Annotated in this window: 59 protein-coding genes, 1 other RNA gene and 1 riboswitch (1 of these 61 cut by a window edge); of the genes, 40 read left to right on the forward strand and 20 right to left on the reverse strand. The window is 47.4% G+C overall.

Translation table 11 applies throughout. From position 1 onward, the window contains the following. Positions 1–163 precede the first annotated feature (163 nt). Genes BGM27_RS13450 through BGM27_RS13470 form a run of 5 tightly spaced genes read left to right on the forward strand, consistent with a single transcriptional unit; the run spans position 164 to position 4,453 of the window. A complete protein-coding gene (locus BGM27_RS13450) occupies positions 164–877 on the forward strand; it encodes a lantibiotic protection ABC transporter ATP-binding protein (protein WP_007409980.1) in 714 nt (237 codons plus the stop codon). Further along, positions 874–1,608, forward strand: coding sequence for a lantibiotic immunity ABC transporter MutE/EpiE family permease subunit (locus BGM27_RS13455; RefSeq protein WP_007409981.1), 735 nt, complete (start codon positions 874–876; stop codon positions 1,606–1,608). The genes BGM27_RS13450 and BGM27_RS13455 overlap by 4 nt, the downstream gene beginning before the upstream one ends. Beyond that, the gene (locus tag BGM27_RS13460) at positions 1,605–2,375 is read left to right on the forward strand and encodes a lantibiotic immunity ABC transporter MutG family permease subunit (RefSeq protein ID WP_007409982.1); all 771 of its coding nucleotides are present in this window, start codon (positions 1,605–1,607) and stop codon (positions 2,373–2,375) included. Before BGM27_RS13455 ends, BGM27_RS13460 begins: the two co-directional genes overlap by 4 nt. A gap of 21 nt (positions 2,376–2,396) precedes the next feature. After that, positions 2,397–3,059, forward strand: a complete 663-nt coding sequence (locus BGM27_RS13465) for a response regulator transcription factor (protein ID WP_007409983.1) — start codon at positions 2,397–2,399, stop codon at positions 3,057–3,059. Then, complete coding sequence (locus BGM27_RS13470; protein WP_007409984.1) at positions 3,050–4,453, forward strand: sensor histidine kinase; 1,404 nt, start codon at positions 3,050–3,052, stop codon at positions 4,451–4,453. The genes BGM27_RS13465 and BGM27_RS13470 overlap by 10 nt, the downstream gene beginning before the upstream one ends. An 84-nt stretch (positions 4,454–4,537) precedes the next feature. On the opposite strand, the gene BGM27_RS13475 is transcribed toward BGM27_RS13470, so the two are convergent. The 3 genes from BGM27_RS13475 to rghR form a co-directional block, all read right to left on the reverse strand. Beyond that, positions 4,538–4,855, reverse strand: a complete 318-nt coding sequence (locus tag BGM27_RS13475) for a catDE operon transcriptional regulator CatR (protein WP_003151672.1) — start codon at positions 4,853–4,855, stop codon at positions 4,538–4,540. 81 nt (positions 4,856–4,936) lie between these two features. Further along, positions 4,937–5,368, reverse strand: a complete 432-nt coding sequence (locus BGM27_RS13480; protein ID WP_003151674.1) for a helix-turn-helix domain-containing protein — start codon at positions 5,366–5,368, stop codon at positions 4,937–4,939. A 24-nt stretch (positions 5,369–5,392) separates the two neighbouring features. Beyond that, entirely contained in the window at positions 5,393–5,803 is a 411-nt protein-coding gene (gene rghR, locus BGM27_RS13485; RefSeq protein WP_007409985.1) for a transcriptional repressor RghR, read from the reverse strand. A 195-nt stretch (positions 5,804–5,998) separates the two neighbouring features. Between rghR and BGM27_RS13490 the strand changes: the two genes are divergently transcribed. From BGM27_RS13490 to ssrA, 6 genes are all read left to right on the forward strand, one after another. Further along, the gene (locus tag BGM27_RS13490) at positions 5,999–6,184 is read left to right on the forward strand and encodes a helix-turn-helix domain-containing protein (protein ID WP_087920807.1); all 186 of its coding nucleotides are present in this window, start codon (positions 5,999–6,001) and stop codon (positions 6,182–6,184) included. Positions 6,185–6,307: 123 nt separating this feature from the next. Further along, positions 6,308–6,538 carry a preprotein translocase subunit SecG gene (secG, locus tag BGM27_RS13495; protein WP_003151681.1) on the forward strand — a complete coding sequence of 77 codons (231 nt, stop codon included), beginning with the start codon at positions 6,308–6,310 and terminating at the stop codon, positions 6,536–6,538. Between the two features lie 118 nt (positions 6,539–6,656). Next, positions 6,657–7,397, forward strand: coding sequence for an alpha/beta hydrolase (locus BGM27_RS13500; RefSeq protein ID WP_007409986.1), 741 nt, complete (start codon positions 6,657–6,659; stop codon positions 7,395–7,397). 18 nt (positions 7,398–7,415) lie between these two features. After that, a complete protein-coding gene (rnr, locus tag BGM27_RS13505) occupies positions 7,416–9,749 on the forward strand; it encodes a ribonuclease R (RefSeq protein ID WP_007409987.1) in 2,334 nt (777 codons plus the stop codon). Positions 9,750–9,888: 139 nt separating this feature from the next. Then, a complete protein-coding gene (smpB, locus tag BGM27_RS13510) occupies positions 9,889–10,359 on the forward strand; it encodes an SsrA-binding protein (protein ID WP_003151688.1) in 471 nt (156 codons plus the stop codon). A 167-nt stretch (positions 10,360–10,526) separates the two neighbouring features. After that, positions 10,527–10,889: a transfer-messenger RNA gene (ssrA, locus tag BGM27_RS13515) on the forward strand. 994 nt (positions 10,890–11,883) lie between these two features. On the opposite strand, the gene BGM27_RS13520 is transcribed toward ssrA, so the two are convergent. Then, complete coding sequence (locus BGM27_RS13520; RefSeq protein ID WP_007409991.1) at positions 11,884–12,537, reverse strand: hypothetical protein; 654 nt, start codon at positions 12,535–12,537, stop codon at positions 11,884–11,886. Positions 12,538–12,718: 181 nt separating this feature from the next. Here BGM27_RS13520 and BGM27_RS13525 point away from each other — a divergent pair, with 181 nt between their 5' ends. Together BGM27_RS13525 and BGM27_RS13530 are read left to right on the forward strand one after the other, a co-directional pair. Beyond that, complete coding sequence (locus tag BGM27_RS13525) at positions 12,719–13,024, forward strand: barstar family protein (protein ID WP_007409992.1); 306 nt, start codon at positions 12,719–12,721, stop codon at positions 13,022–13,024. Between the two features lie 114 nt (positions 13,025–13,138). Then, the gene (locus BGM27_RS13530; RefSeq protein WP_020954320.1) at positions 13,139–13,933 is read left to right on the forward strand and encodes an SDR family NAD(P)-dependent oxidoreductase; all 795 of its coding nucleotides are present in this window, start codon (positions 13,139–13,141) and stop codon (positions 13,931–13,933) included. Positions 13,934–13,971: 38 nt separating this feature from the next. Here BGM27_RS13530 and BGM27_RS13535 read toward each other — a convergent pair whose 3' ends face one another. Next, positions 13,972–14,862 carry a LysR family transcriptional regulator gene (locus BGM27_RS13535; RefSeq protein ID WP_007409994.1) on the reverse strand — a complete coding sequence of 297 codons (891 nt, stop codon included), beginning with the start codon at positions 14,860–14,862 and terminating at the stop codon, positions 13,972–13,974. Positions 14,863–15,013: 151 nt separating this feature from the next. On the opposite strand from BGM27_RS13535, the gene BGM27_RS13540 reads away from it, so the two are divergent. Genes BGM27_RS13540 through BGM27_RS13585 form a run of 10 tightly spaced genes read left to right on the forward strand, consistent with a single transcriptional unit; the run spans position 15,014 to position 22,246 of the window. Next, complete coding sequence (locus tag BGM27_RS13540; protein ID WP_003151702.1) at positions 15,014–15,553, forward strand: GNAT family N-acetyltransferase; 540 nt, start codon at positions 15,014–15,016, stop codon at positions 15,551–15,553. Then, positions 15,550–16,362, forward strand: coding sequence for an amino acid ABC transporter substrate-binding protein (locus BGM27_RS13545; RefSeq protein ID WP_007409995.1), 813 nt, complete (start codon positions 15,550–15,552; stop codon positions 16,360–16,362). The genes BGM27_RS13540 and BGM27_RS13545 overlap by 4 nt, the downstream gene beginning before the upstream one ends. Before the next feature lie 25 nt (positions 16,363–16,387). Next, positions 16,388–17,200, forward strand: coding sequence for an amino acid ABC transporter substrate-binding protein (locus tag BGM27_RS13550; RefSeq protein ID WP_007409996.1), 813 nt, complete (start codon positions 16,388–16,390; stop codon positions 17,198–17,200). A 22-nt stretch (positions 17,201–17,222) separates the two neighbouring features. Continuing rightward, positions 17,223–17,945: an amino acid ABC transporter permease gene (locus tag BGM27_RS13555; RefSeq protein WP_007409997.1), complete on the forward strand. Its 723-nt coding sequence runs from the start codon at positions 17,223–17,225 to the stop codon at positions 17,943–17,945. 15 nt (positions 17,946–17,960) lie between these two features. Further along, positions 17,961–18,668, forward strand: a complete 708-nt coding sequence (locus BGM27_RS13560) for an amino acid ABC transporter permease (RefSeq protein WP_007409998.1) — start codon at positions 17,961–17,963, stop codon at positions 18,666–18,668. After that, positions 18,665–19,444: an amino acid ABC transporter ATP-binding protein gene (locus tag BGM27_RS13565; RefSeq protein ID WP_007409999.1), complete on the forward strand. Its 780-nt coding sequence runs from the start codon at positions 18,665–18,667 to the stop codon at positions 19,442–19,444. The genes BGM27_RS13560 and BGM27_RS13565 overlap by 4 nt, the downstream gene beginning before the upstream one ends. Further along, entirely contained in the window at positions 19,441–20,448 is a 1,008-nt protein-coding gene (locus tag BGM27_RS13570) for an LLM class flavin-dependent oxidoreductase (protein WP_020954319.1), read from the forward strand. The genes BGM27_RS13565 and BGM27_RS13570 overlap by 4 nt, the downstream gene beginning before the upstream one ends. An 11-nt stretch (positions 20,449–20,459) precedes the next feature. Next, positions 20,460–20,747 (forward strand): glutaredoxin family protein, encoded by a 288-nt coding sequence (locus tag BGM27_RS13575; RefSeq protein WP_007410001.1) that lies wholly within the window; start codon positions 20,460–20,462, stop codon positions 20,745–20,747. Continuing rightward, a complete protein-coding gene (locus BGM27_RS13580) occupies positions 20,744–22,072 on the forward strand; it encodes an LLM class flavin-dependent oxidoreductase (RefSeq protein WP_007410002.1) in 1,329 nt (442 codons plus the stop codon). Before BGM27_RS13575 ends, BGM27_RS13580 begins: the two co-directional genes overlap by 4 nt. Beyond that, on the forward strand, positions 22,073–22,246 hold the full coding sequence (locus BGM27_RS13585; RefSeq protein WP_007410003.1) for a hypothetical protein: 174 nt from the start codon (positions 22,073–22,075) through the stop codon (positions 22,244–22,246). It abuts the gene before it with no gap. 20 nt (positions 22,247–22,266) lie between these two features. On the opposite strand, the gene BGM27_RS13590 is transcribed toward BGM27_RS13585, so the two are convergent. Genes BGM27_RS13590 through BGM27_RS13600 form a run of 3 tightly spaced genes read right to left on the reverse strand, consistent with a single transcriptional unit; the run spans position 22,267 to position 24,689 of the window. Then, positions 22,267–23,052 carry an amidohydrolase family protein gene (locus BGM27_RS13590; protein ID WP_007410004.1) on the reverse strand — a complete coding sequence of 262 codons (786 nt, stop codon included), beginning with the start codon at positions 23,050–23,052 and terminating at the stop codon, positions 22,267–22,269. A 3-nt stretch (positions 23,053–23,055) separates the two neighbouring features. Further along, positions 23,056–23,472, reverse strand: coding sequence for a carboxymuconolactone decarboxylase family protein (locus BGM27_RS13595; protein ID WP_007410005.1), 417 nt, complete (start codon positions 23,470–23,472; stop codon positions 23,056–23,058). Continuing rightward, complete coding sequence (locus BGM27_RS13600; protein WP_007410006.1) at positions 23,472–24,689, reverse strand: MFS transporter; 1,218 nt, start codon at positions 24,687–24,689, stop codon at positions 23,472–23,474. Before BGM27_RS13600 ends, BGM27_RS13595 begins: the two co-directional genes overlap by 1 nt. Positions 24,690–24,792: 103 nt before the next feature. On the opposite strand from BGM27_RS13600, the gene BGM27_RS13605 reads away from it, so the two are divergent. Continuing rightward, complete coding sequence (locus BGM27_RS13605; RefSeq protein WP_007410007.1) at positions 24,793–25,644, forward strand: helix-turn-helix transcriptional regulator; 852 nt, start codon at positions 24,793–24,795, stop codon at positions 25,642–25,644. Positions 25,645–25,998: 354 nt separating this feature from the next. Next, complete coding sequence (locus tag BGM27_RS13610) at positions 25,999–26,634, forward strand: FMN-dependent NADH-azoreductase (protein ID WP_007410009.1); 636 nt, start codon at positions 25,999–26,001, stop codon at positions 26,632–26,634. A gap of 45 nt (positions 26,635–26,679) precedes the next feature. Here the strand turns inward: BGM27_RS13610 and BGM27_RS13615 are convergent, their stop codons facing one another. Beyond that, positions 26,680–27,720 carry an oxidoreductase gene (locus tag BGM27_RS13615; protein ID WP_007410010.1) on the reverse strand — a complete coding sequence of 347 codons (1,041 nt, stop codon included), beginning with the start codon at positions 27,718–27,720 and terminating at the stop codon, positions 26,680–26,682. Between the two features lie 138 nt (positions 27,721–27,858). Between BGM27_RS13615 and csoR the strand changes: the two genes are divergently transcribed. The 6 genes from csoR (at position 27,859) to BGM27_RS13645 (ending at position 34,418) form a co-directional block, all read left to right on the forward strand. Continuing rightward, positions 27,859–28,164 (forward strand): copper-sensing transcriptional repressor CsoR, encoded by a 306-nt coding sequence (gene csoR / locus BGM27_RS13620; protein ID WP_003151723.1) that lies wholly within the window; start codon positions 27,859–27,861, stop codon positions 28,162–28,164. Positions 28,165–28,239: 75 nt separating this feature from the next. After that, the gene (copZ, locus tag BGM27_RS13625; RefSeq protein ID WP_007410011.1) at positions 28,240–28,446 is read left to right on the forward strand and encodes a copper chaperone CopZ; all 207 of its coding nucleotides are present in this window, start codon (positions 28,240–28,242) and stop codon (positions 28,444–28,446) included. 83 nt (positions 28,447–28,529) lie between these two features. Beyond that, positions 28,530–30,959, forward strand: a complete 2,430-nt coding sequence (locus BGM27_RS13630; RefSeq protein WP_020954316.1) for a heavy metal translocating P-type ATPase — start codon at positions 28,530–28,532, stop codon at positions 30,957–30,959. Positions 30,960–31,108: 149 nt separating this feature from the next. After that, on the forward strand, positions 31,109–33,220 hold the full coding sequence (locus BGM27_RS13635; protein WP_007410013.1) for a heavy metal translocating P-type ATPase: 2,112 nt from the start codon (positions 31,109–31,111) through the stop codon (positions 33,218–33,220). Between the two features lie 117 nt (positions 33,221–33,337). Further along, positions 33,338–34,009 carry a disulfide bond formation protein BdbD gene (locus tag BGM27_RS13640; protein ID WP_007410014.1) on the forward strand — a complete coding sequence of 224 codons (672 nt, stop codon included), beginning with the start codon at positions 33,338–33,340 and terminating at the stop codon, positions 34,007–34,009. Next, positions 33,999–34,418 carry a disulfide oxidoreductase gene (locus BGM27_RS13645; RefSeq protein WP_007410015.1) on the forward strand — a complete coding sequence of 140 codons (420 nt, stop codon included), beginning with the start codon at positions 33,999–34,001 and terminating at the stop codon, positions 34,416–34,418. The genes BGM27_RS13640 and BGM27_RS13645 overlap by 11 nt, the downstream gene beginning before the upstream one ends. A gap of 33 nt (positions 34,419–34,451) precedes the next feature. Here BGM27_RS13645 and BGM27_RS13650 read toward each other — a convergent pair whose 3' ends face one another. Then, positions 34,452–35,252, reverse strand: a complete 801-nt coding sequence (locus BGM27_RS13650) for a zinc-dependent metalloprotease (RefSeq protein WP_007410016.1) — start codon at positions 35,250–35,252, stop codon at positions 34,452–34,454. 222 nt (positions 35,253–35,474) lie between these two features. On the opposite strand from BGM27_RS13650, the gene BGM27_RS13655 reads away from it, so the two are divergent. The 5 genes from BGM27_RS13655 (at position 35,475) to BGM27_RS13675 (ending at position 44,660) form a co-directional block, all read left to right on the forward strand. Beyond that, a complete protein-coding gene (locus tag BGM27_RS13655; protein WP_007410017.1) occupies positions 35,475–36,083 on the forward strand; it encodes a trimeric intracellular cation channel family protein in 609 nt (202 codons plus the stop codon). A 171-nt stretch (positions 36,084–36,254) separates the two neighbouring features. Next, entirely contained in the window at positions 36,255–38,570 is a 2,316-nt protein-coding gene (gene helD / locus BGM27_RS13660; RefSeq protein ID WP_041482321.1) for an RNA polymerase recycling motor HelD, read from the forward strand. 174 nt (positions 38,571–38,744) lie between these two features. Further along, a complete protein-coding gene (locus BGM27_RS13665; protein WP_007410019.1) occupies positions 38,745–40,553 on the forward strand; it encodes an assimilatory sulfite reductase (NADPH) flavoprotein subunit in 1,809 nt (602 codons plus the stop codon). A 27-nt stretch (positions 40,554–40,580) separates the two neighbouring features. Further along, entirely contained in the window at positions 40,581–42,296 is a 1,716-nt protein-coding gene (cysI, locus tag BGM27_RS13670; protein ID WP_003151735.1) for an assimilatory sulfite reductase (NADPH) hemoprotein subunit, read from the forward strand. A 348-nt stretch (positions 42,297–42,644) separates the two neighbouring features. Further along, on the forward strand, positions 42,645–44,660 hold the full coding sequence (locus tag BGM27_RS13675) for a Na+/H+ antiporter (RefSeq protein WP_007410021.1): 2,016 nt from the start codon (positions 42,645–42,647) through the stop codon (positions 44,658–44,660). 39 nt (positions 44,661–44,699) lie between these two features. Here BGM27_RS13675 and BGM27_RS13680 read toward each other — a convergent pair whose 3' ends face one another. Then, entirely contained in the window at positions 44,700–45,185 is a 486-nt protein-coding gene (locus BGM27_RS13680; protein WP_020954314.1) for a hypothetical protein, read from the reverse strand. Positions 45,186–45,406: 221 nt separating this feature from the next. Here BGM27_RS13680 and BGM27_RS13685 point away from each other — a divergent pair, with 221 nt between their 5' ends. Then, the gene (locus BGM27_RS13685) at positions 45,407–46,237 is read left to right on the forward strand and encodes an aldo/keto reductase (RefSeq protein WP_007410023.1); all 831 of its coding nucleotides are present in this window, start codon (positions 45,407–45,409) and stop codon (positions 46,235–46,237) included. 32 nt (positions 46,238–46,269) lie between these two features. Here BGM27_RS13685 and BGM27_RS13690 read toward each other — a convergent pair whose 3' ends face one another. The 7 genes from BGM27_RS13690 to modA form a co-directional block, all read right to left on the reverse strand. Continuing rightward, positions 46,270–47,415 carry an ABC transporter permease gene (locus BGM27_RS13690; protein ID WP_007410024.1) on the reverse strand — a complete coding sequence of 382 codons (1,146 nt, stop codon included), beginning with the start codon at positions 47,413–47,415 and terminating at the stop codon, positions 46,270–46,272. A 1-nt stretch (position 47,416) separates the two neighbouring features. Further along, positions 47,417–48,511 carry an ABC transporter permease gene (locus BGM27_RS13695; RefSeq protein ID WP_007410025.1) on the reverse strand — a complete coding sequence of 365 codons (1,095 nt, stop codon included), beginning with the start codon at positions 48,509–48,511 and terminating at the stop codon, positions 47,417–47,419. A gap of 23 nt (positions 48,512–48,534) precedes the next feature. Further along, complete coding sequence (locus tag BGM27_RS13700) at positions 48,535–49,470, reverse strand: ABC transporter ATP-binding protein (RefSeq protein WP_007410026.1); 936 nt, start codon at positions 49,468–49,470, stop codon at positions 48,535–48,537. A gap of 119 nt (positions 49,471–49,589) precedes the next feature. Continuing rightward, positions 49,590–50,693, reverse strand: coding sequence for a sensor histidine kinase (locus BGM27_RS13705; RefSeq protein WP_032865283.1), 1,104 nt, complete (start codon positions 50,691–50,693; stop codon positions 49,590–49,592). Positions 50,694–50,698: 5 nt separating this feature from the next. Further along, positions 50,699–51,346, reverse strand: coding sequence for a response regulator transcription factor (locus BGM27_RS13710; protein WP_007410028.1), 648 nt, complete (start codon positions 51,344–51,346; stop codon positions 50,699–50,701). A 94-nt stretch (positions 51,347–51,440) separates the two neighbouring features. Next, positions 51,441–52,124, reverse strand: a complete 684-nt coding sequence (modB, locus tag BGM27_RS13715; RefSeq protein ID WP_020954313.1) for a molybdate ABC transporter permease subunit — start codon at positions 52,122–52,124, stop codon at positions 51,441–51,443. Next, entirely contained in the window at positions 52,105–52,902 is a 798-nt protein-coding gene (modA, locus tag BGM27_RS13720) for a molybdate ABC transporter substrate-binding protein (protein WP_007410030.1), read from the reverse strand. The genes modB and modA overlap by 20 nt, the downstream gene beginning before the upstream one ends. A gap of 117 nt (positions 52,903–53,019) precedes the next feature. Here modA and BGM27_RS13725 point away from each other — a divergent pair, with 117 nt between their 5' ends. After that, positions 53,020–53,946 carry a substrate-binding domain-containing protein gene (locus BGM27_RS13725; protein WP_007410031.1) on the forward strand — a complete coding sequence of 309 codons (927 nt, stop codon included), beginning with the start codon at positions 53,020–53,022 and terminating at the stop codon, positions 53,944–53,946. A gap of 30 nt (positions 53,947–53,976) precedes the next feature. Here BGM27_RS13725 and BGM27_RS13730 read toward each other — a convergent pair whose 3' ends face one another. After that, on the reverse strand, positions 53,977–55,833 hold the full coding sequence (locus BGM27_RS13730) for an LTA synthase family protein (RefSeq protein ID WP_007410032.1): 1,857 nt from the start codon (positions 55,831–55,833) through the stop codon (positions 53,977–53,979). Between the two features lie 41 nt (positions 55,834–55,874). Beyond that, positions 55,875–56,357 (reverse strand): metal-dependent hydrolase, encoded by a 483-nt coding sequence (locus BGM27_RS13735; protein ID WP_007410033.1) that lies wholly within the window; start codon positions 56,355–56,357, stop codon positions 55,875–55,877. A gap of 183 nt (positions 56,358–56,540) precedes the next feature. Between BGM27_RS13735 and sspJ the strand changes: the two genes are divergently transcribed. Both sspJ and BGM27_RS13745 read left to right on the forward strand, forming a co-directional pair. Beyond that, the gene (gene sspJ, locus BGM27_RS13740; RefSeq protein ID WP_007410034.1) at positions 56,541–56,681 is read left to right on the forward strand and encodes a small acid-soluble spore protein SspJ; all 141 of its coding nucleotides are present in this window, start codon (positions 56,541–56,543) and stop codon (positions 56,679–56,681) included. Between the two features lie 122 nt (positions 56,682–56,803). Beyond that, positions 56,804–56,985: riboswitch (Lysine riboswitch) on the forward strand. Between the two features lie 108 nt (positions 56,986–57,093). Continuing rightward, positions 57,094–57,147: the 5' portion of an amino acid permease gene (locus BGM27_RS13745; protein WP_007410036.1), read on the forward strand. 1,359 nt of this gene lie beyond the right edge of the window; 54 of the gene's 1,413 nt are visible here — the first part of the coding sequence; its start codon is at positions 57,094–57,096; the stop codon falls past the right edge of the window.

Below are 57,147 nucleotides of genomic sequence, written 5' to 3' on the forward strand. Positions count from 1 at the left end.
CAGCCCGGTGAAAAAACAAAAAAGAAAGCTGATCGTACGCTCAGCCTCATGAAAAAAAGCATTCTTCCGCGTGAAGGATGCTTTTTTTTGATTTCTTGATTAAATTTTGATAACTGCGCTGTAAAGTCTTACTTATCAAATAACAAAGCAGAGGGGTAATCAAATGAGCAACATCATAGAAACGAGACAGCTGCAAAAATCATTCGGCAGACAACAGGCAGTGGCTGATGTGTCTCTATCAGTAAAACGCAACAGTATATACGGCCTGCTCGGTCCGAACGGCGCGGGAAAATCAACGACACTTAAAATATTGACCGGAATCTTGCAGCAAACATCCGGCGAGGTTCTGTTCGACGGACATACATGGAAGCGCGAAGATTTGAAAAGCATCGGTTCCCTGATTGAAGCGCCGCCGCTTTACAGCAACCTGACAGCCGCTGAAAATCTGAAAGTCCGCTGCGTGATGCTCGGACTGCCTGATTCAAGAATTGCGGAAGTGCTGGAAATCACGGGATTAACGGGAACCGGAAAAAAGCGCGCCGGACAATTTTCTATGGGAATGAAGCAGCGTCTCGGCATTGCGTTAGCATTATTAAACCGTCCGTCGCTCTTAATTCTTGATGAGCCGACAAACGGATTGGACCCGATGGGAATTCAGGATTTGCGGGAATTTATCCGCTCTCTGCCCGGACAGGGAATGACGGTTATTTTATCTAGCCACCTGTTATCAGAAGTCGAGCAGATCGCAGACCATATCGGAATCATCAGTGACGGCGTTTTAGGATATCAGGGAGAAATCAGCCGGGAAGACGATCTGGAGCGGCTGTTTCTGGAGGTAGTCAAATCAACACGGGAGAAAGCGGGGACAGGGAAATGATTCAGTACATGCAGGCGGAACATCTTACATCTAAAAGAACATTTATCAGAAAGCTGATCATTCTGATTCCGCTTCTGAACACGGCTTTTTCTTTTCTGCTGAATGCCGCCTATTTTATGACGGGCACGTTCAATTGGTGGGCGGTTATTTTCATGCCGCTCATGATTGCTCTAATGTGCGGTTTATCTGTTAAAAAAGAGAAAAAATCTGCGAATGACCGTGCGGTGTACTCACTGCCGGCTGACTTGAAGAGCATATGGTTCTCAAAAATAAGCTTGATCGCGCTGTATTCACTCCTGTCGCAAATCGTCTTTTTAGTCATCATGTTTTTGCTTGGCCTTATGTTTCCGGCAATTGCTGCGGTTCAGCTGAAAGGTATTGAAGCAAGCTCCCTTTTGTGGCTGTCTACGCTTTGGGAAATTCCGTTCTGTTTATGGATTGCCAGACAGTTCGGGTTTACGGCAGTCATCCTCATGAATATGATCGCCGCCTTTGTTTTAGGCATTGTGCCGGCGTCAGGTTCATTGTGGTGGCTGAGTCCATGGAGCTGGTCAGTCCGGGTGATGTCACCGATTCTCGGGATCCATCCGAACGGAATTCCGCTTCCTGCAAACAGCGGCTTATTAAACGGAAACGTGATCATTCCGGCTATTATTCTTTCTATTCTTTCTTTTATCGCGGTAAGTTTTGTTTCCGCCGTGTCTTTTTCAAAAGGGGGAAACCGGTCATGACCGTGCTTTTACGATATATGTGGGCCGATGTATTAAAAATGAAGCGCACGCCGCTCATATGGATGCATGCTGCGGCGCCGGTTTTATGCGCGGGATTTTTCCTGTTGTATATGTATGGAAGGGTTCAGGAGCCTTATATGCTGTACAGTGTGTTTTTCAGCGCGATTGCCGTTTTATACCCTTTAATCATCAGTATTGTCTGCGGCATGTCTGCCTCGGTTGAGGAACAGGCGGGCCATTTTCAGATGATGCTGGCGGTCCCGCATTCTAAAATCATCAGTTTTGCGGGCAAGCTGCTTTTGCTGCTCCTATTGAATGTGTTATCGGTAGGTCTCGCCATCTGTCTTTATTTGGCGGGGATGAAATTTGTTCTTCACATCAATGATCTCCCGTATCTTCTCTTTTTAAAAGGAGGGGCGTGGCTGATTGCCGGCAGTATTCCGCTTTATATGATGTCTTTTTTTGTCGGCATAAAGTACGGCATGGGACCGTCCGGGCTTTTAGGGGGAGCGGGTTTATTAATGACGGCGCTCATGAATACGGGACTTGGCGATACCATCTGGCGTTTTTTCCCGTGGGCATGGAGCGTACGGCTTTCAGGCCTTGCAGGACTGCTGCATTTTGACAAAGTCAAAAAAGAGTTCCTCCCTTATGTAAGATACGATATGAGATTCGGAGAAATAATGTTATATTTTTCTATAGTGATATTATGTCTGGCCGGCCTCTATTGGTGCAGAAGATGGGAAGGGCGGCGTTCATATGAATAAAGGCAAGGAGCGATTCGGCCGGTGGCAAACATTTTAGCAATTGATGATGAAAAAGATATTCTCGTTCTGATCAGAAACATTTTACAGCGTGATCAGCATACAGTAACGATTCTGGAAAAAGCGGAGGATCAGTCATTGGATTTTTTTCAAGGCTATGATTTGATTCTTCTTGATATCATGATGCCCGGAACGGACGGGATTGAACTCTGCCGGCGGATTCGCCCGCTGGTGGACAGCCCGATCCTGTTTTTAACGGCAAAGTCTGACGAAGAATCCATTGTGAAAGGCCTCATGACAGGCGCTGATGATTACATCACAAAGCCGTTCGGCGTACAGGAATTGATGGCAAGGGTAAACGCGCATGTCAGAAGGGAACGGCGGGAAAAGCATCAGACGAAACGGCTGATATCAGGCTTCATGTTTGATTTTGACAATAAAGAAGTATGGATTGATGACCGGAAACTGCCTCTTACGAAAAACGAATATAAAATCGTTGAATGTCTGGCACAGCATAAAAACAGAACATTCTCACGGGAGCAGATTTACGAGGAAGTGTACGGCTTGGACGGCGATGCGCTCTATTCAACCATTACGGAGTTTATCAGAACCATCCGGAAAAAATGTAAAGAACACGGGGCTGATCCGATCAAAACGGTGTGGGGTGTCGGATACAAATGGGAATAGCAAAAGGAAAATCCAGCATCCGCAAAGAGCTTGTCAAATTTACGATCACACTGTGTCTGAGCACGATGGGGGTGGCGGCATTATGTGTCGCCTTAAATGCCATTGCTATGAATGCCGGAGCGATCCTGCCCGCAAACTACAGCGAGCATGAGGCGGAACAGATCAAACCCCGCCTGAAATCAGCGGAAAAGATAACAGAAGACATGATCCCCGCAGGTATGACATACGCCGTTTTTGATAAAAAAACAAAGCGGATGACAAAAGGAACGATGACGGAACAAGATGCGGCCAACGCGAGAAAAAAGATTCAGCATCAGCCGTATTTTAATTATGCTCAAAAAGGATTCATGGTGATAAATCGGAAAGATGAATACGGCGTTCTCCAATATTCACTCAGGTCGGAATTTCAGTCGCCGCTGTTAAGGCGCTATCTGCCGAATTATGAATGGACGGGTCTTACGATTCTGATCACTTTGCTTCTTTTGACCGTTTTTATCGTGACGACGCGTTTCGCCAATCAGCTGAGACGGCATTTCAGCACACTCAGCTCCATTACGGCAAGCATTCAAAAACAGAATTTAAATATCAATCCAAAAAGGTCGCGTATAAAAGAATTTGACGATGTCATTGACTCTCTGCTGAAAATGAAAGACGCGCTTCAGGCATCTTTGGCAGCGCAGTGGGAGGCGGAGCGGATAAAGAAAGAACAAATCGGCGCGCTTGCGCATGATATTAAAATTCCGGCAACGATTATTAAAGGAAATGCCGAGCTGCTTCAGTTAACAAAGCCTGATGAGGAGCAGGCGGAATATGCGCAGTATATTCTGGATGCCGGAAACAAAATCGAGCATTATGTCGGACAGCTGATTCAGCTTTCTAAAGCGGAGGAGGCAGTTGCCGTTCATGTGGAATATACCGATCTCAAAGAGTGGATTCAAAACATATATCGTGACGCGGCGGCGCTTGCGGGGCCGAAGCAGATTGATCTCGTCCTCAGCGAACGGGGAATTGACAGAAAAGAAGCGCCGATCGATCATGAGCTGCTCCACAGGGCGGTCATGAATATCGCGGCAAATGCCGTCGACTATACGCCGGAAGGAGGGGAAATCCGTGTGGACGTCCTGTGCACCGATTCCGCCCTCCATCTTGCCGTATCCGACAGCGGAAGCGGGTTCTCGCCGGAAGCGCTGAAAAGAGCGACACAGCTTTTTTACACGGAGGATAAAAGCAGACATTCGGCGGGGCATCACGGCATGGGGCTTACATTCGCCCATCATGTCGTACATCTTCACCACGGCGAATTAATACTTGAAAATCAGGAGTCTGGAGGAGCCCGGGCGGAGATTCGAATTCCGCTGGAAGGCGTCAGACAAAAACAAGCCCTGCACGCCTGAGGGCTTGTTTTTCTGTTTAAGAAAAGCAAAAATAAAAACGGCTGTCCGTTTGAGAGATCAGCCGCTTATGCGGAAAAGAGTTTATCAGGAAGGATCAATCCATGTTGAAGACCACTTGGAAATTTCCTCTAAAATAGGGGCTAATGCGCAGCCTTTTTCCGTTAAAGAATACTCAATGCGGACAGGCGTTTCGGGGATAACATCCCGTTTGATGACACCTTCTGTTTCAAGTTCTTTCAGACGTTCTGACAAGACTCTTCCGCTTAAATTCGGAAGCGCCGCTTCAATTTCGCTAAATCGCTGCTGTCCGTTCAATAACTGAAAGACGATTAGAGCCACCCAGCGTTTACTTAGGATGTCGACCGCTTTTTCGAATCTGGGGCACATTTCTGATTGGTTCATGCTTTTTCACCTCGTCTTCTGCTATTATACCGCAAAATCGGAGGGAACGTACGTCTGGCGCTTGTTAAGTTGAGGAGAGGATCAAAAAGAGGATGAGGAATCCGGGGAGCGTTTTTTCGCTTCAGCCGCAATAAAATCAAAGTATTTGCTGACGCTTTCAATATCTTCTTTTGTGAAGTGCTGCCACTTTTTGCTGTCAAACAGCGGCAGATGCTCCGCGCCTCTGTCAACGGCGGTCTGATAGATGGCGCAGATGGATTGATAGCTTTCGGAGGTTTCGCGGATTTCTTCCTGAAATGCCTTGATGTGTCCGGCCCGCGCCATTAACTCCTCGTACGGAATTTTTAATGTGTCCGCCAATTTTCTGATGGTCGCGGGTTTAGGAATGCCGCGGTGCCCGTTTTCAATTCTGGAAATGGTCGCCGAGCTGACGCCGGAATAGACGGCAAGCTGATTGACGGTAAGCTTCCGGGCGCGGCGCAGCTCTCTTAATTGCTTTCCGAATGTGTTCAATAAGATCGCCTCACATGTGCAAAGTCATGAGTCTTCATTTGTTCTTTTTTTGGCTTCAGCCGATAAGAACGCAAAGTATTTATCAAGCAGAACCAAGTCTTCTTTCGACAGGTGCCGCCAGTTCTCCCGCTCCAATAGGGATAAATCATGCAGCTCATACGTTTCGGCTTTTTCCAGCAAGGTGCAGCCCGTGTCGTACGGGGCTCTCGTTTCCTGGACGGTCTCTATGTATCCCGCCGTCTTCATCAGTTCCTCATACGGGATTTTTAACGCATCTGCGAGCTTTTTAATGGTTGCAGGTTTCGGCACCCCGCGTTTGCCGTTTTCAATCCGCGAGATTCCCGCGGCGCTGACGCCTGAATACGTTGCCAGTTGGTTCACTGTCAGATGCCTTTTTTCCCGCAATGTCCGCAATTGTTTCCCGAAGCTTTCCACAGTCTCTCCCCCTCCCGCGGTCTATTTATATTCTAGTATGTTTATTGACTAAAGGGAATAGCTAGGCTGGAAAAGTATTGACAAAAGTTAACAAAAGCCGTATCTTATGTATAAGAAAGAAAGTATTTGACAGAACGGAAGGTGAAGAAAGTGGTCGAAAAGATACAGATCAGAAGAGATTATGTGCTGCAGTATATGGTCAATAATGACTACTCGTTAAACCAGCTCGCCCTGGAGATCGGAATATCTCCCGCCACACTGAGCCGTGTACTGAATGGAGAGCGGAGGCCGGGCCAGCTGGTCATCGGAAAAATGCTCTATTACTTTGACATGAAATTTGAAGATCTTTTTTACTACGACTTTGTTGACAAAAGTCAATGATGGTGGAAGATTCAAACGCATTTCCGTTTTTCTGACATGATGTGCACCGATACGGCGTGACATGCCTTTGTTTTTCATGTAAAATAGAAGCAATGTAGGCCAGTCAGTCTGGAGGTGTATGGGATGCACACATTATTGATTACCTTATTGGTCATCGTCAGTATTGCACTTATTATTGTCGTATTGCTTCAAACCAGCAAAAGCGCCGGTTTATCGGGTGCAATTTCAGGCGGGGCGGAGCAGCTTTTCGGAAAACAGAAAGCAAGGGGCCTTGATCTGATTCTTCACCGCACAACCGTTGTGCTGGCAGTCTTGTTTTTCGTGTTGACGATTTCGCTGGCGTATATCGTATAAGGCAATGTTTGTATAAGGTCTGATTTAATATCAGGCCTTTTTCTTGTTGAGAGACGGCGTTTGTTTCTCGCAAAACTGTGGAAAACTAAATTGAATGTGCAAAAAAGGGGTTATGAGCATGAAAATTGTGACACCAAAACCATTTACATTTAAAGGCGGAGACAAAGCGGTGCTTCTGCTGCACGGATTTACGGGAAATACGGCAGACGTCAGAATGCTCGGCCGCTACTTGAATGAGCGCGGCTACACTTGTCACGCGCCTCAATATAAAGGGCACGGCGTTCCGCCGGAAGAACTGGTACATACGGGGCCTGAAGATTGGTGGAAAGACGTCATGGACGGTTATGAATATTTACGGTCTGAAGGCTATGAAAACATTGCGGCCTGCGGACTGTCGCTTGGCGGGGTTTTTTCATTGAAATTGGGTTACACTGTACCCATAAAGGGAATTGTTCCTATGTGTGCGCCGATGCACATTAAAAGTGAAGAGGTTATGTACGAAGGAGTTCTCTCCTACGCGCGCAATTATAAAAAATTCGAAGGAAAACAGCCGGAGCAGATTGAAAAGGAAATGAAGGAGTTTGAAAAAACACCGATGAATACGCTCAAATCGCTTCAGGAGCTGATTGCCGATGTGCGCAAAAACGTCGACATGATCTATTCCCCGACATTTGTGGTTCAGGCACGGCATGACCATATGATTAATACAGAAAGTGCGAACATCATTTACAACGAGGTGGAAACGGACGACAAACAGCTGAAATGGTATGAAGAATCAGGTCATGTCATTACGCTCGATAAAGAACGGGACCTCGTTCATCAGGATGTGTACGAATTTTTAGAGAAACTCGATTGGTAACAAACAGGAGGTCGAATAATGGAAAAAGAAGCGTTTATGGACCGTCTTCTCGCGTTTATGAAGGAAGAGGCGTACAAGCCCCTTACCGTTCAGGAACTCGAGGAGATGCTGAACATCACGGAAGCAGATGAATTTAAAGAGCTGGTAAAAGCGCTGGTGGCGCTCGAGGAGACGGGACAGATCGTCCGCACCAGAAGCAACCGCTACGGGCTTCCGGAAAAAATGAATTTAGTAAAAGGAAAAATTTCCGCGCATGCGAAAGGATTCGCGTTTCTATTGCCGGAGGATACCTCTTTAAGCGACGTGTTTATTCCGCCGAATGAGCTGAATACGGCCATGAACGGCGATATCGTCATGGTGCGGCTCAATTCCCAGTCAAGCGGATCGAGACAGGAAGGCACGGTCATCCGCATCTTGGAAAGAAGCATCGACCGCGTCGTGGGCACATACACAGAAACGAAAAGCTTCGGTTTTGTCATCCCGGATGATAAGAAAATCACGAGTGATATTTTTATTCCGAAACATGCCAATAACGGCGCTGCGGAAGGCCATAAAGTCGTCGTCAAACTGACAAGCTACCCTGAAGGCAGAATGAACGCCGAAGGAGAAATCGTTGAAATACTCGGCCATAAAAATGATCCGGGCATCGATATTTTATCAATTATCCATAAGCACGGCCTGCCGGGAGATTTTCCGGCTGAAGCGATGGAGCAGGCAACAAGCACGCCCGATACCATCGATGAAAAAGACATCAAAGACCGCCGTGATCTCCGCGATCAGGTCATTGTCACCATTGACGGCGCGGATGCGAAGGATCTGGATGACGCCGTCACCGTGACAAAGCTTGATAACGGCAGCTACAAGCTCGGCGTTCATATTGCCGACGTCAGCCATTACGTCACGGAGAATTCCCCGATTGACAAAGAAGCGCTGGATAGAGGGACAAGCGTGTACTTGGTTGACCGGGTCATTCCGATGATTCCGCACAGACTGTCTAACGGAATCTGTTCTTTAAATCCGAAGGTCGACCGGCTGACGCTTTCCTGCGAAATGACAATCAACCAGCAGGGCCAGGTGACAGAGCACGAGATCTTCCAAAGCGTCATTAAAACGACGGAAAGAATGACCTATTCAGATGTCAACCAGATCCTCACAGAAGACGACGCCGAGCTGAAAGAAAGATATGAGCCGCTCGTCCCGATGTTTAAAGACATGGAACGTCTGGCCGAAATTCTCCGGGCGAAACGGATGGACCGCGGCGCCGTGGATTTTGATTTCAAAGAGGCGAAGGTGCTCGTCGATGAGGAAGGCGCCGTTAAAGACGTCGTCATCAGAGAGCGCTCAGTAGCGGAAAAGCTGATTGAAGAATTCATGCTTGTGGCAAACGAAACGGTGGCCGAGCACTTCCATTGGATGAACGTGCCGTTTATTTACCGGATTCACGAAGAGCCGAACGCCGAAAAACTGCAAAAGTTTCTGGAGTTCGTCACGACATTCGGTTATATCGTCAAAGGAAAAGCCGGAGACATTCATCCGCGCGCGCTGCAAAGCATTCTTGACGAAGTGCGGGACCGTCCGGAAGAAACGGTGATTTCAACCGTCATGCTCCGTTCCATGAAGCAGGCGAAATACGACCCGCAAAGCCTGGGCCATTTCGGGCTGGCGACTGAATTTTATACGCACTTCACATCGCCGATCCGCCGCTATCCTGACTTAATCGTTCACAGGCTGATCAGAACGTATTTGATCAACGGACAATCGGACGAAGCGACTCAAGAAAAGTGGGCCGAACGCCTTCCGGAAATCGCTGACCATACGTCAACGATGGAACGTCGCGCCGTTGATGCAGAGCGGGAAACGGACGATCTGAAAAAAGCGGAATATATGCTTGATAAAATCGGCGAGGAATTTGACGGCATGATCAGTTCCGTCACGAATTTCGGAATGTTTGTCGAGCTGCCGAATACGATTGAAGGGCTTGTGCACGTCAGCTTTATGACGGATGATTATTATCGTTTTGACGAGCAGCATTTCGCCATGATCGGCGAACGCACGGGCAACGTTTACCGGATCGGAGACGAAATCACGGTCAAAGTCGTCGACGTCAATAAAGATGAGAGAAACATCGACTTTGAAATTGTCGGCATGAAAGGCACCCGCCGTCCGAGAGAAACGACAGGCGACCGCAGAAAACGCGGCAGACCGGCGCGGAAACGCGTGTTAAACAGCAATACCCCGGCTTCACCGCCGAAATCGGAGGAAAAAGGGGAATGGTTTACAAAACCGAAGAAGAAAAAGAAAAAACGCGGTTTCCAAAACGCGCCGAAACAAAAACGCAAAAAGAAGAAGTAAATGCGAAAAGCAAATGGGGCAAAATGCTCTGTTTGCTTTCTTTCGCAAGCCGCATTTTCATTGTCGCGGAACGCTCCATTTGCTAAAATAAAGCGTATCGCACACATGAACGGTTTTTGCGGAGAGAGGAGGATAAGGCATGCCAAAAGGATCAGGCAAAGTATTATCACAAAACAAAAAAGCAAACCATGATTACTTTATAGAAGAAACCTATGAAACAGGCATCGTGCTGCAGGGGACGGAGATTAAGTCCATCCGCGCCGGCCGCGTAAACATGAAGGATTCCTTTGCGAAAATCGAGCGCGGCGAAGTGTTCCTCCACAATATGCACATCAGCCCGTACGAGCAGGGAAACCGCTATAACCACGACCCGCTCCGGACGAGAAAGCTTTTGATGCACAGGAAAGAAATCAATAAGCTGATCGGCCTGACGAAAGAGAAAGGCTATTCCCTCGTGCCGCTGAAGCTGTACTTGAAAAACGGCTTTGCCAAAGTGTTAATCGGCCTCGGAAAAGGGAAGAAAACATACGATAAACGCGAAGATTTAAAACGAAAAGACGCCAAAAGAGAAATCGAAAGAGCGTTCAGAGACAGACAAAAAGGCTTCTGATGCCTGAGCCTTGATGTGATAACTGCCGTATGCTATACTGTTCACACATCAGATTCACAGGCTGTTTATTGAAGACATTCCCAATTGAATTTGTCTGTGATCATGATATAATAACAGTACAGCCAGTTGAGCAAGAGCTTGATAGATCTCCCGTATACCCTTAACAAGGGGACGTTACGGATTCGACAGGGATGGATCGAGCTTGAGCTGCGAGCCGAGAGGCGATCTCGTTAACACGCACCTAAATATAACTGGCAAAACTAAAAGTTTTAACCAAAACTTAGCACTAGCTGCCTAATAAACGCAGCGAGCTCTTCCTGACATTGCCTATGTGTCCGTGAAGAGCACATCCAAGTAGGCTACGCTTGCGTTCCCGTCTGAGAACGTAAGAAGAGACTGACAGACTAGCTCTCGGAAGGCCCGCCCGCAGGCACGAAGACGAGTGAAACACGAAATATGCAGGCTACGCTCGTAGACGCTTAAGTAATCGATGTTTCTGGACGTGGGTTCGACTCCCACCGTCTCCATACATAACGCCAAACCACGCTGTTATCAAGGGTTTCAACACCCTCGGTAACAGCGTGGCAACATTTTGGCAACATTTTTTAAAATTCTTCGTTTTCTCCCTTTGTGCTGAAGGGAAGATGGCTTCGTGTTAATGCCATACCTCCATATCTGAATTCCTGTCGGTACATTTTAATTTCCCTTACTACTCACTCAATAATTAAAAGGATAATCTAAAAGATGATTTTTGTGCTGTATTTTGCTTTATCTTATCATTTTGTATTATCCATTCTTTATTTATCAATCTTCAATTTCATATATTTTGACAAATATTGAGTTGTCCATGAAATATAGTAAAGAGTAGAGAAAAAGCCAACAGAATTACTATGCTCTGGGTCTTTCTGTTTTCAGAATGAAATGAAAGATAGGGATTGAATTCGGAGTAGTTTCTTCAGTCTCATATATGGTTCTTCTGTTTAGATTTTAAATGAAATTGTTTTCTGCATAGAAAATTTTTCGGTTTATACTTGAAGTTAGTGAAGAGTATTAGCTATTTCGGGAATTACATACAATATAAACTAGGATTAATTCATGTTATCATTGTTTTATGGGAGGTGACGACATGAGTAAGATGAAGAAGGCTCAATGTACCAACCTAAACGAAAGATTAAGCACTTAACCACCAATAAGCATTTTTGATGAGCGAGGGAAAAATTTATAGTAAGGATTGAAAAGAGTAATTATTTTACTTTCAAGAATAGGGAGGGCAGATAATTGTTTTTTAAAACTAGTAGAAATACAGATGAAAAGAGCACTAATATAGCTTTTTATTCTTCATTCATCTATTGGTCAGGTTTTTTATTGATAAATAGTATCCTTGATTTTTTTAACAAGGGCTTAAAGATAAATTCACTTTTGTTATTAATAACAGGCTTAATAGTTTTTTTTGTTAGTGAATTTATATCAAAATGTATCAGAAAAATAAAAAATAAAAAAGTGTGAGCTTTCGCTCACACTTTTTTATTGAGATCTACAACTATATGTATTCGTTGCTCCTGAACCCATTTTTGTAATAATAATGCCTTTTCCTTTAGAATTACAGGCATTTATAGCACCCATACCTAAAAGCGGTACCGCACCTAACATTAATGTAAGTGCAGTTGGGCTTTTAGCAAAAATTTTAGCTATAGCTGTAGCTGTACCCCAAAATCCACTATTAATTCCAATAGCAGCACTCAATTGTCTTATTTGTGAGTTGCTAATTTTATATTCTTTATAGTTTATAACTCCCATTGTTGTTACCATGTGTTCGACAGGTTTAATAACTTCACTTCTATTTAATTCGTCAACATACTCTTTGAATATAATCAAAGCGTCATTGCCTGTCAAAGAAGCAGATGTTTGATTTTCATAATTTACAATAGTATCATACAGGGTTTTTGCTGCTAAACTTAGTTGACTTATTTCTTCTGGAGAATTAGATGATAGATTTTTCATATCCAATTTCTCATCTAATTCATTGATAGCATCAACTAATACTGCGGTGTTTTTTTCATCTTTTCCTGATACAGTTATCGTGTCATTTTCTGACGTTTTTGTGATGGCTAAAGTGCTTATAGGAAAAATGCTAAATAAAAGCACTAGCGATAATAGAAAAACAAAAGATTTTTTCATCTGTCTATAACCCTCCTTATAAGATTTAATTAAATCCTAACAATAATACATAATAAAGTAAATAACTAGAATATTAATTTCTCCTTAACAAGTTTGAGGTGAGTTATAATAACGGGTTGATGGTAACGGATAAAGGTGTATCTTGCTAAATATAATGCCGAAAAATAAAGGGGGTATTTGAATGATAGTTGTCATCATAGACGGAAAAGATGTTACAAGCACAGAAGCTTTACACCGAATCTTAAAAGATCAATTAGATTTCCCGGACTTTTATGGTGAAAATCTGAATGCCTTATGGGATTGTCTGACAGGCTGGATCGAACTTCCGCTGACTTTGGTGTGGAAGAATTTTGACATCAGTCAGAAGGAATTGGGTTCGGATGCTGATAATGTATTAAGGATATTAAAAAAGGCTCAGGCAGAATTAGATGGTGAATTTTTCATTCAAATCGATCAGCCGTCAGCCGGGACAACGGACAGGCACTAAAAAGTGCGTACTTCCCCTCATCTATTTTTCTATCCGATAATAGGGACGGAAGGTTTCAGGCTTTCGATTTCAGTCCATATATAAGAAGAGACTTGCGATAGGGAGGAATGGATGATGGATTTGCAGTTGAAAGGGAAGACGGCGCTTGTGACGGGATCTACGTCAGGCATCGGGAAGGCGATTGCGGCTTCGCTGATTGCAGAAGGTGCGGCCGTGATCATTAACGGCCGCCGTGAAGAAAAGGTGAACGAAACGATCCGGGAACTAGAGAAACAGACGCCGGATGCCCGTCTCTATCCGGCCGCATTTGATTTAGGTACGGCGGAAGGATGCGGGGCGATTTTTCAGCAGTATCCGGATGTGGATATTCTCGTCAACAATTTAGGAATCTTTGAACCTGCGGAATACTTTGATATTCCTGACGAAGAGTGGCTCCGGTTTTTCGAGGTGAATATCATGAGCGGCGTGAGGCTGACACGCCGGTATACAAAGCGGATGATTGAACGGAAGGAAGGGCGGGTGATTTTTATCGCGAGTGAAGCGGCCGTCATGCCTTCTCAGGAAATGGCCCACTACAGCGCCACGAAAACGACGCAGCTGTCGCTGTCACGCAGTCTGGCCGAGCTCACGGAAGGGACGAATGTGACGGTGAATACGGTCATGCCGGGCTCCACGAAAACAGAGGGCGTCGAAACGATGCTGGAGTCGCTTTATCCCGGTGAAAACCTGACAGCGGCTGAAGGAGAGAGACGATTTATGAAGGAGAATCGTCCGACGTCGATCATTCAGCGGTTGATCCGTCCGGAAGAAATCGCTCACTTTGTCGCCTTTTTAAGCAGCCCGCTGTCGTCTGCCATTAACGGATCTGCATTGCGGATCGACGGCGGCTTGGTGCGGAGCATTATATAATATGAACGTAAAAAAACCCCCGTAAAGCGGGGGTTTTTTTAATGCGGATCACGCTGAAACCGGCTGATGATCCTGCTGATTAAATCTTTTGTGGCGGAGTCAAAATGCTCTTCTTTTTGGTTTGTCAACAGCCCGACCGGCGGTGAAATTGTTAAGTTATGGATCGGAATGACCTTCGTGCCCTCGATCGGTTCTGAGTGCGCCGTCGCCGTAAAGATTGAGACGCCGATATTTTCCCTGACATAGTATTGGTGAGCCATGCTGCTGGTCAGCTCCATTTTTCGATAGCGGCTGCCGATGGCCCGCTGCAGGTGCTGTTCAATTTGAATCCGGATCGGGCAATTGGCGGGCGTAAAAATCAGGCATTCATTTTCTAAGTCTTCGAGATTGACGCTTGTTTTGGCGGCAAGGGGATGTCTGTCGGACACGATGACATTGAGCGAGTCATGGAAAAACGGATCGAAGTAATTTTCCAGAATCAGCTCCGGCTCGCCGCATACCGCAAAATCAATGGCGCCCTCCAGCAGTTTGCGGCTGCATGTATTGGCGTCATCCACGCTGACATTGACCGACATGTCAGGATAATCATCTAAAAACCCCCGCAGCACGGCAGGGAAGATCAGGCTTGCCGTCGGTTCGGATATGCCGATCTGAATAAGGCCGGCCTGCCCCTGTCTGATGTCGGCCAGAGTATGGTCAAGCACCTCGTATTGCGCGAGAAGCTGCCCGGCCCGCTCATGAAACAGCCGCCCCGCCCTTGTCAGCTTCAGCTTCTTTCCCCGTTCAAACAGCTGCGCGCCTACATCCTGTTCCAGCTGTTTAATCCGCATTGAAATCGTCGGCTGTGAGTAGTTAAGAATTTCGGCGGCTTTATAAAAGCTGCCTGACTGTACGATCGTATGGAACGTTTTAATGGTGCGTAATTCCAACGAAATCCCCTCCCGGCTGTTCATTAATTTTCTTGAACCTTTCCTTTACTTTTTTTGATTAGTCAAATAAATCAGTTTGCTTTATAGTATAAACAATCAAAGCTTAGTAAACAAATTGGAATTATATATTTTTGCAGGGAGAGTGACCGAAATGAGTGAAGACATATTTCGATTGGCTGAGAAAAAGGATGCGCCGGAGTTTTTAGAGCTGCTGTACAGCGCGTTTCAGCCGATCCGCAATTTGGAGATTGACTGGCCGTCGGCGCGGGCCGACATCGATATGGTAACAGAAAATATTGAAAATCATTCAGCCGTCGTGCTCGAACGGGACGGACGGCTTCTTTCAACCATTACGATCCGTTTTCCGTGGGAGAGTGACACGCCTCCGTCAAAATATCCGTTTGTCTGGTGGTTTGCAACGCTTCCTGAGCTGAAGGGGCAGGGCATCGGCAGCAAACTTTTGACTTATGTGGAGGAACACGTGCTGCGGGATACGCTGAAGGCCCCGGCCATCACGCTCGGCACTTCGGCGCGCAAGCATCCCTGGCTTGTAGATATGTACAGACGGAGGGGGTATGAAGTGTATTTTGAGCAGGAGAAAGACGGAGACATCGGAGTCATGATGAGAAAGGTGCTCATACCGGAGCGGTTTGACGCGTCGCTGTTAGGCACACCGAGCTGGGCGCAATGATAAAAAAACGGATCAGAGCCGGCTGTCTGCTTCTGCTGCTCGGCGTGCTGGCCGGGTGCGGGCAAGGAGAAAGCACAAAAGCGGGGAGCGGCGTGCAGACCGTCATTGTCGGCACGGGAACTGATTTTCCGAACATTGCTTTTATGGATGAAAAAGGCGAGCTGACCGGCTATGACATTGAAGTGATAAAAGCCATTGATAAACAGCTGCCGCAATACAAATTTGTCTTTAAGACGATGGATTTTTCGAATCTGCTTACAAGTCTAGGAAACCGGAAAATTGACGTGATCGCGCACAATATGGCGAAAAATAAGGAACGGGAGAAACGCTTTTTGTATCACAAAATCCCGTATAACTACTCGCCGATGTACATCACGGTGAAGGCGGATAATGACGCGATACACACGCTCCGGGATTTAAAAGGGAAAACCGTCATCGTCGGCGCGACGTCAAACGCGGCGGATTATATGACGGCATACAACAAAACCCACGGCAGCCCGATACATTTGAAATACGCCGGGCAGGGCAGCAATGATACAGCAAACCAAATGGAGACGGGACGCGCTGACGCCACCGTATCCACGCCGTTTGCCGTCGATTTTCAAAATAAGACGCACGCGTTCAAACAAAAAACGGTCGGTGATGTGCTGCTGGATACCGAGGTGTATTTTATGTTCAATAAAAACAGCCAAACCCTGGCGGACGATACGGATCGGGCGATTCAAAAGCTTGAGAAGGACGGCACATTGAAAAGACTGAGTGAAAAATGGCTCGGCGCGGATTATTCAAAATCAAGTTTCACGAAATAATTGAAGCAGAAAACGGGGCGATCACATGAAAATAAGATTGGCGGTCATGTCATTAACAATTGCCGCAACGGCGGCGTTATCAGCCTGCGGCGCGGGCGGGGAGGCGGCATCAGGAAATCAGAAAAACGTGAAGAACATTACGGTCGGCACCGGCACTCAATTTCCGAATATTTGCTTTATTGATGATAAAGGCAAATTGACGGGCTACGACGTTGAGCTGGTGAAAGAGCTTGACAGGCGCCTGCCGGACTATCGTTTCACTTTTAAAACGATGGATTTCTCCAACCTGCTTGTCAGCCTCGGCCAGCATAAAGTCGATATGGTAGCCCATCAAATAGAGAAAAGCGCCGAACGGGAGATTAAATTTCTGTTCAATCAAGTCGCGTATAACAACTTCCCGCTGAAAATCACGGTGCTTCAAGATAACGGGAACATTCACGGCATTGAGGACTTGAAAGGAAAGCGGGTCATTACAAGTCCGACGTCAAACGGCGCGCTTGTGCTGAAAAAATGGAATGAAAAACACGGCAGTCCGTTTGAAATCGCTTATGCCGGCCAAGGCTCCAACGATGCGGCCAATCAGCTGAAATCCGGCCGCGCCGATGCGACGATTTCTACGCCGTTTGCCGTCGATTTCCAAAACAAAACGAGCGCGATCAAAGAAAAAACGGTCGGCGGGGTGCTGTCAAATGCCAAAGTGTTCTTTATGTTTAACAAAAATGAACAAACGCTGAGTGATGACATTGATAACGCCCTGCAGGAAATCATTGATGACGGCACGCTTAAAAAGCTGAGTGAAAAGTGGCTCGGCGCGGATTATTCAAAGGAGCAATATTAAGTGAAAAAGAGAGGGATCGGCAATGGAAAAAGCGTTTGATATCAGTATGATCGCGTCCTTTGTGCCGACATTGCTCGGTTATTTGCCCGTCACGCTGTATATATTGGCGGTGTCTTTGCTGTTCGGCTTTCTATTGGGGCTGCTTTTGGCGCTGCCCCGCATCTATCGCATTCCCGTTTTGAATCAGTTTGCGAAGCTGTATATCTCTTTTTTCAGAGGAACGCCCATCATGGTGCAGCTGTTCATTGTATTTTACGGTATTCCGGCGCTCACGGCGCTCGCCGGGATTGATACCTCCAAAATGGACCCTTTGTATGCGGCCATCGCCACGTATGCGCTGAGCAGCGCGGCAAGAGCGGCCGAAATCATCAGGGGAGGTGTGAACAGCGTCGACCGCGGGCAGGCGGAGGCGGCTTTCAGCATCGGGCTGAACGGGGGGCAGACATTCCGGCGCATCATTCTGCCGCAGGCGCTTGTGCAGGCCTTTCCCAACATCGGAAATATGGTGATCGGTTTCTTAAAAGATACATCACTCGCTTTTTCGATCGGGGTGATGGATATGTCGGGCAGAGGACAGACCTTGATTACATCGAGCAATCATTCTTTAGAAGTGTATATCTCGCTTTCTGTTCTGTATTATGCGGCCGCCCTTTTATTTGAATGTGTCTTCAGATGGGCCGAAAAACGAATCAAGAAAGATGAGACGCGCCTTGTGACGGTTTTTGACATGAGCGCGCACGGCTGAAAAGGAGGGAGAACAGTGGAGCTGGACATTCCATTTATCGGCACTGCGATCAAACAAATGATGAAAACCGTTCCGCTTACATTGGCGATGACGGTCATTCCGATTATTGCCGGATTTTTCATAGCTCTCGGCAATATCACGGTGCGTATATTCCGCATCAAATGGCTGCTGGCCTGCTCAGCGTTTTACGTGTCTTTTTTCCGCAGCACCCCGGCGATTCTCCATATTATGCTGATTTATTTAGGGGTTCCGCTGATTGCCGATCAATTCAGCCGCGCGTTTCATCTCGGCTGGTCGGCCAATCAGATTCCGGTCGCCGTGTTTGTCATCATGGCACTGTCATTAACGGCAGGCGCTTATATGACGGAAATTCTCCGATCCGGGATCATGGCCGTCGATACGGGGCAGGCGGAGGCGGCATATTCAATCGGCTTGACGCGGGGCCAGATGATTCGGCGTGTGGTTCTGCCGCAGGCGTTCATGATATCGCTGCCGAACTTCACCAACATAGGCATCGGCTTTTTGCATACCACTTCCATCGCGGCCATTGTTGCGGTGCCTGAAATTACAGGAACGGCGACGATTGCGGCATCCGATAACTATGCATTTCTGGAAGCATTTATCGGGGCGGCCGTGATTTATTGGGGATTAACGGTGATTCTCGAAGCTGTAAACAGTCTGGCGGAAAAAAGGGCAGCCAGATATCAAGGAGGCGCATTATGATCGAAATCCGAAACATTCAGAAACATTTTGGCAGTCATCACGTGCTAAAGGGGATCAATTTAAGTGTCCGGAAAGGAGAAGTCGTGACCATCATCGGCCCGAGCGGTTCCGGGAAAACCACTTTTCTGCGCTGCCTTAATTTACTTGAGCGGCCGGATGAGGGCGCCATTTCGCTGCACGGTGAAGTCATTAACTGCAAAAAGCCTGCCAAAAAAGACATTCTCAGACTGAGGAAACAGACGGCGATGGTTTTTCAGCAATATCATTTGTTTTCGCATAAAACGGCGATTCAAAATGTTATGGAAGGCCTGACGGTCGCAAGGAAAATGAAAAAAACAGATGCGTACGCCATTGCCGAGCGGGAACTGGCCAAGGTGGGGCTTCAGGATAAATTGCACGCCTATCCGAATCAGCTGTCGGGAGGACAAAAGCAGCGGGTCGGAATTGCCAGGGCGCTTGCCATTCATCCTGATGTGATGCTGTTTGATGAACCGACCGCAGCCCTCGATCCGGAGCTTGTCGGCGAGGTGCTCGAGGTGATGCTTAACATTGTGCGGACCGGCGCCACCATGATCATTGTCACACATGAAATGGAATTCGCCAGAAAAGTGTCCGACCGAATTGTGTTTATGGATGAAGGAGCAATCGTGGAACAAGGAACGCCTGAGGAAGTCTTTTACAAGACGAAAAAAGAAAGAACGAAGAAGTTCCTCCGCCGCGTGCTGCCTGATTACGGTTATGACATAAAAGAGCGCATAAAGGAGCCTGTCGTATGATTCGTTTAAGCATTTTAGACCAAAGTGTCACCGCGGAAAACCAAACCGCAGAAGAAGCCTTGCGGCAAACGGTGAAATTGGCTCAGGAGGCTGAACAATACGGATATGACCGTTTCTGGGCGGCGGAGCATCATAACAATGAAGAGATAGCGGGATCAGCGCCGGAAATTGTTCTGGGGTATCTTGCCGCAAGCACGAAAAAAATCCGTCTCGCATCCGGCGGGGTGATGCTGCAGCATTACAGTCCTTATAAAGTGGCGGAGCAGTTCCGGGTTTTGTCCGCTCTTGCTCCCGGCCGTGTGGCGCTTGGTGTCGGCAAAGCGCCCGGCGGATTTCAGCTGTCAACCGATGCGCTGCAGCGGGAGCTTATCCAGCCCGCACGTTTATTTGAAGATAAGCTTGAGGAGCTGACTCATTTCATCCGAAATGATTTTCCGGACTCGCACCGCTACGCGTCATTGCGGCCGACGCCGCATACTGAGTATGCGCCTGACATCTTTTTGCTCGGCGGCAGCGCGGAAAGCGCGATATCCGCGGCCAAACTCGGCATTTCCTTCGTTTTCGCCTATTTCATAAACGGTGAAGAGGCTGCGTTAGAAAAAGCGCGCCACGCCTTTGACGAGCATCTGCCGAAAGGATCGAAGGCGGAATTTCACCTTGCGCCGATGGTATTTACCGCGCATACAAAAGCAGAAGCGGAAAAACACGTCGTATCGCGTGAGTCGGTCAAAATCATTCTCGAAGACGGCAAAAAGGTGAATGTCGGTTCCCGGGAACAAGCGGAAGCGTTTCTTGAACAAGTCATGCAGCCATATAAGCTGATTACACAAAAGACGGGTGTGATTGCCGGGACAAAAGAAGAGACTGCCGCCGAGCTGCGACGATTATCCGTTCAGTACAGCATTACTGATTTTGTGATTTTGTCGCCTATCAAAAACGCTGAGGAAAAACGATTGTCTTACCGGCTGTTAAGCGAAGCGGTGCAGCCGGCCCCACAATTATAGGAGGGATGAACATGAGTCATGAAGTAAACTTAGTGGTCTGGAGCAAACAGGGCTGCTCCTATTGCGATGAAGTGAAAGGATATTTGCGGGAAAAAGCCGTTGCATACGAAACAATTGATGTGACAGAGCGGGACGAATTGCGTGACGTGCTGCAGATGAAATACGGCATCCGTCATGTCCCCGTCGTTGAAATCGGCAGCGGTGACAGCCGTGTGTATCAGGCCGTTACTCAAGTCGGCATTGAACATGTAGAACGGGCGCTTGCCGATTACGAGGGGAAAAAGGGGGAGAGAAAATGAGCCGGACGGATCTTATTCAATTCGGAGCCATGATTCACGGTGTCGGCGGCACAACGGACGGCTGGCGTCATCCCGACGCCGATCCGACAGCAAGCACGAATGCGGCGTTTTACGGGCAAAAAGCGCAGACTGCTGAAAGAGGGCTGTTCAGCTTTGCTTTTATTGCGGACGGCTTGTTCATTTCTGAAAAGTCCATCCCGCATTTCTTAAATCGGTTTGAGCCGATCACTATTTTATCGGCGCTTGCCGCCTCTACAACCCATCTTGGTTTAATCGGCACATTTTCCACATCGTTCACTGAGCCGTTCACCATCGCAAGACAGCTGATGTCTCTTGACCATATCAGCGGCGGCCGGGCGGGCTGGAATCTCGTCACCTCTCCGCAGGCGGGAGCCGCGCGCAATCACAGCAAAGAAAGCCTTCCCGACCACAGCCGGCGCTATGCCATCGCCCAGGAACATGTGGACGTGGTGCGCGGTCTGTGGAATTCCTGGGAAGAAGATGCCTTCGTCCGCAACAAAGAAACCGGGCAGTTTTTTGACCCTGACAAACTGCATCGCCTGTATCACAAAGGCGAGTATTTTCAAGTGGAGGGCCCGCTGAATATCGGCCGGTCCAAACAGGGAGAGCCGGTCGTATTCCAAGCAGGGTCTTCAGAAACCGGCCGGTCGTTTGCCGCGAGGAATGCAGATGCAGTCTTTACGCACTCCAATTCACTTGAGGAAACGAAGGCTTTTTATGATGATGTGAAGAAGCGGGCGGCGGATTACGGCCGGGACGCTTCCAAGCTGCGGATTTTTCCGGGAATCAGTCCGATTATAGCCGGCTCACAAGAAGAAGCGGAAGCGAAATACCAAGAATTCGCCGAGCTGATTCCGATAGAGAACGCCGTTAAATATGTGGCCAGATTTTTTGACGATTATGATCTGAGCCGTTTTCCGCTGGATGAGCCGTTCCCTGATTTGGGCGACGTCGGGAAAAACGCGTTTCAAAGCACGACAGACCGTATCAAAAGGGAGGCGAAAGCCCGGAATCTTACGTTGCGTCAAGTGGCGCGCGAAGCCGCATTTCCGCGAACCAACTTTATCGGGACACCGGAACGTGTGGCATCATTAATAGAAACATGGTTTCAGCGGGAAGCGGCGGACGGATTTATTATTCATTCTGACATCCCGGGCATGCTTGAAGCCTTTGTGGATCAAGTCATACCGATCCTCCAGGAAAAGGGGCTGTACCGAAAAAGCTATCCGGCCGATACACTGCGGGGGAATCTCGGATTGGATATTCCGGTCTGTAAATCAAATCCGATTTTGAGCAGAAACTAAATGTTTCTGCTTTTTCCGCTGCTTGTCATTCCCGTCATTAAAGGGATCCCGCCAGCATTTTGGATAAGAAAAGAGCCGATTTACCCCGTTAAGAGTAAATCGGCTCTTTATTATTTAAAAGACGTAAGGAATGAAAACCTGCTGAATGCAATCCTTCAAACTTATATTCCCTAAGAAATTGTTATAAAAATAAGTTAAATCTTTAAGAGGTTAGCAATATTTCCGCCTAGTACTCGTTGTACGACTTCTTCACTTGAAGCATGGCGTTCAACTGCCAACTTATTTAGGAATGGATCACCATATGGAAAATCAGAACTAAATAAAGTTTTCTCTGGGAGTTCTTTTATAGCCAAAGATAATGCATAGGTTGTATAAAATGCAGAAATATCCAGGTAGGCGTTCTTTGTTTCTTTTGTTAATGCAATAACTTGCTGCCAATGAATCCCTCCCAAATGGCCATAGATTACAGGGACAGTGGGATATTTACGAGTTAAAGCGAACAATTCCTGAATATCATTTAAATTGAGTGGATGGAATGTATGTACCCAAATCGGAAAGGAATTATAATCACTAGCTGCCTGGAATACAGGCTCAAGCATTTTAATTTGGCCTGAACCAAGGGTGAATTCTCCAAGTCCCTTCATTTTATAATCTTTTACAATCTTCTCAACCCAATCATGCAGTTCTCCGGAGGAACTTAAAAGGGGAACTGATCCAAATCCAATAAAACGGTCAGGATATTTTGCGATAGCATCCCTTAATTCTTCTAGAGCTTTTACTCGTGCTTCTAGGGGGTTTATCTCGTTATTTAAAATTTGATTCAGTACATCCATTTCCTGAATAAATTCATCGTAGCTTTCACTTTTTTCTGGATGAACAAGCGTAGAGAATAAAATAGTTTTATCTATCCCGCTTGAATCCATCATTTCAATGTGTTTTTCTACAGGTAGAACTACGTGGGCATGACTATCAATGATCATTTTTTACTCTCCTTCCAATAAATTGGCTGACAGCTGATTTCGTCTTTTAGAAAATACTTCAGTAGCTATTGTTAAAATGGTATTTAATGCGACAGGAAAGCCTGCATAAATTAACATTTGCATCATAGCTTCCACAATTTCTTCTTCGGTCCATCCGACATTTAAAGCTCCGTTAATATAAAACTTTAATTGTTCTGTATTTCCTAAAGCAGTTAGACCAGCAACTGCTGCAAGAAGGCGGGATTTTAAATCTAATCCTGGTCTGGAAAAAATTTGACCGTAATTAAATTCCACAGCCAAAGTTCCCAAGTCAGGTGCTGCTGAATCTTTAAAACTGTTCACGATATTTTGATAGTTGTGCGGATCTATTTTTGATAGAACTTCCAATCCCTTTTTGTAGTTTTCTGTATTTTCAGACATTAGATATGACTTCCTTTCTCGAATTCTCTATTTTTTACTGGTCTTTTTTTAGGTAAGCTAAATAAGGAACTAAAAGCAATACCTATCATGAGTATCCCAACTGTACATACTCCATACCAATGCCATTTGCTCCAAGCAAGTACACCTAGATATGATCCTAAAGATCCGCCTAAGAATGTAGATACCATGTATAAACCATTTAATCTGCTTCTCTTTTCAGGAGATAGTTGAAAGATAGCAGCTTGACAAGCAACTTGATTTGCTTGCGTGCCAACTGTTACTAATAGTGCGCCAAGAATTAATCCCGGTAACCAATATCCTAAGAATATTAAGGTCAGAAAAGCGATTAAAGAAATAAACATACATAAGGTATTAGCAAATTTTGATCCTTTTTTATCGATCACCCGGCCAATCATGGGAGTTGCAAAGGCTCCAGCTATTCCCACTAAACCTATTAAACCTGCCGCGGTGCTCCCATAAGAATACGGAGAAGTATTTAATAAAAAAATAAGAGTTGTCCAGAAGGCACTAAAGGAACCAAACATCATTCCTTGACTCAGGCAAGCTTTTTGCAACACTTTTTCTTTTTTAAATAACGGGCCTAAAGATGCAAGTAATGTTTTATACTGCATTGCATGATTTCCTTTGCTTTTTGGAAGATACATTGCCATTAAAATGATCATTATCATTGTGCCAGCAAAAGAAGCCCAATACATTGATCTCCATCCAAAATGGGAATCTGCAAAACCACTGATAAATCGAGCGCCTAAAATCCCACACACTAAGCCAATGGCAACATTCCCTAACACTTTTCCTCTGTTCTCTTCTGAAGCTAAATTAGCAGCAAGAGGAACAATAATTTGAGGGACTATGGTAACAAATCCAAGAATTAAGTTTGCTGCAATCAGCCACGTTACATTCATTGATAAAGCAGTTGCGGCTAAAATTATACATACAATAGATAATAAACTTAGGATCAATTTTCTCCGTTCAAAAATGTCACCTAATGGTACCAATAAAAGATTTCCCAATGCATATCCCACTTGAGTTAAAGTTGCTACAATTCCTATATAGTTTTCAGAAACGTGAAAAGTATTTGCCATACTGACTAAGAGCGTTTGATTTAAATAGACATTAGCTACTGTAAAACCACATGCTGCAGCCATGAGGAGAACTAATCCTTTTGGGAAAGGCTCAGCCCTATTTTTGAAAACCATAAAACTCACCTCCTTCATTTATTAGAATAGATGAAGGTTTATAATGGGAATAGGAGTGTGTTTATCCTATTATTAAAACTACTACTTATAAGGGGAGAAGTTCATGTTAAGTGACAAAGAAAGAAGGAAAGAACTAGGGGATTTCTTAAAAACACGACGGGCGCGATTATCTCCTCAAGACTTTGGTTTACCTATTGGTCCGCGCAGAAAAACAGAAGGACTGCGCCGAGAAGAAGCAGCTCAGCTGGCAGGAATAGGAGTAACCTGGTATACATGGTTAGAGCAAGGGCGTGATATACAGGTATCTTCAGACGTATTGGAGGCTATTTCGCGTGTATTCAGGTTAAATGAAGAGGAAAAAGAGCATCTATTTTTATTAGCAAATCGGCCATTGCTATCTAAGGTGGGAAGACCTCTCGTTGAAAGTGTAAATAGCGTCCTGAAAAATGTATTGAGTCAATTAGAATACTGCCCTACATATGTAACCGACGAAAAATTGAACATAGTAAGCTGGAATAAAGCTGCTGCCGTGGTTTTTGGTGACTTTAATAAAATGAATGATCGAGATCGTAATGCAGTCTGGCGTTGCTTTACGTCTAAAGAATACCGAGACCTCTTTCTTAATTGGGAAGATCATGCGCAACGCTTGATTGCTCAATTTCGTTTAGCCTATACACGTTTTGTCGGTGATGAGTGGTTTAAAGATATCATTAAAGAACTTACCAATAAGAGCCCTGAGTTTCGTAATTGGTGGTCCAAACATGAAGTTCTAGGTACTCCTTGCGGCAAAAAAACACTGCTGCATCCTTTAGTTGGAGAAATGATTATGGATCATATTACTCTTCAAGTGTACGATGCCCCTGAACTAAAATTAACCATTTACCAACCTCGCCAAGAAGGTGAAACAGAACAGAAAATGAAGCATTTGTTAAACTGGCAAGCAGACCTGCAATAAAAGAGTGTGATAAATTCGAACGTATGAAGCGGAATTCGTTTGTCTCTAATATAAGAGCAGGAACATTTTGCATGGATAAATTCCACACAACTGTCTGAAATGAAACAGCCGATTTAGGCTTAACATGGTCAAAATCGGTCTTTTCTTGGTCGAAATTTGCTTAACGCGGGTTTTTTTCGATTTGCTGGAGGTACTTCTTGCAGCCTTTTCAAAAAAATACACTGATTTCGAGATATTATTGTTGCGAAAAGATTTTTTTGTAACTATAATTATTACAGAACTGATCAGTATAAAAAAACATTCATATTTCATAATAAATGTGTGTGTAATTTGAAAACGAAAGGGCTGTTTACAATGGCAAAAGTACTTTATATCACTGCTCATCCTCATGATGAAAAGACATCTTACAGCATGGCGACAGGAAAAGCGTTTATCGATTCTTATAAAGAATCAAACCCGAATGATGAGGTTGTACATATCGACCTTTACAAAGAGAACATCCCTCATATCGACGCGGATGTATTCAGCGGCTGGGGAAAACTTCAATCCGGCACAGGTTTTGAAGAGCTTTCTGAAAACGAAAAAGCGAAAGTCGGCCGTCTGAACGAGCTGAGCGATCAATTCGCGTCAGCTGACAAATACGTATTCGTCACACCGCTTTGGAACTTCTCATTCCCGCCTGTTATGAAAGCGTACCTTGATTCTGTGGCTGTAGCCGGAAAATCATTCAAATATACAGAGCAAGGCCCGATCGGTCTGTTGACTGACAAAAAAGCGCTCCACATTCAGGCGCGCGGAGGCTATTACTCTGAAGGGCCGGCGGCTGACATGGAAATGGGCCACCGTTACATCGGCATCATGATGAACTTCTTCGGCGTTCCTTCTTTCGACGGATTAATCGTTGAAGGTCATAATGCTGAACCGAATAAAGCACAGCAAATTAAAGAAGATGCGATTACCCGCGCGAAAGAAGCCGGAAAATCATTCTGATCTTAAAAAAAACCTCCCCGCCGTACGGCTGGGAGGTTTTTCATATTAAAGGGCAATCGTCCGTTTTTGTTCGCTGCTTCTCATCGCCGCTTCAATGACACGGATGACATCGATGCCTTCTTTTGCCGTAACGGGAAGCGGTTTTCCGTTTAAGATGCTGTCTGCCAGCAGTTTGTAGTACGTAAGGTAAGAGCCGTTCTCAGAGGGGATTGTTTCTGTATGCCGTTTTTCATCCGCTGCGATTGTCAGTTCTCCGAAGTTGTCAGGGTCATCGGCGCCCCAGCTCTCGTCAATCGGCTTTTGTCCGGCTGAAAGCGCATCTTCCTGTCCATCCATTCCGTATTTGATAAAGCTTGCATTCCGTCCGTGAATCTGATAGCGCGGGCCGCTTGCCGCATTCATGGAGCCGGATTGAAGAATGACCTGAAGTTTGCCGTAATGGAGCGCGGCCAGAAAATTATCAACGGTTTCACTGTTGTCCCGCTGTTTCATCACATGTGCGGTGACGGATTCCGGCATTCCGAAAAGCAGAAGTGTCTGGTCAATAATATGTGAACCGAGATCATACAGCGTTCCCGTGGCGGGTCCGTTCTTTTCGCGCCATTTTTCCTGTACAACCGGGTTGTATAGATCGTAGCTGACTTGATATGTATGAATGTCTTGAAGCGCCCCGTCCCGAATCAGCTTTTGTATCGTTAAAAAGTCATTGTCCCAGCGCCGGTTGTGGTACACGCTCAGTAAGACGCCTTTATTTTCAGCCGTTCTTCTCAGCTCCTCCGCTTCTGCTGAAGTCGCCGTCATCGGTTTTTCCACGACGGTGTGTTTTCCCGCCAGAAGACATTTCATCGCTGATTCATAATGCGTTCCGCTCGGTGTCGTGACGATGACGAGATCAATGTCAGGATCACCGGTAATGTCTTCAATCGCGCGTACGGCTTCAGCCCCCGGCAGATCACGTTTGACCTCATCCGTTCTGGACGTCATGACTTTTTTGATCTGATAATCATCAAGGACGTCCAAAAGCGGCGCATGAAAAACTTTACCCGACAAACCATATCCCAATATGCCGACTTGTATCGTTTTCAATGAGTTTCCCCCTCTTGATAAGTGATAACATTATATACCCCGCGGGTGTACTGGTAAAACTTGTGTGTTGAAAATTTTTTACACCGGATTTTCAAGTCTGTATAATGAAGATAACGAAGAAAAAAACCGAGGTGGAAAATGGACAAACATACCGAGCATCAATCGTTAAATCATAAAAGCGCCAAAGAAAAAGACCAGATCCTGAACCGGCTGAAACGGATTGAAGGCCAAGTCAGGGGCATTCAGAATATGGTGGATAACGAACGATACTGCGTGGATATTCTCGTGCAGATTTCAGCCGTACAGGCGGCCATGCAGAAAGTCGCGTTTCATCTGCTGGAAGATCACGCCCATCACTGCGTAGCCGGCGCCATTGAAAGCGGAAACGGGGAGCAGGCGATTGCCGAGCTGCTTGATGTTGTGAAAAAAATCGCAAAATCGTAAAATAAAATGTTTTGAAATACCCTGCAGGGGTATGGTAACATGAAGAAGAAAAAACAAGACATGGAGGGAATCATCATGGAACAAAAAACACTGCAAGTCGAAGGCATGTCATGTCAGCACTGCGTCAAAGCAGTAGAGACCGGAGTAGGAGAACTGAACGGAGTGACGGCGATTCAGGTGAAATTGGAAGCCGGACAGGTGGATGTGACGTTTGATGAGAACAAAGTCTCCGTATCAGATATAAAAGACGCGATTGAAGATCAAGGTTATGACGTCGTATAGGATTTATCGCGCTGCGGAAACGGGCGCGGTTTTCTTTTATGAAAATGATACCCCCTGGGGGTTCGTGAGAAGAGGTGAGGGCATTGAGTGAACCGAAAGAAATGACCATTCAAGTGGGAGGCATGACATGCGCCGCCTGCGCTTCAAGAATTGAAAAAGGGCTGAAACGAATGGACGGCGTCAATGACGCTTCCGTCAATCTTGCGCTTGAGTCTTCAAACGTTTCCTATTACCCTGACAAAATCGAAGCAAGCGCCATAAAAGAAAAAATTGAAAAACTCGGCTACCATGTTGTGACGGAAAAAGCCGAGTTTCAGATTGAAGGCATGACGTGCGCCGCTTGCGCCAATCGGATTGAAAAGCGCCTGAACAAAACAGAGGGCGTTGTGGGCGCGCCGGTGAATTTCGCCCTTGAAACGGTCTCCGTTGAATACAACCCCAAAGAGGTGACACCGAAAGAACTGAAAGAGACCGTGGCAAAACTCGGCTACCGATTAGAAGAAAAGGAAGCGGACGGCCAAGACGGCGGATTATCCCAAAAGGAGAAAGAGCAGCGAAAGCAGCTGATCAGGCTGATATTTTCTGCCGTTCTCTCCTTTCCGCTTCTCTGGTCGATGGTCAGCCATTTTTCTTTTACTTCTTTTATCTGGATGCCGGATATCCTGATGGATCCGTGGCTGCAATTCGCGCTTGCCACCCCGGTGCAGCTCGTCATCGGCTGGCCTTTTTATATGGGAGCGTACAAGGCGCTGAGAAACAAAAGCGCCAATATGGATGTTCTCGTTGCGCTCGGAACGACGGCCGCTTACGCATACAGCCTGTACATGACGATTGCGTCTCTCGGACGAGACGGACATGTAGAGGGGCTTTATTATGAAACGAGCGCCATTTTGCTGACTTTGATTTTGCTTGGAAAGCTTTTAGAGATGAAAGCGAAAGGCCGCTCATCAGAAGCGATTAAAAAGTTAATGAAGCTTCAGGCGAAGACGGCGGCGGTTGAGCGGGAAGGGAAGGTACAGGTGATTCCGATTGACGAGGTCCGGACGGGGGATATCGTATATGTGAAACCGGGAGAACGTGTTCCTGTCGATGGCGAAGTGATTGAAGGCCATTCCGCAATTGATGAATCGATGATTACGGGGGAGAGCATGCCTGTTGATAAGTCTCCCGGAAGCACCGTCACAGGGGCGACGATCAATGCAAACGGCTTTCTCAAAATCAGAGCGGTGAATGTCGGGAAAGATACCGCGCTTGCACACATTATTAAAATCGTGGAAGAAGCCCAAGGATCAAAAGCCCCCATTCAGCGGCTCGCAGATCACATTTCAGGCATTTTCGTCCCGATTGTGCTGGGGCTGGCCGTGCTGACTTTTCTCATTTGGTATGTATGGGCGGCGCCGGGACAGTTTTCTGAAGCGATCGGCAAATTCATCGCCGTGCTTGTCATTGCCTGTCCGTGCGCACTCGGGCTCGCCACTCCGACGAGCATTATGGCGGGCTCCGGCCGCGCAGCTGAATTCGGCATTCTTTTTAAAGGCGGAGAGCATTTAGAAAAAACACAGCGTCTGACGACCATCGTACTGGATAAAACAGGAACGGTGACAAACGGCAGACCGGTTCTGACAGACGCCGTACCGGCAGCGGGAATGAACGAAGAGGAACTCCTGCGGCTGGCGGCGGCCGCCGAAACGGGATCAGAGCACCCGCTTGGAGAAGCCATCGTGTCAGGAGCCGAAAAACGGGGGATTGCCATCCCGAAAATCACCCGGTTCCAAGCCCGGATCGGTTCCGGAATATACGCCGAGGCTGACGGCAGAACGATTCTAGCCGGATCAAGACGGCTGATGGAATCAGAACACATCGAACATGAGGCGCTGCTTCCTCACATGGCCCGTTTGGAGGCGGAAGGAAAAACGGTGATGCTTATTGCGGCAGACGGCAAAGCGGCGGGGCTTATCGCAGTCGCCGATACAATCAAAGACACATCTCCGGCCGCGGTGAAACGCCTGAATGATATGGGGCTTGACGTCATCATGATGACCGGTGACAACAAAAAGACCGCGGAAGCCATTGCAAAAGCCGCGGGCATCGGCAGCGTGATCGCCGAAGTGCTTCCCGAACAAAAGGCAGCGGAAATTTCCCGGCTGCAAAAAGAAGGCCGGCGCGTGGCGATGGTCGGTGACGGCATCAATGATGCTCCGGCGCTGGCTCTGGCCGATATCGGAATGGCCATCGGCACCGGCACAGATATCGCAATGGAAGCGGCGGATATTACGCTGATCCGCGGTGACCTGAACGGCATTGCCGACGCCATCGGCATGAGCAGGCTGACCATGAGAAACATCAAGCAGAATTTAGGCTGGGCATTGGGATACAACAGCATCGGCATTCCGATTGCGGCGTCCGGCTTTCTGGCCCCATGGGTGGCAGGCGCTGCCATGGCGTTCAGCTCAGTATCGGTCGTCCTTAATGCTTTGCGTTTACAGAAGGTGAAAAAAGACAAAATAGGCTGATGCCTGTTTTGTCTTTTTTATTGACACTTTATTCAAAGCCTGCATATAATAGAGAAAACAAATATATGAGTATATGTTCATATATATAAATTCGTTTAGCTGTATTGATGTTATGGGAATCCTATTACGGAAAGTAGGGTGAGTCGAAAATGAAAGCAGCCAAAGGTGAATTTGTATTAGACGGACTTGATTGCAGCAACTGTGCAAAAAAAATAGAAAACGGCGTAAAAGCCATTGACGGCATAGACGGCTGTGCTGTCAATTTTGCGGCAAGCACCATCACGGTCTCAGCCGGCGGCAAAAACGAGCAATGGATGAAAGACGAAGTCGCGAAAAAAGTAAAGTCCATTGATCCTCATGTGACCGTTCGTTCGAAGCACGAAGACAAACCCGGCGAGGATGAATACCGCAAAAAGCTGCAGCTGATGTTAGTGAGGTTGGCTGCGGGAGCCGTTTTGGCCGTCATCGCTTACTTCGCGCACACGGGCGCCGTCCTTGAGTTTCTGCTCTTTTTTGCTTCATATTTGATCATCGGCGGCGATATCGTAGCCAGAGCGGGAAAAAACATTGTCCGCGGCCAGGTATTTGATGAGCATTTTCTGATGGCGCTTGCCACGATCGGCGCATTTATGATTCATCAGTATCCGGAAGGCGTCGCGGTCATGCTGTTCTACCAAATCGGTGAACTGTTTCAGGGAGCGGCCGTCAGCCGATCCAGAAAATCGATCAGCGCGTTATTGGACATCCGTCCTGAGTACGCCAATGTGAAAACGGAAAACGGCATGACTGCCGTTCCGCCGCAGGACGTCAAAGTCGGACAGGTCATCGTCGTGAATCCCGGAGAACGGATTCCGTTGGACGGAAAGGTGCTGAGCGGTTCTTCGATGGTTGATACATCCGCTTTAACGGGCGAATCCGTGCCGAGAAAAGCGGAGCCGGGGCAAGATGTGATGGCCGGATTTATGAATCAGAACGGCGTGCTTCATATTGAAACCTCTAAAGGATATGAAGACTCTGCCGTGTCAAAAATATTGGATCTGGTCGAAAATGCGGCCGGACGCAAAGCGAAAACGGAAAACTTTATTACGAAGTTTGCCAAGTACTATACACCGGCCATTGTCATTGTTGCGGTGCTTCTCGCCTTTTTACCGCCGCTTCTCGTGCCTTCAGCCGCGCTATCCGACTGGGTGTACCGCGCGCTGATTTTCCTTGTGATTTCTTGTCCGTGCGCACTCGTCGTCTCCATTCCGCTCGGGTTTTTCGGCGGTATCGGAGCTGCGTCTAAAGCAGGGGTGCTCGTGAAAGGAAGCAACTATTTAGAAGCGCTCAATCAGGTGGCATACGCCGTGTTTGATAAAACGGGAACCTTAACGAAAGGGAATTTCGCCGTTACTGATATCAAACCGGCGGCAGGGTTTACAAAAGACAGCCTGCTTCATGCGGCCGCGCTTGCGGAAGCCCATTCCAATCATCCGATTGCTTCTTCCATCCGTGAAGCTTACAATCAACCGCTCTCGGCTGAGGAGATTGAAGAATATGAAGAAATACCCGGACACGGCATTCGGGTGAAAACCGGCGGATCAACGATTTTAGCCGGAAATCAAAAACTGATGGCAAAAGAACAAATCGCTTCCGGCACAGCTGAAAACAACGGAACCGTCGTCTATGTCGCCGTTGATCAGCAGTATGCGGGGGCGATCGTGATCGCCGATGAAATCAAAGAGGACGCCAAACAGGCCATTGCCAATTTAAAAGCGCTCGGCGTGAAGCGGACAGTGATGCTGACGGGTGATTCAAAGCAGACCGGGGAAGCTGTCGGCCGAGAGCTCGGTATTGATGACGTGTACACAGAGCTTTTGCCGGGCGACAAGGTAGACCGCGTCGAAGAACTTGAAGCGGCGCTTTTACCGAATGAAAAACTGATGTTTGTCGGCGACGGGATTAATGATACGCCTGTGCTTGCCAGAGCTGACATCGGAGCTGCCATGGGGGCTCTCGGCTCTGATGCCGCCGTCGAAGCGGCCGATGTCGTCCTGATGACAGACCAGCCGTCAAAAGCAGCCGAAGCCATCCGGATTGCACGCCGAACACGCCGGATCGTCTGGCAGAACATCGGATTTGCTTTAGGCGTAAAAATCATTTTTCTCCTGCTTGGCGCATTCGGATTCGCCACCATGTGGGAAGCGGTCTTTTCAGATGTAGGCGTCACGCTGATCGCCGTTGCCAACGCGATGCGCGTCATGAGAGTGAAAGCGGAATAATTGTCAAAGATAATTCGTTTTTCAGGGTTTTCTTAAACAAGGTTGTCTTGGTAAAATAGAGAAGCGGGCCATCCGGCATCCGCTTCTTTTTTATTTTAAAAACAATGAGGTGTCTGAGTGAAAAAGAAACAATCGTCTGCGAAATTTGCGGTGATACTGACGTTAATCGTTGTCGTTTTATTTGCGGCCATCGTAATTATTAACAACCAAACGGAAAAAGCGGGCGAAACAGTCGCCGAACAGCCTTCCATTAAAGGACAGCCCGTGCTCGGCAAAGACAGCGCGCCTGTTACGGTAGTTGAATTCGGAGATTACAAATGTCCGTCATGCAAAGTATTTAACAGCGATATCTTTCCGAAAATCAAAAAAGATTTTATCGATAAAGGCGACGTGAAATTTTCATTTGTGAACGTCATGTACCACGGAAGCGGCTCGCGTCTGGCGGCTCTTGCTTCAGAAGAAGTGTGGAAAGAAGACCCGGCATCATTCTGGGCATTCCATGAAAAGCTGTTTGAACAGCAGCCGTCAAGCGAACAGGAATGGGTCACGCCTGCATTGCTTGAAAAAACGGTCAAAAGCACCGCGAAAAAGGTTGATCCTGACAAGCTGAAGGAAAACCTTGATAAAGAGACATTTGCAAAAGAGCTGAAAGCTGACACTGACCTGAATGATAAATTAAACATAACGGCGACACCGACGATTTACGTAAATGACAAAGTGATTAAAAAATTCTCTGATTATGAGGAGATTTCAAAATCGATTAAGAAAGAGCTGAAAAATGAAAAATAGAATCGTATTTTTATATGCTTCTTGGGTGATCGCTCTTGCTGCCATGCTCGGCAGCCTTTATTTCAGCGAGATCAGAAAATTCATACCGTGCGAGCTGTGCTGGTATCAAAGAATTCTCATGTACCCGCTTGTCCTGATTTTAGGAATCGCCACCTTCCAGGGTGACACGCGCGTGAAAAAATACGTGCTGCCGATGGCCGTCATCGGCGCGTTTATATCGATCATGCATTACCTTGAGCAGAAGGTGCCCGGTTTCAGCGGCATCAAGCCGTGTGTCTACGGCGTGCCTTGTTCATCTGAATATATAAACTGGTTCGGTTTCATTACCATTCCTTTCCTGGCATTGACGGCATTTATTCTCATTATTATCTGCATGTGTTTTGTCAAAACGGAACGCACGGCAAAATAAAGAGCCTGCTCCATGGGAGCGGCTCTTTTTCTATTATTTGTACCAAGCTTTGTTTGTTGCAATCTGTCTGTTATGGGAACTGTCCCAAATATCCACGGAATAGGCATAATCATAATTCATGACGCAGCGGATGCCGCTGCCTTGGGCGTCATGCTGAAGTCCGAAGTTATGGGAAAACTCGTGCTGTGCCGCTTTCGCCGTGTTGGCCGTTCCTTGATCAAGGTTCACGCTGAAAGCCGGGCCGCTCGGTTTGCCGTTATATACATACGCGATACCGCCGGCGTCAAAACTTGATTTTGCGGTAAAACCGACGACAAAATGATAATTTTGATTTCTGAAGCTGCCTTGGAGATTCGATAAAATCTGAGAACTGTTTGAGCCGGAGGAATTCCAAGCCTGCACGGCCTGTACGACGAAATCAATGTTGTGATCACGGTTAAAAGCAACATCCGCCTGCTCCACGATCTGGACGATTCGCGTTTGCCAGTCGCTGTATTTGGCGCGGTATTCAGCGTCCGCCACCGCCAGCACTCTGACCTTCTGGCTGCCCGTGCTGGCTTTAGTTGAGGCTTTATCCTGACTGACATTGGCATTGAATCGTTTCGTGCCGACCTGCTTGCCGTTTTCATCCAGAATTTTTGTGTCAACCGTCTGTTCGACTTGGACCGGGCCCTTCAGATCTTTAAAATGATCGGCTTTCGGAAGCGGGTCCGTATACACCGTTTTCGCCGGCTCCGCATGAGTGTGCGAATGCGTATGGCTTTCGGCTGACGGCAGGCCGGGAATTAATCCGGCGGCCAATAAAACAGGAAAAACAAGTGAACTGATTTTCATCTCATAACCCCCTTTTTGTTAGAGAAAGTATTCAATGAAACTTCCAATAAACCTCCCAAAATAGTATAAAATAGGTAAATGTTCTTGCTCCCAGCCGTTGCGAGTGAGGTTGTCCCGGATTAGGAATCAGAATCTTTCAAAAATAAGGTTGATTTTAAGAGAAAGCGATTATAAAATCTAATGGTCGTCAGAAAATTTAACAAATAAAAAGGAGCATATGGAATGGCCTGGGAGCTGCTTAGTGTAATCGGCATCATTGCGTTTGCGGTCAGCGGAGCGATTGTTGCGATGGAAGAGGAGTATGATATTTTAGGCGTGTATATCTTGGGGATTGTAACGGCGTTCGGCGGAGGAGCGATCCGAAATCTGCTGATCGGTGTTCCGGTCTCCGCCTTGTGGGAGCAAGGCGCGTTTTTTCAAATCGCTCTCGCATCAGTTACGATTGTCTTTTTGTTTCCGAAGCTGCTGTTAAGGCATTGGAGTAAATGGGGCAACCTATCCGATGCCATCGGGCTTTCGGCGTTTGCCATCCAAGGCGCTTTATATGCCGTGAAAATGGGCCATCCGCTCAGTGCGGTGATTGCGGCAGCGGTCCTCACCGGCAGCGGGGGCGGCATCATACGGGATTTGCTCGCGGGCAGGAAGCCGCTTGTGCTCAAGGCGGAAATTTACGCGGTCTGGGCCGCGCTCGGAGGGTTAATCGTGGGCCTCGGCTGGGCCGGGGATGCCGCCGGTTTGTATGTGCTGTTTCTTGTGCTTGTGGCATGCCGCATCTGCAGTTATGTGTTCAGGTGGCGCTTGCCGAATCGTTCCTATCATATAGATCAGTAAAAAACCGATTTCATAAAGAAATCGGTTTTTTTTTCATAACGGCTTCTGATAAAAAAAGACGCCCGATATGATAAGAAAAAGGGTATTTGACCATAATGCTGAATAATATGTTGCATATATGTTTGTATGATGAAAGCCGGATTTGTCAGCTTGATGTCGGAGGTGCCGCTGATGGCAAAACGTGATAAAGAGTGGAAAGAAGAGCAGGAAAGAATCAATTTTGTCATGAAGGAACTGGAACAGAAACAAACTCATCTTGAAGCCTCATCGGGCGGATTGAAGCAGGATATTGTCGGGCTGAGAAAAACGTTTTGGGATGATGTCACCGTGAATATGGATGACGCCCATGAAGCGGCTGAGACATTTTCAAGCATTAAACAGCAGGCAGAAATGCTTTCAGAACGTGAACGGACGCATCTGCTTCAATACCGGCAGCTTCAAAAAATCCAAAAGCTGAAAACCTCTCCTTACTTCGGCCGTGTCGATTTTACGGAAAAAGGGGAGTCTTCTTCCGAGCGGATTTATATCGGGCTGACTTCTTTGATGGATGAAAACAACGAGCAATTTCTCATTTATGATTGGCGCGCGCCCATCTCATCTCTTTACTATCAATATTCCCCGGGAAAAGCCCGCTATGAAGTTCCCGAAGAAACGATAGAAGGAGACATCACACTGAAGCGGCAGTTCATCATTAAAAACGGTACGCTTAAAGCGATGTTTAACACGGATATGACGATTGGTGACGAAATGCTGCAAGAGGTGCTGAGCGGCCATTCCGGACAGCATATGAAAAACATCGTGTCAACCATCCAAAAAGAACAGAACGAAATCATCCGGGATGAAAAAAGCAAATATCTCATCGTTCAGGGAGCCGCCGGAAGCGGGAAAACATCCGCGGCGCTTCAGCGGGCCGCTTACTTGCTGTACCGCGGGCGCGGGGTGCTTGATGCCCGTCAGATTGTATTGTTTTCCCCGAACATTTTGTTCAACAGTTATGTTTCCGCCGTATTGCCGGAATTGGGAGAAGAGAATATGGAGCAGGCTACCTTTCAGGAATATATCATCCGCCGGCTCGGACGAAAGTTTGATTGTGAAAGCCCGTACGAGCAGCTTGAATATTGCCTGACTGAACAAAATCAGGACGCACTTTCCGTAAGGCTCGCAGCCGTTGCTTACAAAGCGTCATCAGCTTTCCAGGCCATGATTGACCGCTATGCCTGCTCGCTTTCCGGCTCGGGTCTGATGTGTAAACAGATCAGCTTCCGGGGAGACATCCTGATTTCAAAAGAACGGATTGAAGACTATTTTTATTCGCTTGATCAGCAGCTGCCGATTCCGAACAGAGCGGAGCTGACAGCGGAATGGCTTCTCGCGGAAATCAGCGCTCTCGAAAAAAAGGAGCGTAAGAAGGAATGGGTCTTGCAGGAGAGCGAGCTGCTTGATAAGGAAGACTATGCTGAGGTTTATCAAACACTCAAGAAGCAGGCGGCAGATGATGAACCTGCATTTGACGACCATCAGCGCGAACAGCGGCTGCTTGGCGCCATTATTGTCGGCAAAGCCTTTAAACCGATTAAGCAGGCCGTCAGACGGCTCGGCTTTCTCGATATAAAACGGATGTATCTCCGGCTGTTTTCAGACTGGGGAGCTGATGAAAAGCCCGATCATTGGCAGAGCATCGGCGCTTTGACCAGAAACGCATTTGCAGAACGGTCACTTCCGTATGAAGATGCCGCTCCGTATCTGTATTTGCAGGATCTATTAGAAGGAAAAAGAAAAAACACACAAATGAAGCACGTCTTCATTGATGAAGCGCAGGATTATTCCCCATTTCAGCTCACGTATATTCAAAGCATCTTCCCAGCTGCAAAGATGACGGTGCTCGGTGATGTCAGCCAGTCGATTTATGCCCACACCATTATGGGCCCTTCTTCCCTCGCCGGCTGCTTTCGCAATGGTGCAGAAAAGTATGTCAGCCTGAAGCGGACTTACAGATCGACGCGGCAGATTGTTGAATTTACGAAAGCGCTGCTGGCTGACGGCGATGACATTGAGCCATTTAACCGGAACGGGGAAAAACCGCGTGTTTTGCGGACGGATACAGAAAATGCGCGGCAGGAACAATTGGCGGATACAATCCGGGAGCTCAGACAAAAAGGCTGGGAGACGGTCGCCGTCATCTGCAAAACGGCCGCGGAAGCCAAAAAAGTGTTTCAGACAGTCAGCGCCGAGAGCGGTGTCCGCTTGATCAATAAAGAAAACCAGCCTTTTCAAAAAGGGGTATGCGTCATTCCCGTTTATTTGGCAAAAGGCATTGAGTTTGACGCCGTCATTGCTGCTGACGCCTCTGCTGTCCAGTACAAAAGCGAACATGACCGTAAGCTGTTATATACGGCCTGTACGCGGGCGATGCATCATCTGACCGTTTTGTCTCCGGGAGAACCCTCTCCTTTTATAAAAGAAGTGCCCGCCGGCTTATTCGTGTAAGCCCTTTGCCAAGTGCAAAGGGCTTTTTACCATTAGTAATCTTAATCGTTGTCATCATGATTATATATTTTACTTACATACAAACTTTCGGTAAAGTTTCAATTAGAATATTATTTTGACAATTCCTATAGAAATAACGTACGTTACGTTTAATTCCTTGTGAGGTGGATATCGTTGCAACTTCAGGTCATGAACAGTCCGTTTAATCAGGAGCAGGCAGAGCTCCTTAACCGCCTTCTGCCGACCTTGACAGAATCACAGAAAATCTGGCTGAGCGGTTATTTGGCTGCGGCCCGGTCCGAATCCGGTGAAACAGCCGCGCCCGCTGCTCCGGCTCCTGCAGAAAGCCCGGCAGTTTCAAGAGAAGTGACCGTATTATACGGATCGCAAACGGGAAATGCGGAAGGTCTTGCGAAACAGACGGTAAAGACGCTTGAGGAACGGGGATTCCAGGTCACCGTCGCGTCGATGAACGATTTTAAGCCGAATAATCTGAAAAAAATAAACAATTTACTGATCGTGGTGAGCACGCACGGAGAAGGCGATCCGCCGGATAACGCGCTGGCCTTTCATGAATTTCTTCACGGCAGACGCGCGCCGAAGCTTGAAGCGCTCCGTTACTCCGTTTTGGCGCTCGGGGACAGCTCGTATGAATTTTTCTGCCAGACCGGCAAAGAGTTTGACGAGCGTCTTCAAGAGCTCGGCGGCACCCAGCTTGCGCCGCGGGTTGATTGCGATCTTGATTATGATGAGCCGTTTTCTGAATGGCTTGACGCGGTCATCGGCGGTTTGAACGAAGGAGCGGGAAATCAAACAGCCGAAGCGCCTGCTGAGACGCCGGCTCTCGGTGAATCCGTTTATTCCAGAACGAACCCGTTTCGGGCGGAGGTTCTTGAGAACATCAATCTGAATGGACGCGGTTCGAATAAAGAAACACGCCATCTCGAGCTTTCGCTTGAAGGGTCGGGCCTCGCGTATCAGCCCGGAGACAGCCTCGGCATCTATCCGGAAAATGATCCGGCGCTCGTTGATGAGCTGATCAATGAGCTGAAATGGGACCCAAAACAGGAAGTGGCGGTGAATAAACAAGGAGAGCGCCTCCCGCTGAAAGATGCGCTTACTTCTCATTTTGAAATAACCGTCTTAACAAAACCGTTCCTGCAAAAGGCCGCACAGTTTACGGCTGACCAAAAGCTGAGTGAACTTCTGGCCGAAGGAAACGAAGAGCAGCTGAAAGCATACATCAACGGCCGTGATCTGCTTGATCTCGTCCGGGATTTCGGGCCGTGGGAAGCGACAGCGGAAGACTTTCTTTCCATCCTGCGTAAAATGCCGGCCCGGCTCTATTCGATCGCAAGCAGTTTAGAAGCGAATCCGGAAGAGGTGCATCTGACAATCGGAGCGGTCAGGTATGACGCGCACGGCAGAGAACGAAAAGGCGTCTGCAGCATTCTGTGTGCGGAAAGACTCCAGCCGGGAGATACGCTTCCGATTTACATTCAGCACAACCAAAACTTCAAGCTGCCGGAAAATCCGGATACACCGATCATTATGGTCGGGCCGGGGACAGGCATCGCACCGTTCCGTTCCTTTATGCAGGAGCGTGAAGAAACCGGAGCTGAAGGGAAAACATGGCTGTTTTTCGGGGATCAGCACTTTGTCACTGATTTTCTGTACCAGACGGAATGGCAAAAATGGCTGCAAAACGGTGTTCTCACAAAAATGGACGTCGCTTTTTCCCGGGATTCGGAGGAAAAAGTATATGTGCAGCACCGCATGAAAGAACAAAGCAAAGAGCTTTATGAATGGCTGCAGCAGGGAGCCGCCGTATACATCTGCGGTGATGAACAGCATATGGCGCATGACGTGCACCAGGCGCTTCTCGATATCATTCAGGAAGAAGGCGGCATGAGCCGTGAAAAAGCGGAAAGCTTCCTGGCAGACATGCAGCAGAAAAAACGCTATCAGCGTGACGTATATTGATTTTGGTTTGAAAGGAGCTTATTCAGCATGGTGAACAACATTTTAAAAGCGCCGGAAGGCCCTCCAAGTGATGTTGAGGAAATTAAAGAAAAAAGTGATTATTTGCGCGGCACATTGAAAGAAGTCATGCTCGACCGGATTTCAGCCGGCATCCCGGACGATGACAACCGGCTGATGAAGCATCACGGAAGCTACTTGCAGGATGACCGCGATCTCCGTAATGAACGTCAAAAACAAAAGCTTGAACCGGCTTATCAGTTCATGCTGCGCGTCCGGATGCCAGGCGGCGTGTCAACTCCGGAACAATGGCTTGTCATGGATGAACTGGCGCAAAAATACGGAAACAATACATTGAAGCTGACAACGCGTGAAACGTTCCAAATGCACGGAATTTTAAAATGGAACATGAAAAAAACGATTCAGAAAATCAATGCGGCGCTGCTTGATACCATTGCGGCCTGCGGAGATGTCAACCGAAACGTCATGTGCGCTTCAAATCCGCACCAGTCTGAAATTCATGCGGAAGTATACGAATGGTCGAAGAAATTGAGCGATGACCTTCTTCCGCGCACGAGAGCCTATCATGAAATCTGGCTTGATGAGGAACGTGTGGCGGGCACTCCTGACACGGAAACGGAACCGATGTACGGGCCGCTGTACCTGCCGCGGAAATTCAAAATCGGAATCGCCGTGCCTCCGTCCAATGATATCGATGTCTTTTCTCAAGATCTCGGCTTCATTGCCATCGTGGAGGAAGGCCGTCTTATCGGATTCAACGTTGCAATCGGCGGCGGTATGGGAATGACGCACGGCGATACGGCCACTTATCCGCAGCTTTCAAAAGTCATCGGCTTCTGCAAACCGGAGCAGCTGTATGATGTAGCGGAAAAAACCATTACGATTCAGCGCGATTACGGAAACCGTTCCGTCAGAAAGAATGCCAGATTCAAGTACACCGTTGACCGTCTCGGGCTGGAAAACGTAAAAGCCGAGCTGGAAAACCGCCTCGGCTGGCAGCTGGATGAAGCGAAACCTTATCATTTTGACCATAACGGCGACCGTTACGGATGGGTGAAGGGTGTAAAAGGTAAATGGCACTTTACGATGTTTATCGAAGGCGGCCGCGTCACGGACTATGAGAATTATAAGCTGATGACGGGATTACGTGAAATCGCCAAAGTCCATACGGGAGATTTCCGTCTCACCTCTAATCAAAACCTGATTATCGGCAATGTCTCGAGCCAGAAAAAGAAACAAATCAGCGCATTAATCGAACAATACGGTCTGACAGACGGCCGGCAGCATTCCGCCCTCCGCCGCAGTTCAATGGCTTGCGTCGCGCTTCCGACATGCGGGCTCGCCATGGCCGAAGCCGAGCGGTATCTGCCGAAATTGATTGATAAGATTGAAGACATTGTTGACGAAAACGGGCTGCGGGATGAAGAAATCACCATCCGTATGACCGGATGCCCGAATGGCTGCGCCCGCCATGCGCTCGGCGAAATCGGATTTATCGGAAAGGCACCCGGAAAATATAATATGTATTTAGGAGCGGCGTTTGACGGCAGCCGTTTGAGCAAAATGTACCGGGAAAATATCGGTGAAGAGGAAATTCTGAATGAGCTTCGCACCATTCTCCCGCGCTACGCGAAAGAGCGTGAGGAAGGCGAACACTTCGGCGATTTCGTCATCCGCGCCGGCATCATTAAAGCGACGACAGACGGCACGAATTTTCACGAATAAGATGAGCACTTAAAACCAAGGATAGAGACACACTGACGGTGCGTTCTCTATCCTTTACTAAGCAGCATAAACGCTGCACCGCGTCATGAAACAGATGACGCAGCTTGCGAAAAAGCCTGTTTTCAGAGAAAACAGGCTTTTTCTTTTTCTAGAAAAAATGTAGCTGAAGGCAAAAAAAGTTCGCCGTGAGCACGTTATGAGAAATTTTAAATAAAAACGGGTAAAATAAAAGAAGAATGGTTGCGTGCGGAAAATATATTGAATCTGCCCGATCATCGGCTCCGGCCTTTGGCAAAGGCAGAGAACAGGCAATAATGATATGATGCAGCAGATGAAGGAGGTCATGCTTTGGACATATTTTTAGTCGTACTCGTACTTTTAACCATCATCGCGATCTCAAATATCGTAAATCGGTTTGTCCCCTTTATCCCAGTGCCTCTGATTCAGGTGGCGCTCGGTATCATTGCGGCGTCATTTCCGCAGGGGCTTCATTTTGAACTGAATACCGAATTGTTTTTTGTTTTGTTTATCGCTCCGCTGCTTTTTAACGATGGAAAACGGACGCCGCGTGCGGAACTTTGGAATTTAAGGGCGCCGATTCTGCTGCTTGCGCTCGGGCTCGTGTTTGCCACGGTGATTGTCGGCGGTTACACGATTCATTGGATGATTCCGAGCATTCCGCTGGCTGCCGCGTTCGGGCTGGCGGCGATACTGTCACCGACTGACGTTGTCGCGGTCAGCGCGCTGTCAGGGCGAGTGAAGATGCCAAAAGGCATTCTGCGTCTCCTTGAAGGAGAAGGACTGATGAATGACGCATCCGGCCTGGTCGCTTTTAAATTTGCGATTGCGGCTGCCGTGACGGGCGCATTTTCGCTGGCGCAGGCCGCCTTCAGTTTCGTTCTGATTTCAGCCGGCGGTTTACTCAGCGGTGTCGTCATTTCTTTTTTGATTATCCGTTTCCGGCTGTTTTTGCGCCGCCTCGGCATGCAGGATGTCACGATGCATATGCTGATTCAAATTCTGACGCCGTTCGTCATCTATCTCGCGGCTGAAGAAATCGGCGTTTCCGGCATTTTAGCTGTTGTGGCCGGCGGCATCACGCATGCGGTGGAGCAGGACCGTCTTGAATCAACGATGGTCAAACTGCAAATCGTCTCTTCAAGTACGTGGAATATTATTTTGTTCATTCTGAACGGTCTTGTTTTCGTTATTTTAGGGGCGCAAATACCGGATGTGGTTTCCGTCATCTTTAATGATACCGCGTTTAACAATATGATGGTCATCGGGTACATTATCGTCATTACGCTGACGTTAATGATTCTCAGGTTTTTGTGGGTGCTGTTTTTTTGGAACGGCAAGTGGTTTTTTAACAAGGATCAGAGCATTTATAAACCCGGCCTGCGCTCGACCCTGCTGATTTCGGTTTCAGGCGTCAGGGGAGCGGTCACGCTTGCGGGTTCCTTTTCCATTCCTTACGTGCTCTCTGACGGCTCACCGTTTCCTGAACGGAATTTGATTCTCTTTTTAGCCGCGGGTGTTATTATGTGCACATTGGTGCTGGCGACAATCGTACTGCCGATTTTGACAGATAAGCCGGAAGACAATGTGAAAGAGAAGAAAGTCAAATTGCTGACAGCGAGACGGAAGCTGATAAAAGCTGCCTTAACCGCCATTAAAGAAAATATGAATGAGACAAACAAAACGGCTTCTTTTGCGGTCATTGCCGAATACAATGAGAAAATGAAAAATCTCAGATTTCAGCAGTTCACCGTCAAAAACCGCACGAAAAAAGATGAGCGGAAAGTCCGCGCCCAAGGGATACAGGCTGAACAGGAAGAATTGCTGCGGCTGATTGAGCGGGGCGACATACCGGAAGAAACGGCTGACAGCCTTCAGGAACGGTTTGATGAACTGGAAGTGCTGTATACGAATCCGTTTAAAGTCGGCTTATCTAAGAAAAAGCTGAAACGCCTGATGTACTGGATCTTTTTCGGTGAACATAAAAAGCCGGAAATGACGATTTTAAATGAAGAAGGCCTCATCCGCGCCACAAGGGTTAAAACGGCAAAAGCGGCCATTGAAAGCCTGAAAAAACACATGACCGAAGAAAATAAAGATGTGACGCTTGCCGTCATTTCCTTTTACAATCACCTGATTTTCAGGCTGGGGCACTCGTATCACGAACAGAATCCGAGCCGCCGTTTTGAAAATCAAAAACTCGAAATCAAACTGCGGGCCGTGCAGGCCATCCGCAACGAAATCCAAACATTATTCGAAGAGCGGGAAATTTCCCGCGATATGTCACATGAGCTTCGCCAATACATCAATGATGTGGAAGCGGCCATGCTTGACGGAGATGAATAAATCAAAAAAGTCCGGCATCTGTCGCCGGACTTTTTTTGATTACGGACGATGGAATTCGACGTGATCGCCGTCGCGGTCAAACCAGCCTCTGAAGGCCCAGTTGATCCAGCCGCCATCACCTTTATTGGTGAAGCTTCCGTCTTCAAACACCCAAATGCCGTACGTGATGCCGTCATAAACGGCGGAACCGTAAAACTGAACACCGTTAAAATGATCTTCATATTCCTGGCTTAAATTAAACACCATGACGTTATATTTTTGTCCGGAAGCGTAGAATGAAGATTCCATTAAGTTTTTGACGAAGCCGTCACGGTTTTGCGCCGACTTAATCGCGTCAGCAATCGAATTGCCGATGCCGAGCAGGTCAACGTCAATGTTTAATCCGACATCTTTTGCTGAGACATCTGATGATTGCTGTGCCATGTTTTGAGGGACCGGGTTTTCTTTTGCGGATACAAAGGACAGAGGAGTCAGAGACAAAGCGGCGCCAAGGGCAACGGACATCGGGATACGCATACGTTTCATATGATTTCCTCCTTCAATTGTGTGGTGGCTACAGTAGCGATTTACCCGGACAGTTACCCGGTTAACCGGAATTTTTGAAAAATAGGAAAATAATAACGGAAGTGGTGCTTGGGCACTAAAGATGGTTTTTGTGATGACGATGAGCGTATAATTGGTTTCTTACGGCGGAAATGTGAGATAATAATAACCGTTTACATAATGACTAGAAAGGATGGTTCAACGTGGCAAAAAGCTTAAAAGATACTGTAAAGCTTCATAATGGCGTTGAAATGCCGTGGTTCGGCCTTGGCGTCTTCAAGGTGGAAAACGGAAGCGTAGCGGCGGACTCCGTCGAAGCGGCAATCAGAAACGGCTACCGCAGCATTGATACGGCGGCTATTTACAAAAATGAAGAGGGTGTCGGCGAAGGCATCAGAGCTGCGGGCGTTGCAAGAGAAGAACTGTTCATCACGTCAAAAGTGTGGAATGAAGATCAAGGATACGAAACGACACTTGACGCGTTTGAGAAAAGCCTTGAGCGCCTCGGCCTCGATTACCTCGATCTGTACCTGATTCACTGGCCGGGCAAGGATAAATATAAAGACACATGGCGCGCTCTTGAAAAGCTGTACAAAGACGGCAAAATCCGCGCCATCGGCGTCAGCAACTTCCAAGTGCATCATTTAGAAGAGCTGCTGAAAGATGCTGAAATCAAGCCGATGGTCAACCAGATTGAATTCCACCCGCGCCTGACTCAAAAAGAAGTAAGAGATTTCTGCAAAGCGCAGGGCATTCAAGTGGAAGCTTGGTCTCCATTGATGCAGGGACAGCTCCTCGATAACGAAGTGCTGTCACAAATTGCGGAAAAACATAACAAATCGGTTGCTCAAGTGATTTTGCGCTGGGATCTTCAAAACGAAGTCGTTACCATTCCGAAATCGATTAAAGAGCACCGCATCATAGAAAATGCCGATATTTTTGATTTCGAACTGTCACAGGAAGAAATGGAAAAGATCAGCGCATTGAACAAAGACGAGCGTGTCGGCCCGAATCCGGACGAGCTTCTGTTCTAAGAAAAAACAGCCCTTTACGGGGCTGTTTTTCTTTACATAAATGTCTGTGTCTGACGTTTTACGCTGAACCTGTATGCGGCTATTAATAACAGGGCGGCGGCGAAGGCTCCCAAAATGATGATGTTCAGCATCAGGCTTTGGAACGTGCGGCCTTGCTGCAATTGATCCACCGTATCGAGCACCCAGCGCTGAGGCAGAAATTCGGCGATTGTCTGCACCGTTTTCGGCATAATATTGCCCGGAAAGAAGCAGCCGGCCAGCAAGCATGTCGGCACGACGATCAAATTCAAAAGCGCCGATGCCGAAGCGCTGCTGTTGGAAAAACCGACGGCAATAAAGGCGACCCCGATCGCGCTTAATGCAAACAGCATCATCAGGACGAACAGCTGCCACAGCGGGAATGACGGATGAATATGAAAAGCGGCGCCCATAAAGAGAACGGCGAATAGAATTTGGACGGCCATGATAATGATATTCACCGCCGCGTTCGCCAATACATACTGCTTTGATGTGATCGGCGTTGACAGAAGCCTGTAGTATGTCCTGTTTTCTCTCTCTTTAATCATCAGTTCCGTCAGGTTGCCGGCGGAATAGAGCATAATGATAATGAGATACCCGATGACTGAGTAAGTCATTTCTTTATGGTTCGATGTATCTTGTAAAACAGCGGACTCCGTTTGAATGGGAGAATGCTTGAAATCGGCGTACATCTCCTGAAAGGCCTTTGCGTCTCCGCCGGAGGATTTGCCGATTGAGGCGACGCTGTTCATATAATTGTACAAATAAGAGCTGACATATCCGGTGACCTGGGCGCCTTTCAGCGAGGTCATGCCGATGTGAGACGGTTTCCCGTCTTTTACGCTTTGGGAGAAGCCTTTTTCAAACGTAATGAGCGCCTCCATTTTTCCTGAAGCGATCTTTGATGAGGCGGACGCAGCCGTTTCCTCCGAAATCTTCACATGATCCAGTCCTTTTAAAAACGTGACCGTATCCTGTGCCACTTCTCCGCCGTCTTGATTGAGAATGCCGATATTGAGCGTTTCGGCCCCGCCGTTGGCATTGGTCATGAAGGAGAGGAAGACGCCGATCAGCGGAGCCCCGATATAAAGAATGAGCTGTTTTTTGCTTTTTGTAATCCCTTTGAGAGTGTGCGCAAACAGCCACCAGAAGTTTTTCATATTACAGTCCCTCCCGTCTTTGAAACGTAAATGCGGCGATCAGCAAAAAGAGTGCCGCTAATGCTGTATTTAAACCGAGTGCAGGCCATGCCGCTGATACATCATTTGCGTAAATGATGTTGTTAATCGCCTTATTGATCCAGGATAAGGGCGACAGGGCGGAAATTCCTCCGCCTTCATATTTGTAATAGGCGCCGCCGATAATGGACATCACCTGAACGATGATGACGGTGATTAATCTGGCGCTTTCGGGTTTTCTGGTCAAATAGCTCAGGCTGAGCCCGAAGCTGACGGCCAAAAGAATTTCAGAAACGAGAATCAAAAGCACAAGTCCCATGTGGCTGCCCCAATTCGCTTTCAAGATAAATTTGCTGAAGGCGACAACGGCAAGAATCGTCAGAACATTCACAGCCAAAATGCCGAGCATCTTTCCGAGAAAGATATCGCTTTTCCGGAGCGGGGCGGCGATCAGGCGATCTGCGGTGTGCCGTATTCTTTCCCCGCGGAATAAGGTGCTTGCAAAAATCGAGGCGTACAGCCCGATCATCGTCGTCATGGATATCGCGTAAAAATCTTTCGCTTTCGGTTCTTTCGCTTTGTGTAAAGACGTCTGCTTCATATAATCGCTTTTGATTTGTCCGGCGGAAGGCGCCTTATGCGCCTTGTAAGCGGCGGCGCCTGCTTTGTATTGATTGGTAAAAGCGGTCAGCATGCCTTGGACAATCGTGCCGTTTATGCCGCTCCGGTCATTTGTATAGACTTGAAAACCGGTGTTTTTTACAGTGACGAAAGCATCCGCCTGATTTTCTCGAACCTCGTTTTTGCCTTTTGCCTCCGTGGCCGCTTTTTGAAAATAGACATGCTCTTTTTTTGCGGCTTTCATAAACTCAGTAAAATCATGAGAAAGAGGGCCGTTTGACTGGTCCGTATATACGACCTTGATGTTTCCGACCGTCACCTCTGAATCAAAGGCGTTTGATAATGCCGCAGTGAAAATCAGCATGAAGACGATCGGAAAAGCAAGCATGAAAATAAAAGTCCGTCTGTCGCGGAAACTGATTTTGATTTCTTTCACGGCGATGTGCAGAATATTCATTTGCAATCCTCCTTTCAGTGAGGTCAGTCGCGCAGGCTTCTGCCTGTCAGCGTGAGAAATACCGTTTCTAAGTCAGGGGCCTGTTCCTGCAAGGAGCGGATTTCAATTCCTTTGTCCATGAAGTACCGGATCAGGCGGTTTAAATTGTTGACCCCTGTGTCAGAGCTGATTTTCACGCTGTTTTCTTCCAGTGTGGCGGCTCTGACGCCGGGCAGCTCCTGAATATCGCCGAGGCTGATGCCGTTTCCGGATGACAGCTCAATCACGACGTCCTTCGTGTCGGTAATGATGGAGGTCAGCTGTTCTTTTGTGCCTTCTGCGATGACTTTTCCGTGGTCGATGATGGCGAGGCGCGTGCATATTTCTTCTACTTCCTCCATGTAGTGGCTCGTGTAGATGATCGTGCAGCCCATTTCATTCAGCTTTTTCACTGATTGCAGAATATAATTTCTTGATTGCGGGTCAATGCCGACCGTCGGTTCATCCATGATGATCAGTTTCGGCCGGTGGGCAAGAGCGCACGCAATATTGAGCCTGCGCTTCATTCCGCCGGAAAAATGCTTCGGCAAATATTTGTGTTTATCGCTCAAGCCGACGAATGTCAGGGCTTCCTCGACCCGTTCTTTCAGAGCCGCCCCTCTCAGGCCGTACAGCCCGGCGAAGAACTTCACATTTTCATAGGCGTTTAATTCTTCGTAAATCGCGAGGTCCTGAGGGACGATGCCGATATTCATTTTCGTTGCTTTGCTATATTTGAAAATATCTTTTCCGAGAAACAGAATGTCTCCGCCTGAAGGTTTTAAAAGACCTGAGATCATATTGATCGTCGTGCTTTTTCCGGCTCCGTTTGCGCCGAGAAACCCGAAAATCTCACCTTCTTTTACGGCAAGCGACATCTGGTCAACGGCGGCATAATCACCGAATTTCTTACTCAGCTGTTTGAGCTCCAAAATGTTCATGTTTCCACCTCTATGTCTTATGATGCTCTTATTATAAAAAAAAGAATGAACGGCCGTTAGTGCAGCTGTTCATTCCTTTGACATGAGAATCTTCATATTTTTCACATGAAAACATTCACTTATTCAACCGGAAGCAATGTCGTGACGGAAAAACCGGCCGTGCCGTCAAAAATAACGGTTCCGTGCAAAACGGCCGCCCGTTCTTCCATACCGAGCATGCCGAGGCCTTTTTTAAAGCGGACGGCGCCGTTTCCGTTATCTTTCACTTCCGCTTTCACGGCTTTGTTCAGCACATGGATATCAATGAAGATCTGTGTGGCATCGGCGTATTTCATTGCATTGGTCAAGGCTTCGGTTACGTTTTCCTGAATGACTCTCCAATGCATTTGCGTCAGTCTGTCCAAATCGCCTTGATGCGTAAACGGAACCGGCATCCCGTTTTTGGCCGAAAATTCATCAATAAACGTTCTTAATCTGTGAATGCCCATTTGTTCAGCGGGCGGTTTCATATTTTTAAGCGTAATGCGGATATCCTCTATGCCTTCTTTGGAAATGGTAATGGCGTTTTGGAGCAGTTCAGCCGCTTTGTCCGGATGGGAGCCGAGCATCCGCTTCGCCGCTTCCATCTGAATGAGCGCGCCGGTCATGGAATGGCCGATTTTGTCATGGATGGCTTGGGACAACCTGTTTCTTTCTTCGAGTTTGCCGGTATACTCCGATTGTTTGATATATTCTGTGCTGCTGTGCAGCTGTTTCGTCAGTTTTTCAATGCTTGAGCGCATATTGTCTGACTGCTCTTCATATTTTTTCAGCCGGTCGCTGGACCGGGCGGCCAAAACGAATATCGCCAAGCAGAACAAGGTCATGACGATATAAGTCGGAAGGTCGCCGTACGGGATAAATAAAAACGGCAAAAACACGAGCAGGCAGAACACATAGCGGTGAACCGGATATTCGGCAAGAACCGCAAAAATGGCGGGCGGCAAAAGAAATAGAAACGCCGGATGGCCTAAGGCGGAAAGCCAAGCGGTCAATGCCAGCGCCATGAGGGTGACCCCGCGCCTCCAAGCGGGCGGCCTGATCATGCAGACCGCAATGCCCAAAGACAGATAAGCGAGCAGAAACAAGACGGCGTACGGTGTGTAAGGGCGGTCTGCCGATACAAACAAAAAAGCCGTATAAAAAATGGCGATCAGTCTGCTCATCAGCATCCAAAAATCCATACCGTTCAACGCCCGTTATCCACCTTCCCGGTGATATAATAAATCGCGATCTGCGTTCTGTGCTCAAGCCCTGTTTTCCCTAAAATAGATGAAATATAATTGGCCGTCGTCCCTTCAGAAATGAAAAGCTGTTTTGAAATTTCCCTGTTCGACAGTCCTTTCGCAATAAGCGACATGATGCTGAGCTCTCTTTCAGTAAACTGGCTTTCATCAATCTGATGCGCGGCTTCCGCCGGCCGGAAAAGGCTGTCTTTTATTTTATCCAGCACGGTGTCCTGAAGAATGCTGTGCCCGTTGAAAACGCTTTTGATCGCATCGCGTATCCGTTCCGGTTCGGTATTTTTTAATAAATATCCTTTCGCGCCGTTTTTAATCGCTTCTAAAATATACTCATCGTCGTCAAATGTCGTCAGGATCATCGGCTTCGTATCCGTTTCCTCCGCGATCCGTTTTGCGGCTTCGACACCGTTCATCACCGGCATGCGGACGTCCAGCAAGGCGATATCGACGGGATTGTGTTTACAATACTCTGCCGCCTCGAGTCCGTTTTCCAACGTTGCCGATACAGTAAATTCCTCATATGTATGCAAAATGATTTTCATTCCTTCTCTGATGAAAGAATTATCATCCGCGATAATGACATTAATCTTCATGGCCGCACCCTTTGTGTGTTTTTTGTTTCATTATATACCATCCGATTTTAAATCAAAAAGCCTTCCGGCGAAAGGTGCGCGGAAGGCGGATCGGTCAAGCGGGTTTTTTCAATTGGATGAAAAACAGCATCAGGAAAGAAATGATCACAATACAGATCACCCACACCCAGGCGAGTGTTTCATTGCCGGAGTCCATCGCGACGTAAATCGCTGTCGGCAGCGTTTGGGTGACGCCGGGAATATTTCCCGCAAACATTAAAGTCGCCCCGAATTCACCTAGCGCCCTTGCAATACTGAGAATGCTTCCGGTCAAGAGGGAGGGAAAGGCAAGCGGGACGGAAATACGGGTGAACACCTGCCATCTGCCGGCTCCGTCTACTTTCGCCGCTCCCTCGGTGTCAGCATCAACCGCGGCGAAGCCCGTTTTAGCGGACTGATACATAAGCGGGAAGGCGACAATGGCCGAAGCGATCACCGCGGCCGACCACGTGAAAATGACGGGCTGGTGAAAAATCCGCTCAATCGCCCGGCCGATAAAGCTGTGTTTCCCGAAAATAATAATGAGAATGAAGCCGACAACGGTAGGCGGAAGAACGAGCGGGAGCATAAACAGGGTCTCCACAGCCGTTTTTCCGGGAAATCGCGCTTTCGCCATCCAGGCGCCGGCAAGCGTCCCGAGAATGATGACGGCGATGCCTGATGCCAAAGCCACCTGAAACGACAGTACGACGGGAGTGAAAAACTCCGAAGCCGTAATGTTACTTGGCAGTAAATCCATATTTCTTAAACACTTTCATCGCTTTATCTGACTGCAGATACTGATAAAACGCTTCTGCTTCTTTACGGTGCTTTGTATCCTTGACGATGCCGAGCGGATAAACGATCTGATCGTGCGTTTTCGCCGGCGCTTCATCGGTGATTTTCACCTTTTTCGAAATCAGCGCGTCTGTTTTATAGACAAGCCCGGCATCGACATTTCCGGTTTCAACATAAGAAAGCACCTGGCGAACGTCTTTTGCATAGACGACTTTATCTTTTACCTTGTCCCACAGGGATAATGCCGTCAATGACTGTTTGGCGTATTGTCCGGCCGGAACGGATTCAGGCGTGCCGAGCGCGATTTTTTCCGCGCTGTCTTTTTTCAGGTCATTCAGATGTGTCAGGTGTGCGCTGTTTTTCTCAGGTACGATCATGACGAGATCATTTTTCAAAAGATCCGTGCTGTCCTTTTTGTCGATATCTCCGTCATGAACGAGCTTTTCGAATTTATCTTCGGCTGCCGAGAAGAATAAATCAGCTCCCGCGCCTTGTGAAATTTGTTTTTGCAATGTGCCTGATGATCCGAAGTTGTCTTGAATGGTTACGTTTGAATGTGATTTTTCGTAGTTGGTCTGGATTTCTTCAAGTGCATCCTGAGCGCTGGCTGCCGCAGAAACGGTCAGCGTGACTTTTTCGTTTTGTCCGCCCTTGGACGATTGTCCGGATGAGCAGCCCGCAGTTGCCAGGAAAACGGCCATAGCCGCAGTTGTGAGTAGTGTCGCTTTCTTTTTCAACATTGTGCACCCCTTATAGCTAAATATCATTAGATCAAACTAATTATAACGCAATTGTACGTGATGGTGCGGTTTTTTTTCAATATCTGAACAGTTATAATAAAAACGGAGCGTGATAATATGACAGAAGCCACTTCCTATACAATAGAAGAAGTTGCGGGCCTTTTGAAGGTCTCCAAACTGACAGTATATGATTTGATAAAAAAAGGACTCATTCCGGCGTACAGGGTCGGAAGACAGATGAGGGTCGATGAAGAGGACTTAAAACAATATAAAGCAAACATGAGAATGTCAAAAAAGCCATCCGCAGCAGAAGCGCCTGACCCGTCCCGCGGGCGGGAGCCGGAAAAAAGGCAGTCCGTTATCATCAGCGGGCAGGATGTGTCGATGGACCTCCTCAGCAAACAGCTGGAACAAACAATACAGGCGGCTCCGCTCCGCAAGTACAGCGGCAGTTTGAACAGCCTGATCGAGATGTACCGCGGGGCCTGTGACATCGTCAGTCTGCATTTATACGATGGGGAGACGGGGCAGTATAACATCCCGTACGTGAAGCGCATTCTTTCAGGGGAGCCGTTTGCGCTTTTTCATGTCGTGCTTCGGCAGGCCGGATTATATGTGAAAAAAGGTAATCCGCTGAACATTCAGGGTTTTCAGGACATGAGCCGAAAAGATGTCCGCATCGTCAATCGCGAAAAAGGATCAGGCGCGAGGGTGCTGCTGGATGAACAGCTCAGATCTTTCGGCATTACGCCGTCTGATGTCGCCGGCTATCATGACATTGTCACGGATCATCTGTCAGCGGCTTCACAAGTATCAAGCGGAAAGGCGGATATCGGAGTCGGGTCGCAGCATGCGGCGCATATGGCGGGCACGGACTTTATCCCGGTGATCAGTGAGCAGTACGATGTGGTCGTCTTAAAACAAAACCGGGAGCTTGTTCAAAGCGTGCAGGACATTCTTAATTCTGAGGAATTCAAGTCCCAGCTTTCTCAATTATCCGGATATGATACGAAAATGACCGGACGGCTTATATATGAAACATGAGAAATCCCTCCATATAACGGAGGGATTTTTTTATTGCTTATAAAACCGCAGCAGGTCGCCGTTTAATATTTTATCGGAAAGCATCAGCTCTTGTTCCGCTTTTTCTTTCTCATCGCTGCACGCGCTCATGTCAGAAAGCGGTTCACCCGTTTTACGGCTGTAACACGTATTTTTCGTATAAATATGATCATCCGTGATAAAGCTGCCGTTTCTCAGCACCGCAAACGGGGTCCGCTCTCCGGAAAACAGATCATTGCCGAACTGAATGCTGCCTTTCGTTTCAATGCCGAGCAGGTGAAGCAGCGTCGGCCTTACATCAACCTGTCCCGCGGCGGAAGCAATCGTTTCCGGCTCACGGTCGGTCACCCCGGGAATATGAATGATAAACGGCACGCGCTGAAGCTGAACCGTATCAAACGGAGTGATTTCCTCTTTCCCTAAGAATTCGGCAAGTCCTTGATTATGGGCTTCGGATATACCGTAATGATCTCCCATCAGGACGATCATCGCGTTGTCATACAGTCCTTCTTTTTTCAGCTTCTTGAAAAAGTGTTTCAGGGCCTCATCTTCATAGCGGACCGTCGTCACGTAGCGGTTTAATAACTCGCTGCTTGTGTCCGGTTCCTCAATGAGCTGATCCTGTTTATCAATTTCAAAAGGAAAATGGTTGGTCAAAGTCAGCAGGCTCGCGTAAAACGGCTGCGGAAGCTTCTTTAATTTTTCCGCTGACTGTTCGAGAAATTCCTTATCCTTCAGGCCCCAGCCTGTTGAATTTTCCTGTGTCACCTTAAATTCATCCGCGTCGAAAAAACGGTCGATTCCGAATGCCCCGTACATCTCATCCCGGTTCCAAAAGGCCTTATGATTGGCATGCAGAACGGCTGAATAGTATTGACGGTCTTTTAACATATGGTACATCGTATTGAACCGGTGGCCGCTTTTTGTGAAAAAAACGGCGCCGCTTGAAGACGGATACAGCGAATTCGCAGTAATGAATTCTGAATCTGAGGTTTTTCCCTGTTCAGTCTGCTGATAAAAATGAGTGAAGTCATAACTTTTTTTCCGCAGTTTATTTAAAAACGGGGTAATCTCCCGCCCGTTGACCCGCTCATCCATTACAAAACGCTGTGTTGATTCGAGCGTAACAAAAATCACATTGCGCCCCTTTGCGAGCCCGAACTTTGATTCGGACGGCCTGCTGTAGTCGGCTTGAGTGTAATTCGCGACCGCCGCAAGGCTGTCTTCGTCGGCAAACGCTTTAGCCCCTGCATTCAGCGTCTGCGAAATGGTGTCATACAAATGAAAGTGGAACAGGCCGATTCCTTTTACGAGCGCTTCACGATCAAAAGGGTGCTTGAACAGCTTCGGCTGCTCAGCCTCAGACAGCGCAAGGTTGCACAGCATGAGGCCGGCTGATGCCCACGCATACGCTTTAACGGTACGGGTGCTGGCTTTACCTTTACCAGCTTTATGCCTTTTACCAAGATAAAACAAAACCGCAATATCCAAAAATAAAGCGATATAAAGCGGGTGAAACAGCTCTTGGACGCTGCTTCCCATATCACCCATATTGCTCGCCTGAAACAAAACCGGTATGGTGATAAAATCAATATAAAACCCGTAAAACACCGTATTCGCGATTAAAATTCCCGTCAGCATCACATTTGCCGAAAGCAGAAAGATCCGCTGTTTTTTTTCTGTCAGCAGCAGGGCGATGCCGAACAGCGGCACAATGAAGCTCAGCGGATTAATGAGAAGCAGACATTCCTCAAGAACCGAATTGTTCTGCAGATCAAAACCGAGCTTATAAACGGCATAGGTTTTCATCCACATGAACAGGATGGACAGGCATAAAAACCGATGATTGCTGAAAAAGGTTTTCTTCATATGTATGACTCCTCACCCTAAAAGCGAAAGATGCTTTTTGTTTAAGAGATGCGGCTGTGAACCAGTTCGTATAAATAATAGCAGGATACAATCGTTAAGCCGGCCAGCACAAGCTGCTCCGAAAAACTCCCCGTTCTCATATAAAGGGGAAGACGGAAGCGGATGGCGGACGGAAACAGCAGTTTAATGCCGTTGACGGTCCATGCGTCAAGCACAAGATGGCTCGCCATTCCGATCATCAGTCCGGCGGAAATGCTCGGATTCGGAATATAGGTTGCCGTAATGAAAAACATAATAAGCATAAACAGCAGGCTGTGTGTAAACGTTCTGTGGCCGAACACCGTGCTTACGATTTTGGACAGAACGGGCAGCGTCCTGCCGATTTTGCTTTTCGTATGGCATATGTCGGGAATCAGCGCCCCGAGGGCACCCGCTGAGGTCATAAGGACCGGATCATACCCGTAATAATACGCAATTGCGGAACAAGAAGCGATGCCTCCCATGATGTGTGTTTTTCCTGTCATTTTTCGCTTCTCCTTTTTATTTTTGCCAAAATCCCCTGAATTACAAATATATCAAGAGAATGCATGTTTGATCAACAAACTTTACCTGTTCCGCCAAAAGGAAGGAGACGCGGATTCCGCATATTCTGCCGCGGAAAAAGACACATTATAGGTGTACCTATATTTGATAAAGAGGTGATACAGATGGCTTTCTTTAACAAAGAAAAAGGAAAAAACAGCGATAAAAACAAAAACGTCATTCAAGGCGCGCTTGAAGACGCCGGTGCAGCTCTGAAAGACGATCCGCTTCAAGAAGCTGTTCAAAAGAAAAAAAACAACCGCTGACCATATAAGACGGGTAGGGCGAACGCTCTATCCGTTTTCCATCTAATTTTTCCCTTTGACAGATCTTTTTATCTCTGATAACCTCTGAGTAGAATTGAATGATAAAAATCCTCACTCTTTCTCGGTGAGGTAGAGGTTGCGCTTGATGATGAGTCGCACATGCCAGGCTGATAGGGGGCCGCAAAACATGTGTTAAAGGCATCAGCGCCGAAGTGTAAAGAAAGCCGATCCTTCTTTATGCTGGGACTGTATCTGAATAAGTGCAGGACTGCCGCGTGCTTTTTCGCGGAGGGCTATCCGGAGATCAAGGGTGTGTGTTTCTTTAAGCATGGACTTTTGTTCAGGCTTTTTTTGCGTGTAAATATGGTCTCGGGGTCTGGTCCGTACGAATGAACAACCAGGAGGTACAGGAATGGAACAGACGAAAAAATGGGGTTTTTGGTTATTAACGGCGTTTGTCGTAGGA

Source organism: Bacillus sp. FJAT-27001 (genome assembly GCF_019039175.1).
GTDB classification, from domain to species: domain Bacteria; phylum Bacillota; class Bacilli; order Bacillales; family Bacillaceae; genus Bacillus; species Bacillus velezensis.

Excerpts from the sequence above, each read along its gene's own strand:
- BGM27_RS13525 (WP_007409992.1), top strand. The coding sequence starts at position 12,719 with ATGATAGTTGTCATCATAGACGGAAAAGATGTTACAAGCACAGAAGCT.
- BGM27_RS13595 (WP_007410005.1), bottom strand. The coding sequence starts at position 23,472 with ATGTCTGAAAATACAGAAAACTACAAAAAGGGATTGGAAGTTCTATCA.
- BGM27_RS13725 (WP_007410031.1), top strand. The coding sequence starts at position 53,020 with ATGACAGAAGCCACTTCCTATACAATAGAAGAAGTTGCGGGCCTTTTG.
- BGM27_RS13500 (WP_007409986.1), top strand. The coding sequence starts at position 6,657 with ATGAAAATTGTGACACCAAAACCATTTACATTTAAAGGCGGAGACAAA.
- BGM27_RS13580 (WP_007410002.1), top strand. The coding sequence starts at position 20,744 with ATGAGCCGGACGGATCTTATTCAATTCGGAGCCATGATTCACGGTGTC.
- helD (WP_041482321.1), top strand. The coding sequence starts at position 36,255 with ATGGCAAAACGTGATAAAGAGTGGAAAGAAGAGCAGGAAAGAATCAAT.
- modA (WP_007410030.1), bottom strand. The coding sequence starts at position 52,902 with ATGTTGAAAAAGAAAGCGACACTACTCACAACTGCGGCTATGGCCGTT.
- BGM27_RS13585 (WP_007410003.1), top strand. The coding sequence starts at position 22,073 with ATGTTTCTGCTTTTTCCGCTGCTTGTCATTCCCGTCATTAAAGGGATC.
- BGM27_RS13700 (WP_007410026.1), bottom strand. The coding sequence starts at position 49,470 with ATGAACATTTTGGAGCTCAAACAGCTGAGTAAGAAATTCGGTGATTAT.
- secG (WP_003151681.1), top strand. The coding sequence starts at position 6,308 with ATGCACACATTATTGATTACCTTATTGGTCATCGTCAGTATTGCACTT.
- BGM27_RS13470 (WP_007409984.1), top strand. The coding sequence starts at position 3,050 with ATGGGAATAGCAAAAGGAAAATCCAGCATCCGCAAAGAGCTTGTCAAA.
- BGM27_RS13530 (WP_020954320.1), top strand. The coding sequence starts at position 13,139 with ATGGATTTGCAGTTGAAAGGGAAGACGGCGCTTGTGACGGGATCTACG.
- BGM27_RS13520 (WP_007409991.1), bottom strand. The coding sequence starts at position 12,537 with ATGAAAAAATCTTTTGTTTTTCTATTATCGCTAGTGCTTTTATTTAGC.
- BGM27_RS13575 (WP_007410001.1), top strand. The coding sequence starts at position 20,460 with ATGAGTCATGAAGTAAACTTAGTGGTCTGGAGCAAACAGGGCTGCTCC.
- cysI (WP_003151735.1), top strand. The coding sequence starts at position 40,581 with ATGGTGAACAACATTTTAAAAGCGCCGGAAGGCCCTCCAAGTGATGTT.
- smpB (WP_003151688.1), top strand. The coding sequence starts at position 9,889 with ATGCCAAAAGGATCAGGCAAAGTATTATCACAAAACAAAAAAGCAAAC.
- BGM27_RS13635 (WP_007410013.1), top strand. The coding sequence starts at position 31,109 with ATGAAAGCAGCCAAAGGTGAATTTGTATTAGACGGACTTGATTGCAGC.
- BGM27_RS13600 (WP_007410006.1), bottom strand. The coding sequence starts at position 24,689 with ATGGTTTTCAAAAATAGGGCTGAGCCTTTCCCAAAAGGATTAGTTCTC.
- BGM27_RS13545 (WP_007409995.1), top strand. The coding sequence starts at position 15,550 with ATGATAAAAAAACGGATCAGAGCCGGCTGTCTGCTTCTGCTGCTCGGC.
- BGM27_RS13460 (WP_007409982.1), top strand. The coding sequence starts at position 1,605 with ATGACCGTGCTTTTACGATATATGTGGGCCGATGTATTAAAAATGAAG.
- BGM27_RS13645 (WP_007410015.1), top strand. The coding sequence starts at position 33,999 with ATGAAAAATAGAATCGTATTTTTATATGCTTCTTGGGTGATCGCTCTT.
- BGM27_RS13705 (WP_032865283.1), bottom strand. The coding sequence starts at position 50,693 with ATGGATTTTTGGATGCTGATGAGCAGACTGATCGCCATTTTTTATACG.
- BGM27_RS13540 (WP_003151702.1), top strand. The coding sequence starts at position 15,014 with ATGAGTGAAGACATATTTCGATTGGCTGAGAAAAAGGATGCGCCGGAG.
- BGM27_RS13570 (WP_020954319.1), top strand. The coding sequence starts at position 19,441 with ATGATTCGTTTAAGCATTTTAGACCAAAGTGTCACCGCGGAAAACCAA.
- BGM27_RS13565 (WP_007409999.1), top strand. The coding sequence starts at position 18,665 with ATGATCGAAATCCGAAACATTCAGAAACATTTTGGCAGTCATCACGTG.
- BGM27_RS13695 (WP_007410025.1), bottom strand. The coding sequence starts at position 48,511 with ATGAATATTCTGCACATCGCCGTGAAAGAAATCAAAATCAGTTTCCGC.
- rnr (WP_007409987.1), top strand. The coding sequence starts at position 7,416 with ATGGAAAAAGAAGCGTTTATGGACCGTCTTCTCGCGTTTATGAAGGAA.
- BGM27_RS13550 (WP_007409996.1), top strand. The coding sequence starts at position 16,388 with ATGAAAATAAGATTGGCGGTCATGTCATTAACAATTGCCGCAACGGCG.
- BGM27_RS13490 (WP_087920807.1), top strand. The coding sequence starts at position 5,999 with ATGGTCAATAATGACTACTCGTTAAACCAGCTCGCCCTGGAGATCGGA.
- csoR (WP_003151723.1), top strand. The coding sequence starts at position 27,859 with ATGGACAAACATACCGAGCATCAATCGTTAAATCATAAAAGCGCCAAA.
- copZ (WP_007410011.1), top strand. The coding sequence starts at position 28,240 with ATGGAACAAAAAACACTGCAAGTCGAAGGCATGTCATGTCAGCACTGC.
- BGM27_RS13655 (WP_007410017.1), top strand. The coding sequence starts at position 35,475 with ATGGCCTGGGAGCTGCTTAGTGTAATCGGCATCATTGCGTTTGCGGTC.
- BGM27_RS13650 (WP_007410016.1), bottom strand. The coding sequence starts at position 35,252 with ATGAAAATCAGTTCACTTGTTTTTCCTGTTTTATTGGCCGCCGGATTA.
- BGM27_RS13455 (WP_007409981.1), top strand. The coding sequence starts at position 874 with ATGATTCAGTACATGCAGGCGGAACATCTTACATCTAAAAGAACATTT.
- sspJ (WP_007410034.1), top strand. The coding sequence starts at position 56,541 with ATGGCTTTCTTTAACAAAGAAAAAGGAAAAAACAGCGATAAAAACAAA.
- BGM27_RS13680 (WP_020954314.1), bottom strand. The coding sequence starts at position 45,185 with ATGAAACGTATGCGTATCCCGATGTCCGTTGCCCTTGGCGCCGCTTTG.
- BGM27_RS13450 (WP_007409980.1), top strand. The coding sequence starts at position 164 with ATGAGCAACATCATAGAAACGAGACAGCTGCAAAAATCATTCGGCAGA.
- BGM27_RS13690 (WP_007410024.1), bottom strand. The coding sequence starts at position 47,415 with ATGAAAAACTTCTGGTGGCTGTTTGCGCACACTCTCAAAGGGATTACA.
- BGM27_RS13555 (WP_007409997.1), top strand. The coding sequence starts at position 17,223 with ATGGAAAAAGCGTTTGATATCAGTATGATCGCGTCCTTTGTGCCGACA.
- BGM27_RS13710 (WP_007410028.1), bottom strand. The coding sequence starts at position 51,346 with ATGAAGATTAATGTCATTATCGCGGATGATAATTCTTTCATCAGAGAA.
- BGM27_RS13475 (WP_003151672.1), bottom strand. The coding sequence starts at position 4,855 with ATGAACCAATCAGAAATGTGCCCCAGATTCGAAAAAGCGGTCGACATC.
- BGM27_RS13735 (WP_007410033.1), bottom strand. The coding sequence starts at position 56,357 with ATGACAGGAAAAACACACATCATGGGAGGCATCGCTTCTTGTTCCGCA.
- modB (WP_020954313.1), bottom strand. The coding sequence starts at position 52,124 with ATGGATTTACTGCCAAGTAACATTACGGCTTCGGAGTTTTTCACTCCC.
- BGM27_RS13590 (WP_007410004.1), bottom strand. The coding sequence starts at position 23,052 with ATGATCATTGATAGTCATGCCCACGTAGTTCTACCTGTAGAAAAACAC.
- BGM27_RS13605 (WP_007410007.1), top strand. The coding sequence starts at position 24,793 with ATGTTAAGTGACAAAGAAAGAAGGAAAGAACTAGGGGATTTCTTAAAA.
- BGM27_RS13730 (WP_007410032.1), bottom strand. The coding sequence starts at position 55,833 with ATGAAGAAAACCTTTTTCAGCAATCATCGGTTTTTATGCCTGTCCATC.
- BGM27_RS13610 (WP_007410009.1), top strand. The coding sequence starts at position 25,999 with ATGGCAAAAGTACTTTATATCACTGCTCATCCTCATGATGAAAAGACA.